Source organism: Dongia sp. agr-C8 (genome assembly GCF_054658695.1).
Genome location: NZ_BAAGHZ010000003.1, coordinates 1,050,431 through 1,106,323 on the forward strand (window position 1 = coordinate 1,050,431; position 55,893 = coordinate 1,106,323).

The following is a 55,893-nucleotide window of genomic DNA, read 5'->3' on the forward strand; positions in this document are numbered from 1 at the left end:
TTGTGGATGGCCTGCAACAGCTCGATCGCGGCCTGAAGTCTCGCGCCCGGAGTCATTCGGTGGGAGTCACTTACATATTCTGCCGGTAGTTCGGCGCTTCGCGGGTGATCTGCACGTCATGGACATGGCTCTCCGCGAGGCCGGCATTGGTGATGCGCAGGAAGCGGCACTTGGTCTGCATGTCCGGGATCGTGGCGTTGCCGGTATAGCCCATCGCCGCCTTCAAGCCGCCGACCAGCTGATGGATCACGGTGCCGGCGGGGCCTTTATAAGGGACCCGGCCCTCGATGCCTTCGGGCACCAGCTTCAATTTGTCGGCCACCTCGGCTTGGAAATAGCGGTCGGCCGAGCCCCGCGCCATGGCGCCGAGCGAGCCCATACCGCGATAGGATTTGTAGGAGCGGCCGTTATAGAGGAAGACCTCGCCCGGGCTCTCATCGGTGCCGGCCAAGAGCGAGCCGACCATGGCGCAATCCGCGCCCGCCGCGATGGCCTTGGCGAGATCGCCGGAATACTTGATGCCGCCGTCGGCGATCACCGGGATGTTGGACTTGTGCGCGCGCGCCGCCGCATCGGTGATCGCGGTCAGCTGCGGCACGCCGACGCCGGCGACGATCCGCGTGGTGCAGATCGAGCCCGGGCCGATGCCGACCTTGATCGCATCGGCGCCCTGGTCGATCAGCGCCTGGGCGCCGTCGGCGGTGGCGACATTGCCGGCCACCACCTGGCAGTCGTTGGAGAGGCGCTTCACCGCGGCGACCGCGGAGAGCACGCCCTCGGAATGGCCATGCGCGGTGTCGATCACCAGCACATCCACCCCGGCTTCGAGCAAAGCTTCGGCGCGGCGCAAGCCGTCCTCGCCCACGCCCACGGCCGCCGCGACCCGGAGGCGCCCGCGCTCGTCCTTGCTGGCCGAGGGATAGGCCTGGGCCTTCTCCATGTCCTTGACGGTGATGAGGCCGATGCAGCGATAGGCGTCATCGACCACCAGCAGCTTCTCCAATCGATGCTGGTGCAGCAGTTTGCGCGCCTCGTCATGGGCGGTGCCGGGCTTCACCGTGACCAGCCTGTCCTTGGTCATCAGGTTGCCGACGGTCTCGTTCATGTCGGTGGCGAAGCGGACGTCGCGGTTGGTCAGGATGCCGACCAGCTTGCCGGAGGACTTCTCCACCACCGGGAAGCCGGAGATCTCATGCGCTTCCATCAAGGCGCGGGCTTCGGCGAGCGTCGCTTCCGGATGAATGGTCAGCGGGTTCACCACCATGCCGCTCTCGAACCGCTTCACCTTCCTGACCTCTTCGGCCTGGCGCGCGATGTCGAGATTCTTGTGGATGACGCCCATGCCGCCGTTCTGCGCCATGGTGATCGCCATCCGGGCCTCGGTCACCGTGTCCATGGCGGAGGAGAGCAGCGGGATCGAAAGCTGGATGCGCTTGGTGAGCTTCGTCGCCGTGACCGCGGTCGCAGGCAGCACGGCGCTCCGCGCCGGCTCCAGCAGCACGTCGTCGAAAGTCAAAGCGTCACGGATTTCCATCGCCAAACCCCGCTGGAGGGACCGTCGGTGGAAACCGGTCCGTCCTTAAAAGATTTCCTGCCCGGAATCGGGTTGGCGCGGCATCATACACAGGGACTTGCCTCCGTCCAGGAAAAGGGCGGGAATCCGCGGCTGCCGGGCCGCAGGGCAGGCATGCCCCCATGGCTATGGCGTCTCCAGTTTGACTTCGCTATATCTGGGAGTCGGGGCCTGAAGTCGTCCCGCTCTCCCCCATATCCACTACTTGAGGTCGGCGTATTTGTCGTGGCAGGCGCTGCAGGCCGCGCTCAGCGACTTATAGGTGGCTTGGAAGGACGCCAGGTCGGCCGCTTTGGCCACGGCCAGGGCCGCCTCGACCGCCTTGGCGCGCGCGGTCTCGAATCCGGCGCGGTCGGTCCAGATATTGGGTTTCGCCTGGTCGTCCTCATGCTCCGACCCGGCCGGGAACAGGTCTTTGAACTGCCCCAGATAGTCGGCGATCTCCTGGCCGCGCCGGGCGGTCTCGGCGGGATCGAAACTGGCCGCCTTGTTCATTTCCGCCAGTGGCCGCAAGGCGCGCTTGATGTGCTTCATCGCCGCTTCGCGCGCGTTGTGCGCGGCGGCGAATCCCGAGCCGGCGATCGCCGCGCCGAGGGTCAAACCGAGCGCGATCGCAGCGGCGTGCTTCCAGTTCATTACGGGGTCTTCCTCAATGTGATCTTCTGCAAGGGCGACGCAGGGCGGGCGGGCTCAACGGGCAGGCGACCTGCCCCGGAAACTGAGTGCCACCACGTAGATCTCCGCCGAATCCTTGCGGCTGGCGGCCGGCTTCACGTGGCGGACTTCCTCGAAGTCGCGCTTCAGCTCCTTGAGGAGGTCGCCGGTGGCGCCGCCTTGCAGCACCTTGGCGATGAAGGTGCCGCCGGGGGCGAGCACCTCCTGGGCAAAGGCATAGGCGGTCTCGGCCAGCGCCATGATCTTCAGATGGTCGGTCTGCTGGTGCCCGGTGGCGGAGGCGGCCATGTCGGAAAGCACCACGTCGGCCTCGCCGTCCAGAAGGGCCTTGAGCTTCTCCGGCGCCTCGTCGCTCATGAAGTCGAGATGCAGGATTTCCGCGCCCGGCACCGGGTCCATCTCCAGGATGTCGATGCCGATGACTTTACCGCGTCCGCTTTTGAGCACCTTCTCGCCGGCGACCTGGGTCCAGCCGCCGGGCGCGGCGCCGAGATCGACCACGCGGGCGCCGGGTTTCAGGAAATGGAAGCGCTCGTCCAGCTGCAGCAGCTTGAACGCCGCGCGCGAGCGGAGGCCCTGCTTCTTCGCCTCGGCGACATAGGGATCGTTGAGCTGGCGGTGCAGCCAGCGCGTGGAGGAGGCGGTGCGCTTGTTGGCGGTCTTCACCCGCTCCGTCAAGCCGCGGCCGGATGGGTTGGAGCTTCGGCCGCCCTTCGTCATGTCCGGCTGTCTGGCCCCGCCCTTGGGGCCACCCTTGGAACTGCGTGCCATCGATCAGGCCGGGAGGACTTGGCCGTTGCTGACGGGGCCAGCCTGGATGGGAATGGCCGCTTCCAGCGCGGCGTTGCGCGCCGGGCCGCTCATCAGGCTCATGAGGATGCCTTCGCGCACGCCGCGATCGGCGACGCGCAGCTTTCCCACCGGCCAGAGCTTGCAGATCGCCGAGAGGATGGCGCAGCCGGAAAGCACGAGATCCGCGCGCTCCAGGCCGATGCAGGGGATCTCAGCGCGGCCGGCCACGTCGCGCAGCGCGATGTCGCGGCTGATCCGCTCGACATCGCCGAAGTCGAGGTAGGAACCATCGACCTGGCCGCGGTCATAGCGCGGCAGGCCGAGGCGAATCCCGGCCAGCGTCGTGACCGTGCCGGAAGTGCCGAGCATCTGCACCTCGCCGGCGCCGATCGCGCGGCCGGCGCTGACCGCGCGGTGCAGCGGCTCGAGATGCGCGGCCACGAGATCGACCATGCGCTGATAGAAGGCCTCCGCACTTTCCCCGGCCTGAGCCTCGGCGCCGAACTTCTCGGTCATCGAAACGACGCCGAGCGGCACCGAATGCCAGGCCACCATCTCCGGCGGCTGGTTGGGGCGGAAGCGCAGCCAGCCCAGCTCGGTGGAGCCGCCGCCGATGTCGAAGACGATCGCGTAGGGCCGGTGCTTGTCGAGCAAAGGCAGGCAGCCCTTGAAGGCGAGCTGGGCCTCTTCGCCGGTGGTGATGATGTCGAGCCGGACCCCGGTCTCGGCGAGCGTGCGGCCGACGAAGTCGGTGCAGTTCTCGGCCCGGCGGCAGGCCTCGGTCGCCACCGCACGGCTGAGGGTCACGCCGCGCCGCGCCATCTTGCCGGCACAGATCTTCAAGGCTTCGAGGGTGCGGTTGATGGCGGCTTCGGAGAGCCGGCCGGTCTGCGACACGCCTTCGCCCAGGCGGACGATGCGCGAGAAGGCGTCGATCACATGGAATCCGGATCCGGCATGCCGGGCCACGAGCAGCCGGCAATTGTTGGTGCCGAGATCGAGCGCGGCCATGATTTCACCGGGCCGGGCGGCGCGCGCAAACACCGGCTGCGCAGCCTCCGCCGGACCGGAAAGGCCCGTAATCACCGTCTGCAACTCCTCAGCCCGGGTCGCCGCCGCCGCGCTGATCCGGGACCTCTCCCGGACCGCCGGCCGCTCTCGCGCCTGGACCGTTCCACCGCCGATCCTACACGGATCCATGAGCAAAATGAAGGATTTGGGACAGGCATTCAGCCGGCGGGCCGCCGAATCGGGGGGAGACCCGCGGGATTCCGCGCTTTTCAGGCCTCGGAACGCCGGGGCGCGACCGGCGCGAAAGGCGGGTTGAAACTCAGGAGTCGAGGCGATAAATTCCGCCCGCTTCCGCCGACCCGGTCCCTCCTATATAGAGTGCGCCGGGTCGAGGCCCCTGCTGGGGGATCGTCTAGCGGTAGGACTACGGACTCTGACTCCGTCAACCCTGGTTCGAATCCAGGTCCCCCAGCCAAATCTCACTTTTCGTCAGATTCGCCATATTTCGGGCCGCTTGGCCGGCGGCGATAGCCGTCGTTTCAGCAAGCAGGTCAAACGGTTGGCGGAAGGTGGCCTCCAACTTCCCGTCCTCCCAGGCACAGTTCGATAGCACAAAGTTCAATAGGCGGCGCTTTTCGCGCGGTTCCTGCTTGGCGAACAGGTTTTGGGCGTTCCGCGCCAGTTCGAGAATCTGGACGCCTTCAACCATGTAGGACCTGTCGGCTTCCTGATGGCGCCCGATCTCGCGCAGGCACCGGTCCTGCTCGGCACGCCATTCGGCCGACATCTTGTCGAAGAACGCGGCATCGACCCGCCCGTCGAGCTTGTCCACGTACATTGCATCAAGGCGCCGCTGGAGCCGGTCATACTCGCCTTGCAGGCGTGCGATGGCTTCTTCCTGCTCCTGGCGCTTATCGACATGGCTGGCGAGCAGTGCCTCACGCACCCAGTCCAGGACCTCGTCATCGAAGCGAAGGCGGCCGAGCAACTCGGTGAACTTGACTTCGAGCGCCTCCTCCCGAACGTAGTGGCGGCGGCAGGTGGCTGGATTGCCCTGGCACTTATCGGCGTATCCGGTGCAGTGGTAATAGACGTAGCGCTGCTTCTTAATCTCGCCAACGACCGAGCAGCCGCATTTGCCGCAGGAAATCAGCCCCGAGAATGCGAAGTCATGGGTCATCCGGCGGTGCTTCTTCGCGAAGCGCCCGTCGAGCATGCCCTGGACGCGCTCCCACAGTTCGACCGAGATGAGTGGCTCGTGCCTGCCTTGGATCAGCTTGCCGTTCCACTCGAACCAGCCGGTATAGAGCCGATTGCGCAGAATCGTATGAACGGTGCTGGCGGGCACCTTTGCGCCGCTGCGGCCGTAGGTCAGCCCTGCAGCATGCGCCTTCTTGGCGAGTTCCTTGAGCGACAGTCCGCCTTCGGCATACCAGCCGAACAACTTGGAGACAAGCGATGCCGTCGCCGGGTCCGCAGCGATGATCTTCTTACCGTCGGGGCCGATAATGTTCCGATAGCCAAGTGGTGTCTTGGTCGGCCAGATGCCCTGTTCCGCTTTCTCCTGCATGCCTTTGCGGGCTTCTTCCGACAGATTGTCGATATAGTTCTTCGCCATCAGCACCTTGATGCCGTGCATGAACTTCTCGGAAGATCGCGATTCCCGCGATAGGACAACGCCTTCTTTGGGAAAGTGGATCTCGACGCCCAGTTCGTCGATCGTCACCCAGTCCTTGAGATTGCGGTAGAGCCGATCCGTCTTCTCAACAAGCATCACACGAACCGCTGGATGAGCCCTGAGATAGGCGACCATTTCTCCGAAGGCCGTACGCCCCGTCTGTTTGGCCGTTTCCACATCGACATACTCTTGTGCGACCAAGAACCCCTGACCGGTCGCGTACTCCTTAAGCAGCTTCAACTGCGCTGGGATTGAGAAGCCTTCCTTCTCCTGTTCCTTTGAGGAAACGCGCGCGTATATGACCGCAGGCGGCTGAACGGCACGCGAAGATGTGGACTGGCGAGGTGCTTTGTTCATAGTGTTTAGTATATACTACACAGATTTGAAAATTCAAGAGCCGGATTGGAACATCCAGGAGACAAATATACCGAGGAGAAAGCCGATAACCGCTCCAACCACCATCAGCGAAATAGAAAAGGCAGCCTCTCGTCGCACCAATGGAGAAGAGTGACGCAACAGGAACTCCGGTAGTCGAAACCACTGGCTAACCTGCTCAATCCGTAGGATGTGCAATTCCCCAGCTTTCTTGATGCCGAGTTCGCGTCGATCGTCGTATTGGAGCGCGATCTCGTTCTTGAGCAACTTCCTTTCGCCGGTTGCCGCTCGAACGATCCTTATGAGCGACTTCCTTGCGCGCCCATTGTCAATCAACGAGACCCTCACGAGAGAGTTTCGCCCTCCGAGCTTGCGAAGAATCACCCCAGACACACGGATCGCTCCCACATCTCGATCCTGTTCTATCGTACCAATCGCTTCGAGGGAGAGCACCTTGAAGGCGTTCTCGACCATAACGGCTCCTTCGCTTAGGTAGAATCGGCACAGCCAAGCCGAAATCGCTCTGTCTATGCCTTTGGTGAGCCGACATTGCCTGTTGGCAACAGAGGCAATCCCAACGCTTTCAGGAACTCATTGTGCTTGCCCGTCGCCGTTTGAATCGTGCCCTCAATATCCGTCAGTTCGGCATGAATCGCCGACAGATCGATCTCCGCTTCGGCGGTCGCGGTGCTGATGTAGCGTGAAATATTCAGATTGAAGTCGTTCTTCTCGATCTCGGCCATCTCCACGCGGCGGGCGTAGCGGGGCTCCTCCTTCCGAAACTGGTAGGTGTCGATGATCTTTGCGATGTGCTCGGGCTTGAGCTGGTTCTGCCGTTTGCCTTTGGCAAAACTCTCGGGCCCAGCGGCATTGATGAACAACACATCATCAGGCTTCTTGCATTTCTTCAGCACCAGAATGCAGACCGGGATGCCGGTGGAATAGAAGAGATTGGCGGGCAGACCGATGACAGTGTCGATATGCCCGTCCTTGAGCAGTTTGGTGCGGATGTCCGCCTCCGCGCCGCCTCGGAACAAAACGCCGTGGGGCAGGATGATGGCCATCACGCCTTCGTCTTTCAGGAAGTGGAAGCCGTGCAGCAGGAAGGCGAAGTCGGCGGCCGACTTGGGCGCGAGACCGTAGTTCTTGAAGCGCACGTCGTCGCCCATGCTTTCGGTCGGGCTCCAACGGTAGCTGAAGGGTGGATTGGCGACGATGGCGTCGAACAGGGGCTTCTTGGCCGGGTTCAGCTCGCGCAGGATGTCCCAGTCGTTGAGCAAAGTGTCACCGTGGAAGATCAGGAACTCCGTGTCCTTCACCCCGTGCAGCAGCATGTTCATGCGGGCCAGGTTATAGGTGGTGATGTTCTTTTCCTGGCCGAAGATCTTGCCGATGGTGCCGCCCGCCTCCTTCATGCGTTTGCGCACATTGAGCAAAAGCGAGCCGGAGCCACAGGCGAAGTCCATGACGCTCTCGAGCCGTTTCTTCGTCCCGGTCTTCGGTTCCTGGCTGTCCAACGTGACGATGGCGGACAAGATGCCGGATATCTGCTGCGGCGTATAAAACTCGCCCGCCTTCTTGCCCGAACCGGCGGCGAACTGACCAATCAGGTACTCATAGGCATCGCCCAGCGCGTCGACGTCCGTTGAGAACTCCGCCAGCCCCTCGGCGATCTTCTGGATGATGGTGCAGAGCTTGGCGTTCCGCTCGGTGTAGCTCCTGCCCAGCTTGGGGGAAGTCAGGTCAATCTCGGAGAACAGGCCCTGAAAGGCGCTCTCAAAGGATTCCGTCTCGATATACTCGAAGCCCTTTTGCAGCGTCTTCAGCAGTTCGCCGTTCTGGGTGCGGGCCATGTTGGCGATGCTGCGCCACAGGTGATCCGGCCTGATGACGTAATGCACCTTGCGGCGCATCTGCTTTTCGAACTCCGCGACGTCGTCCGGATTGGCCGCATACCACAGCGCCAGCGGCACCTTGTGGGCGTCTTCGCCCACATCCGGGTAGTCCCGTCCGAGCTCCTTCTTCGCCGCCGTCTCGTAGTTGTGGGAGAGATAGCGCAGAAAGAGGAAGGACAGCATGTAGTCGCGGAAGTCGTCCGCATCCATCGCCCCGCGCAATTGGTCGGCGATGCTCCAGAGGGTGTTACCCAGTTGCTTTTGGTTGGTGTCGTTCATGGCGTCATGCCTCCTGCCGGCGCGGATGCGGGTGCTGCCGCGACAGGTGCTGGCGCGGCAGAAGGTGGGGTCTCCGCCATCTCAGGCAGGGTGAATTGGAACTTAGAGGTGAAATCCCGGAGAATGCGGCGGAACAGCTCCTTGTTGTCCTCGCCCATCTCGGCCGGCTCGTGAATAGCGTATCTGCCATGGCTGAGGAGGTTCACGGCACGGTTATAGAGCGCCCTATCTTCCTCGTTGTTGAGCGATTTGAGGCAGAAGCCGATGTCAGCGTGCCCGAAGAATGACGCGGTCTTTTCCATGATGCTGCGCAAGGCGTTGAAATGAAACGTGTAGAGCTTGCCGGAAGCTGGGTCAGCCGCAAGCTGCAGCTCGGCAAGTGTCGAAACGTGATGGAAAAACGGCGTGTCCTCGGTGGCGCGCAGAGCGTAGGCTCCATCTCCATTCGGGCGGTGGAGGAAGTAACGTTTGTGCATTACCCTCGGCTCCCCTTCTTTGGATCGGCCGATCTCGTTGCACATCACGTTGAAGAATAGTGCGTGGTGTGAGGAGAAAATTACCTTGATCGGCGCCGGTTCGCCCGTGGGGTCGGTCCGGCTGGCGGCGCGGCGGAGGAGTTTGGCGAGATCGCAGGCGACTGAGATGGCGTTGTTGTCATCCAGCGACGAAATCGGGTCGTCGATGTAGAGGTATTTTAAGGACTGATAGGAGACATGCCCGTCGAGCATCCGCTCGCAAATGGCCATGAAAAGGCACCAGATAAAGATATTCTGCTCGCCACGGGAAATCTTGATGTTCGTTTCTCGGACGCGCTCAGGTTCCAGGCCCCGCCTTTGCCGCAGAACTTCCTTGGAGAAGCTGATCTTCCACTCGGTGTAATCGATGTCGAAGTCAAAATCGGCATAGCGGTCGAGGTACCCGGCAATCGTTTCCTCCAGCGCGAGGTCCCTAAGGCCGTTAAAGAAAGTAGAGTCAGAGTTGATCTGGAGATGGCGGGCGGTGTCGCCATTCAAATCGTTATCCCAGGTGAACAAGTCTTCTGTGTAGGCATTGAAGTAGAGAGTGTCTGGCTTGCCCTTGTTCTTGCGCTTACCGGCATCCTTAAATTCCATCGAGAGGCGCGTCTTGCCGGTGCGGTTGTAGGCGTAAATGAGGATGAGTTCGACACCACTATGATCAGATCTCAACTTCTGTGCCAGCGCACGCAGGTTCGTGTACGTGTTGATTTTTGGCTTGTTGTTCATGTCTCCAACTCCTCCGGCAACGGGAAGAGCTGCTGCATGAGTCCGTGCTTGTGGCGCTGGAGAGCTTCGAGCTTTTGCGTCTCGGCGGCGATTAGGGCGTCGAGGCTGCTCAGGCAATCGGCGATGCGTTGCTGTTCACGTTTGTCGTGGGGAATTGTAACCGGGACTTTCTCTAACACATCAACTGACAAGCCCGGTTGTGCTTGTCCGGTCGCGAAACGATTCAGGTTCAGGAGTTCGAGCAAGTAATATAGCCAGGCCACCTCGACGCCACGGTTCGGTGTCGCAACAACTGCGTGCTCGGTTGCGTGAAACCTGCCGGTAGCAAGCTTAATATTTCCGCAAAGTGCCCCTTGGCGACCAATGAGAGGATAGACGCCCTCATGCGTGTGACTCGCGGTGAATCCCCTCAAGCCATTGCCGCCGTAGCAGGGGAACAATTCGCCCGCGTCTTCGTCTTTGATATCGGCTGCCGCCACAAATTTCCCTGCCTGCATCCTGCATGCGTCAACCAACGTCTTGGGCTCCCACTCTCCAGTACCCTCAAATTCGGGAAAGCGGACGCGGGGTTGGGTTTCGCTAGGAACCTTTGTTCCATTTTCAATCCGCTCCGGACGGGGGAAAAGCTGCTGCATCAGCCCTTTTTTGTGGGCCTTCAGCGCGTCCACCTTCCGCGCTTGCGCTGCGATCAGTTGGTCCACCGAACTCAGGCACGCGGCAATTTCTTTTTGTTCGGCGTCGGATGGCAGCGCAACTGAGCACGCTAGGAGTGTCTCGGCGTGGATGCGTTTGGCCTTTCTGCTGCCATCGGCAATTTCGCCAACCCTCTCATAAAACTCCTTTCGCTTAACGTATTCCAACAAGAAGCCGGGGTTCATTCCGTCGGCGATGTCGAAGCAAGGCAAATCGACGGTTGATTCAAATCCATCCAGTTCCTGTGGGACAATTCCAAAGGCCTGATTGAGAAAGTCCAGTTTGCTATAGATGAACTGTCCAGCCTTACGGCGGTAGTACTGCGTATTTATGCTGCCTTGCACAGCCTCGTTCTTCTCAAAAACTCCATTTCCCCAGAGCTTCACCGTAATCTTCTTTGCCACGTTGCCCTTACTGCCGGGCAGTCGGCTTTCACTCAGAAAATCTCCAAGCTGCTTCTGTTCCCACCCCTCCGCCGCCCGAAACTCCGGAAACCGCAGCTTCGGTACCAGGGCTGGTTTGCCGTCTTTCTTCGGGCCAGTCGATTTCGCTTTACTGCTCATATGCGCTGAGTCCTGAGATGTCGCGGCCGTGAGCGCGCTTGGAGAGGAGGGGCAGCAGGTCCGCCATGAGGGCGAGTTCGACGTCCTTGCGGGCCTTCCAGCCGAGATCGAGCGGGGCGAAGAGATCGCCGAGCCGCTCGGCATCGAAGATCATGCGATCGAGGATTGCGTCCACGAAGGATTCTAAGGCAGCGGTGCCAAGGCCGTGCTTCGCGGCGATGGCGGCGAGTTCGGCAGCGCCTTTCTCGGCCTTGAAGCGGGTGTAACCGTCGCGAATGGCCTTTTCGCTTAAACCCTCGCCGGCTTTAAGGGTGGAAATATACGCGACGATGTCCTCGCGTTCGTCCATGAACTTGGCGTCAGAGAGGATGAGGCCGATGAGCTGCTCGCGGGTCATCTTCGACTTGCCCGGCCCATTGGCCGAGAACTTGGCGATCAGGCTCATGATGTAATCGTAATCGATGATGGTGGAGGCGAAGAGGATGAACTCGAAATCCAGCTGGTCGGCGTTGTCCATGCCGGGCTCATTGTCGCCCTTCTTCTTGCCCTGTTGTTCCTTCAGACGCTGGGCCGTCTCCAGATAGGCGCCTTTGAAACCGCGGTGCTGTTCGCTCGGCAGCACCTGCTCGATGGCGGCTTTGTTTTCCTCGGTCAGGTCGGTGTATTGGTCGAGTTGGGTCTTGAGCCGCTGAACCTCCTTGAAGCGCTCGATGAAGACGGTACGGGCCGCGTCACCCTTCAGGTTCGGCACGGCCTCGGGAACGGCATCCAGGCCTTGCGATTTCATGAAATTGTCGAGCTGCTGTACGGCGGCATGAAGCTTCTGGATGACCACGAGGGCCTTGTCCACGAGCCAGATTTCGCGCGCCTGCTCGCCGGTCTTCTCGCCAGAGAAAAGGGCGATGGCGGCGTCCACCTCGGCCTGCTGCTGGCGGAAGTCGAGGATGTTGCCGTAGGGCTTGGAGCCGTTCAGCACGCGGTTGGTGCGCGAGAAGGCCTGGATGAGGCCGTGGTGACGCAGATTCTTGTCCACGTAGAGCGTGTTCAAATATTTGGAATCGAACCCCGTGAGCAGCATGTCCACCACGATGGTGATGTCGATCTTCTGCGCGTGGGGGAAGTCGGCATTGGGCCATTGCTGGTCCTTGATGCGCTTCTGCACATCCTGATAATAGAGGTCGAAGTCGCCGATCGTGTGGTTGGTGCCATAGCGCGCGTTGTAGTCGGCGAGGATGCCCCTGAGCGCTTCCTTTTTCTTCTCTGGCTCGACTTTGTTGTCCTCCTTCTCCTGCTGGAGGTCTTCCGAGAGCTGCTCGATATCCTTTTTGCTTTCAGGATTTTCCGCAAGCTGCGCCGGCGGGGAGAAGACGCAGGCTATATTGAGCGGCCGGAACTCGGGATCGGCCGCCTGCCTTTCCGCCTGCATGGCCTTGAACAGACCGTGGTATTCGATAGCGTCATTGATGGACGCGGTGGCAAGGATGGCATTGAAGCGGCGCCCGGCGGTGGCGGCGTCGTGCTTGGCAAGGATTGCCTCGATGACCGCACGCTTGGCGATGGCTTCCCCGGCTTTAGGCGGCTTCTTGCCCGCTTCCTCCTTGGGCTTGAAGTAATCCACGTGGAAGCGCAGGACGTTCCCGTCCTCAATGGCGTGCGTGATGGTGTAGGCGTGGAGCTGCTTCTGGAAGAGGTCTTCGGTGGTGCGCATTGAAGCCTGCGCATCCTCGATCTTCTGCGCGCTGGCGTTCTTCTCGAAGATCGGCGTGCCGGTAAAACCGAACAGCTGGGCCTTAGGGAAGAACGCCTTGATGGCCTGGTGATTGTCGCCGAATTGCGATCGATGGCATTCGTCGAAGATGAAGACGATGCGTTTGTCCCGCAGCGGCTCCAGCAGCTCTTTGTAGGTGGGCTGGTCGTTCCGCCTGCGCTGCTTTTTACGCTTGCTGCCTTCGTCCAGCGCCAGGCCGAGCTTCTGGATCGTGGTGACGATGACCTTGTCCGCGTGGCTTTCGGAGCGAAGACGCCGGACGAGGGCGGCGGTGTTGGTATTTTCCTCGACGCAACCTTCCTGGAAGCGATTGAACTCTTCGCGGGTCTGGCGGTCGAGGTCCTTGCGGTCGACGACGAAGAGGCATTTGTGGATCTTGTCGTCGAGCTTGAGCAGTGTGGAGGCCTTGAACGAGGTCAGCGTCTTGCCGCTGCCGGTGGTGTGCCAGATATAGCCGTTACCCGCGTTGTCCTCGATGCACTTCACGATCTGCCGAACGGCATAGACCTGGTAGGGCCGCATGATCATGAGCTTCTGCTCGCTCTGGATGAGCACCATGTAGCGGCTGATGGTCTTGCCCAGCGCGCACTTCTGGAGGAAGCGGGCGGCGAAATCGTCGAGGTGGGCGATCTTCTTGTTGGCCTCGTCGGCGAACTCATAGACCGGCAGGAAACGCTCGTCGGCATTGAAGGCGAAGTGACGGGCGTTGTTGTTGGCAAAGTAGTATGTGCGGTCGCGATTGCTGACGATGAAGAGCTGAAGGAAGCAGAGCAGCGTCTTGGTGTAGCCGTTGCCCGGATCGTTTTTGTATTCGACGATCTGCTCCATCGCCCGGCGCGGGTTGATGCCAAGGGTCTTCAGCTCGATCTGCACGCAGGGCACGCCGTTGATGAGCAGAAGCACATCATAGCGGTGGTGGCTGTAGTCGGTGTTGATGCGAAGCTGGTTGACGACCTCGAAGGTGTTTTTGCACCAGTCCCGAATGTTCACCAGTGTGTAGTTCAACGGCGTGCCGTCGTCGCGGGTGAAGGCGCTGGTTTCCCTCAAGACCTTGGCGGCGTTGAAAACGTCAGGGGTGACGATTTCGTCAAGCAGGCGGGTGAACTCGGAATCGGTGAGCTTGATGCCGTTCAGGGAGTCGAACTTCTCGCGGAAGTTCTTCTCCAGCGCGGCGCGGTCGCGGATATCCTTGCGATACTCGTAATTCAGGCCCTGGAGCGTTCCGATGAAACCATATTCAAGGGCGTCCTCGCGGAGCCCGGAAGGAGATGCTACGGCGAGCGGGGAGTCGTTATCGGAGGGAGCGCCCATGGTCGTTACCTCGACCGCCTATGCTCGGCCGCACGTATGCGCAGGCGGCGCTTGAGGTCGTCTTCGAGGTTTTGGATCGTGATGCTGGCCATGCCGTACCCCCTGATTCCCGCAAAACTAAGCGTTGATGGCATCGCCATCAATCCCCAGGCGAGCATGTCACAGCGTCGGCGGCATGGTTTTCCAGCCGGCAACTCAGAAAAAGCGCCCTGACGCTAGCGAAACGCCGCGCCTTGCCCTCCCGGATGCATATTCGCCCGGAAGGACCCAGGCCACTGTTTTGCCAAACGGATCAGCCGGGAACGGCGCCCGCCCGCAGGTCCTTGAGGCGCAGCAGCATGGCCAACATCCGTTCGAGCTTCCGATCAAGGTGGACCTCGTAGCGGCCGAGCCGATCCAGCTTGTCGGGGTCGAGCGCCTCGCCGAAGGCCTGCTCGCGGATAATTGGTCGGTTGGTGAGTTCCTTCGCCCGTGTCTCGAACCAGGGCAGTACCTTGGTCTCCAGGAAATGCCTGAGACCCGTGTTGTCGGCGGTAGCCGGTGCCTCACCTTCTTCGAGTTCGTCGAGGGATCGACGGAGGATATTCGCCCACCATTCTTGCGTATCCTCCCGCAGTGCCGCCAGCGCGGCCTCGTAGGAGTCGTTTCGCCTCGATTCGAGCAGCTTGAGGGCGCGGCGTGTCATGGCCTCGTCCTCCTGCATTTCCCGGATGTCTGCTTCGGTGTCGCTTGCCGTTGCGCGAATCGCATCGACCACCCGTTCGGTTTGGTCTGTCGCGTCGAGATGCACCAGCGCGACCTTCACCGTCTCGCGATAGGAAGCCAGGGTGCCGTCGAGGCCGCGCCGGTGGAGGGCAGACTCGGCCAAGCGCAGCCGGCGCTTGCGCCACAGGACGCCGGCCAGTTCCTCGACCAAGTGCTCCTCGGTCGGCCCCACCGGGGCGTGCTCGGCGACCAGCGCCGCGAGGAGCGCGGTGTATTCCGCCGCGTCTTCCCAGGGCAGGATCGTGTAGCGGGAAAGGATGCCGTGGCGCAGGGCGTTGAAGCGGGTCACCTCAGTGCTTTCGCTCGGGGCCGGAGGGGTTGTTTTGGTCGCGGTCACTGCCAGAATCCCTTCCTTCGCCTCGGCGCGTCGATCCGCGACAGCAGGCGCGCCGCCCGGATCGCGAAGGCTTCGTCGGCCAGCGTCTCCGCCTCAAGGGCGCGCTTGCGCAGTCGGCCATAGGTGCGCCGCCACATGCCCTTTGGCCGATTTGGAAGCAGCTCGGTCATGCCGGGATCACCGCCAAGCCGCTGCCTGATCCTGTTCGCGCGCCGCAGCGCCCGATCCCATTCGCCTTCGCTCTGGCTTGCATAGGCCAGGCGGTAGCAATGCCGGCACAGGAAATAGCGCCCCGATCCGTGCAGCTTGGCGGCCCGTCTCCCGCAGGCGACCCCGTTCACCACGCCAGGACAAATGAAATAGGGGCGCGTTCCCCCGAACGGACAGGGCACCTGGACGATGCGGACAGTCTCCGACACATCCTCCCATTCGCCACCCGAGATGCGGATGCGATAGGAGAGGTTCAGCCGGTCGGCCTCGGTGCGCAGATTGATCGAGGCGACCTTCCGGCCGTCGGCGGTCCACTGCCACCCACCTCGCCAGCCCGGCTGAAGGCAACCCGTCTTGTGCAGACGGTTCACGTCGATCGAACGGCAGGATTCCACTGTATCCCGTCCCGATCCACTCGGCCGCCCCGACCCAATGCCGCCCATTATGCGTCCCCTTTTTTATCGAAATCGTCTGGAGATTTGACGGTCTTAGCAACCTCCATAGCAGCCAGCGCCTCGGCGTCTGCACGCGGCAACCCGCCGTCGAACTCGGCTATACCGGCGCGTTCATCGAAGGAGGCCCGCTGGTCGTCGGCTGAACACTCGGTGGCAGCGCGCACCAGTCCGGATTGGAAGGGGCAATTTGTGGCCGCACCGTCCGCAGCGGTCCCGCTGTTGGTTTTCGGCGGGTTGATGCGGACGGTCGGGACGAGACCCTCGCCCGCACTGTCCGCAGACCCGGCAACCGTCCGCCGGTCGGATGTCGCAGACTCGTTTGACGGGCTGGATTTAGCCGCTAGGGCGGACGATGCGGACTGAGCGGACGGTCGCGCCCCGGCACCTTCTGACTTGGTCGAGATGCGGATGATCCGCGTCCGTGCCCGGCCTTCGCGCTCGAAGCCGATCTCGATGCCGATCTTGCGCAGGAAGGTCGCTGCCCGGCGCAACCGCCCCCCCAGTGCCCTCGGACTGTCCGGCCAGGTCTTGGATTTGGCGACTCGCTCGCCCGCAGCCTCGGCCAGGGCACCCAGAAGATCCGAGGCGGTTCCCGTCCAATCCGTCCGCGAAGCCATTAGGGCACGCACGGCAGAGGCGATCGGATCGGCGTCGATCACGCCCTCCACCGCCTCGTCGCGATTGCCGCAATAGGCCGACCAGAAGGTGCCCGCCGGCCAGAGCCCGGTCTCGCAGGCCGTAGCCCAGAGCGCAAAATCGGCCATACGGGGCAGCTTAGCCAGACGGGTATCGGGCAGCCGCTTGAGGCCCTGCACCATCGTGTCGAGCAGGACGCCGAGGATACGAGGGCGTTCCGCCTCGAAGGCGGCCCAGAGCTCAGCCTCCGGCCGGCGCCGCTCCTCAGGGATAGGCTCCAGCGTGAGAAACACGGCGCGATCGGCTAGGTCGGGTCGGGTGACTATGTCCTCGATGCCGTTGAGGATTACCGGGCGGGCAGCGTCGAACAGCACTTCATCCTGGTCGCTGTAAAGCTGGCGCACCGCGAAGCCGCCACCGGTGGCGAGCCTGCAGAGGGTGTCGGAGATCCACGCGGGAAGTCCCGAGACGTTGTCGAAAGCCAATACATGGCCGTTGCTGGCGGCGATGAACAGGTCGCGGTCCTCGCGCGGCAGGGCACGCAAGGGTGCCGTGTTCGGGTCAAGCAGCGCCCGCAGGATCGCCGAGAAGGTGGATTTCGCCGATCCTTGCTCGCCCGACAAGACGATGACCGGGTAGGGGCCGCGATTGCGCAAGGCGGCGAGCGCCCAGGCGACGACCAGCACGAAGTCATTGTCGGACTGGACGTTGAGGAATCCACGCAGTGCCTCGACCGAACCGCCTGGCAAAGGCATCGGCAAAGGCTTCATGCCGGCGGCGCGGCGGAAGCGGACCGGCGGATTTTCGATCACGCGCCAGCCGGTCGCGTCGATCTCAACCGCCCGCCAGGTCTCGTCACCAAGATCGAGATAGAGCCGGCCGTCCAGCCCGCCGACGCGGATGTGGACCAAGCGCTCGGGCGAATCGAAATGCGCCTTGGCCTCGATCACGTTCAGCGCCGACTGCAGCGCCTCTGAACTTGGGGCGCCCTGCGTTGCCTCGAAGAAGCGGCGGGCCAGCCAGCGGCGGAAGCCCTTGGCGCGGATCGGCCAAGTCTCCCGATGACCGTTAATATCGAGATCGGCGAAGCCGCTACCGTCCGGGGCATGGAACAGTTCCGCCGATTGCGCCAATTCGATCAGGATGTCGGCTTGCGTCGGACCTCGCCGGCCGGCTTCGCCACTTTCCTCGGCGATGGCCTCGTCGAGCGCCGTCACCCGGCAGCCGGCCTTTTTCAACTGCGCGCGCAGCGCTTCGAATGCGGCACGGTCCTCTTTCGTCAACTCGGCGAGGCGCTCCAGTACGTCGGGCGCAAAGGGAGCGCCGGGATCGATCGCGGTCCTCTCGACCAGTCTATCCAGTGGATCGCCGATCTCCTCGGCCGCGTCGATTGCGGCGGCGACGGGATTTTCGGGCTCAACCAGGTTGTCGGCGTCATTCATGGCGCGCCCTCTTCCATACTGGAAGTTCGACCCATCAGCAGATCGTTGAAGTCCATCAGCAGATCGTTGAAGTCCATCCCCCGCGGGTGGGCGCGCGATACGAACGCGGCGACCTTCCCGCTGCCACCGTCTGGCGCATTCGCGCGCCGCTGCGTCGCCGGGTTCGTCGCCATCGGCAAGCACGACCACTTTGCGCAAGGTCGGTGGAAGGTCGAGCGCGCGCAGTCCAGACGTGGAGAGCGCCGCCCAGGCCGGGTTTCCTGTGGAGAGCATGGCGGCGAGACAGGTCTCGATGCCTTCGCCAACCATCAGCATGTCGCCCGGAGTCCCGAGCCCTACTGCACCGCCACGGCAGGGGCCGAGCATCATCTTCTGCGGATTGACGGGCGCCTTGCCGCCGCCGTCGCGGGCGAGGAAGGTACGGTGGACCGCGAGCGGCTTGTCGTCGGAGCCCCGTGTCACCAGCGCGACCATCGCCGGCCAGAAGCCGCCAGAGGGGTGTTTCAGCCGTGCATGGAAGCGGAGCTTGGGCGGCGGCTGGATATGCAGGCCGCGCGAGCGGAGATAGGGCTCGACCAGCGTGCCGTCCGCCGGTGCCGCAGACCGCCAGATGGCGAGCGCGTCCTCGGTCCGTTTGGTGTTGTCGCGATCAGGCTGGGGACGGGATGGGACGCGCGGTGCCGAACGCGAGACCAGGCGCTGACCGATTTGATTCCATAGGCCGCGTGATCGCAAAATGCCGATGACGCGCTTCTGCTCGCAGCCGGCATGGCAGCGCACCAGCACCTTGCCGTCGTCGGTGTCGCAGATGGATAGGCTTGGGGTGTGATCGTCGTGTGCCGGACAGCGTGCCGCCCAACCGTCGCCGGCTTTACGCCCATCGAGGGCTTTGGCGATCCACTCAGCGTTCATGGTGCCCTCCATTGTCAGAGGCGGCAGCCGTCTCGTCGTCGTTCGCTGGCGGCGGCACCTCGGCTCGCGACCACTCGGCGAGGAGTGCGAAGAAGCCGGCAACATTCTCGGCGATCTGCCGGGCGTCCTCGTGGCTCAGATTGCGCCCAAGGCGGGATTGCCAGACCTGGCGGGTCCGGTCGGTCAGATTGTCGTTGGCAGCGTGTAATGGCTTCACCGAAGACCTCACGGTCGGCTTCTCGCCGCTCCGTGCCTCTGGCCTCCGGCCTCGGAATCCCACCGATGACGCTGGACCCTAAAATTTGCATCTTCGGCGTCCCCGTCTCAGGGATCGCCAATCTTAAGTCGCGTTACCGCGCGGCAACTCTTCCTCGGGAATAGTGAACCTGTGCGACTTGCCGGCCTCGATGACGAGCTCGCGCCGATTTCCTTTACCGATGCCGCTCGAAATGGTGCACCGAAAGTGACCGTGACGAAGCCCGTCGAGGAAGGTCTGAGCGAGACGCTCTAGCGCCTCTTGGTATTGGGGCCCTCCGGAACGTCCGGCATCAGCCCCTTTCGGTTCGTTATGCATTGTGCAACAGGGCCTTCATGTCCTTGATGGTGCAGGAGAACGCGAGCGGCGGAACCGTGGTGCCGTCCCCGAAGTAGGCCATTACGTCTTTCCGTCTGGTCGGCCGATCGCGGAACACGAAGATCTTGTGACGTCCTTCGTTGCGCAGATCGATCAAGTCATACCCTCTGCAACGTAGGAAGCAGGCGAGATAGAAGTCGCGCGTCTCATACGCGATCTCGTCTACAGGCGCCTCCATATTGACCTGTCCAGTTGACACTTAACAATCTCCTCAAAAAAAGGGCGATCACGCCTCTATATCGCTGTCGAACTCCTGCTCTTCAACGTCGAGTTCATCATGCCGTCCGGAAAACGAAAACCCCAGGCCCTCCAGCCGGATTCGCATAGCCTTCGCCGAGACCTGAAACTCAGCAGCTGCAGGTCGCACGACGAAATCCATTAACTGGTCGCCCGTCAGAGTTCCGAACCGATTGGGATCACATCTGTCTAGCACCAACGCCTTCGGCATAAGGAGGCATGCGGAGTAATAGTCAGCCTGCCATTCAATTGGCTCTCTTGCTTGGCTTGACCGACAGACAACCGACGAGGGTTTCTTCATTTCGAAGAATGTCGCCTGCCTTGGGTCTTTCAAGAATAGGTGGCGGTGAAGTCGCCAATGACCGCCACCCTCATGGCCCAGCGTGAACCGGTAGCGGCCTTCCTGCTTGGGGTTTACTTCCGGGTCCAAGCTTTCGTCGACAACAATTCGACCATCGTCGAAGAAGATCGCACCCAGAATGTCCGTTTGACCGAGTGGGCGAGGAACACCCAAGAGCTCATGGAGATCATCAAATTCAATGCGCAGTTTCTGGTGCTTCTCGATGATGTCTTCGATTGGGATGGGAGGCACGAGCTTGACGCAGCGCGTTTGAGCAAACTCAGCTAGCAGCAACTCCGCGTCGCGCTCGATTTCCTCAGTAGACAGGAATGGGACAGATTTGGCCATCTGGGGTCATCCTCATTTGCATCTGGGGATTGGTATCTAGCATTTCATTTGTCCTTCACCTTCTGCGCCTCGCGGGCCAACCGAGTGATATCCTCTGGCTTCAGCCCACGAGTAGTTCTCAACAGCGCCGCCAACTCCACCGGCTGGCGCTTGATGATCTCGGAAACGTCAGAAGACACGCGCCCCGCCAGCGCCAGAAGTTCGTCGGCATCGCACTCGATGATCTTGGCAATCGCCTTCACCTTTTCCTCGACAGGTGGCGCGAACTCGTCGCGCTCGATCTTCGACAAGTAAGTCGGACTCACGTCGATCTTCTTCGCCATCTCCCGCAATCCGATCTCCTTTGCCTCTCTCTGCCTCCGAATAAACGCACCAAACTTCTCCCTCCCGCCAATCATCGATTCTCCCTCCGTCCGGCTGTTTAGGATTTACTTTACAGCCGACTCTTACGTCCGTCAACTGTCCACTAAACAAGTGATTTCAGCGCGCCGGCGGTGGGGCCCGATGCATAACTCAAACACGGGATTTCTTAGTGTTCCGCGCGGCGTTTCAGGCTGAGAGCAAGTAGACGAAATCCGAGAGTCAACGTGATCGAGGCAGAAGGGGAGCTTGAATTGACGCCTAATGCCAATCCACAATCGATCGGGCCTTCCAAGTTTCTTGATGCATTAATGTGGGATGGCGGGCCTCGCTAGCGGCCTATCGAGACCGAGGAGATCCCGATGGAGTTTAAGCTGCCCTACCTCCTGGCGATGAGGGCCCAGGCACCGAAGATGTTCAACCAACTCCGCCAATCGGGGGAGATGGAGCAGCACTTGGCGGCAAAGGCCCAGGAGGCAACGGCGCTTTACGAAACCCTGGCGGCCGGGTTCACAAGGGACAGCCACGGCCTGCTTCCGATGAATGAGGCGACGATGATCGAGGAGCAGGTGCGGGCGATGCTTATCGATTTCCCGCAAGGGGATTGAGGGGTGAGTTACCTCCTATTCGCTTCTCTGACGTCGACGATGAATGACTCCAAGGCCAATCTTCGACCGGGAAAGGCCTAGGGCTTAGTGACACCGTCACGAAACGCAGGGGCGAGCGAGTCATTAATATTAATTAAGAGCTGTCTGAATCCGGCGTCGGGCTCGGCACACATCGTTCTATAGGCGCTCAAGAAGGGCAGCCAAACTCTCCAGATGCTTTCGGCCCGGTTGCCTAGGCGGCCACGCGCTCCAGCAGAGCCAGCAGTCGTTCCAGAATCTCGATCGGGCGTGGCGGGCAGCCCGGGATGTGGAGGTCGACCGACAGCACGCTGGCGACCCCGCCCTCGACCGCATAACTGCCGGAGAAGCAGCCGCCGTCCAGCGCGCAATCGCCGACGGAAACCACCCATTTGGGGTTGGGCATGGCGTCGTAGGTGCGTTTCAGTGCCTCTCGCATGTTCTTGGTGACCGGGCCGGTCACCAGCAGGACGTCCGCATGGCGCGGCGAGGCGACGAAGCGCATGCCGAACCGCTCCACGTCATAGAAGACGTTGTTGAGCGCGTGGATCTCCAGCTCGCAGCCATTGCAGGATCCGGCATCGACTTCGCGGATCGAAAGGCTCCGGCCGAGCCGCTTGCGCGCGGCGCGCCCGACCGCCGCGGCAAGTTCCTGCACCGCCGCGTCTTCGGGCCGCGGCGCGCGCTCGGTGAAGGGCGATCGAAACAGGCTCTCCAGCAGCAATGTTCTCATGGCGTCACCGGGGTCAAAGGTCCTGGCCCGAATAGGAGCAGTTGAACGACTTGTTGCAGAGCGGGAAGTCCGCGACGATGTTGCCTTCGATCACCGCTTCCAGCAGCGGCCACTGGAACCAGGATGGATCGCGCAGATGGCAGCGCGCCACGGCGCCCTGATCGTCCAGTCGCAGCCAGGCCAGGACATCGCCCCGAAATCCCTCGACGATCGCCATCCCTTCCCGCGGCTCCGCTGCCCGCGGCGGCTCGCCGCGAAGGGCGCCGGACGGCAGCCGGTCGAGGATCTGTTCGACCAGGCCGAGGCTCTGCTCGACCTCGCGGATGCGGATCCAGACGCGGGCGTTGACGTCGCCCTCCTGCAGCGCCGGAACCTCGAAGCTGAGCGCTTCGTAGGGCGGGTAACGGAGCGCACGCCGCGCGTCGAACCGCCGGCCCGAAGCGCGGCCGACGAAGCCGGCGGCGCCGTATTGCCGCGCGAGCTCGGGCGAAAGGGTGCCGGTGCCCACGGTCCGATCCTGCAGCGACGCGGTGTTGTCGTAGATCGCGATCAGCTTGGGCAGCCGCTGCCGGATCTCGGCGAGCACCGCCTGGATGCCGGCGGCGCCCTCGCGATCGATGTCTGCGGTGACGCCGCCCGGCACGACCCGGTCGCGCATCAGCCGATGACCGAAAGCGGCGTCGGCGGCCCGCAGCACCCGCTCGCGCAAGGCGCCGCAATGGGCATGCATGATCGCGAACGAGGCGTCGTTGCAGATCGCGCCGATATCGCCAAGGTGATTGGCCATGCGCTCGAGCTCCGCCATGAGCGCGCGCAGCCAGGCCGCGCGTGGCGGCGCCTCGGTCCCCAGCGCCGCTTCGACGGCGCGCGCGAAGGCCAGCTGATAGGCGACGGTGCTGTCGCCGGAGATCCGCCCGGCAAGCCGCGCCGCCTGGTCGAGGCCGGCGCCACGGAGCAGGCTCTCGACCCCCTTATGCGTGTATCCCAGCCGCTGCTCCAGGCGGACGACCGTCTCGCCGCTGGTGGTGAAGCGGAAATGCCCGGGCTCGATGATGCCGGCATGGACCGGCCCGACGGCGATCTGGTTCAGGCTCGGCCCCTCGGCGGGCAGGAAGGCGTAGGGCGTCTGCGCTGAGTCGAACTGCGCCGATCCGAGGGGGTGACGTTGGCCCCATTCTCCGTGATCGAGCCAGGGCCTCAAGTCGGTCAGGCCCTCCGGCTCCAATCCGTAAAGATCACGGATCGCGCGTTCGAGCCTGAGCGCCGGGGGATGCAGCCGGCCGACCGAAGGATAGCGGCCGTCCGGGCAGGGCAGGCTGACGACCGCGACGACCGCCTCCTCGAGCAGCGCCATATGGACCATGTCCGTCTCGGCCCAGAGCCCGAGCAGCGTGCAGGCCCCATCGGCGAGCCCGGCCGAGGCCCCGCTCCAGGCCGTGGCGTCGACCATGACGCGCGGGTACGGCATGTGTCGCGTGACGGGGCGGCCCTGGGCGAGAAGATCGTTCAGCATCGACATGCGCGCGGCCTATCCGAGGAGATGGGCGACATGCTGGAACCAGGCCACCAGCGGCCCCGGCAGGAAGATTCCCGCCCCCAGCACCACGGCGAAATGCGCGTACATCGGCAGGTAGGATGCATGCGTCGGCGCGGCGCTACCCTCCGCCTCGCCGAAGGCCAGTCCGCCCAGCCGCAGCATCAGCGCCCCGAAGCCGACCAGCAGCCCGAAGACCAGGGGAATTGCCAGCAAAGGCTCGCGAGCGAAGGTCGAGCTGACGATCAGGAACTCGCTCATGAACACGCCGAACGGCGGCAGGCCGGCGATGGCGAGCACGCCGATCACCAGGCCCCAGCCGAGGCTTGGGTGACTTTCGGTCAGGCCGCGGATATCGGCGATCTTCTGCGTGCCTTTCACCTGGGCGATATGGCCCACGGAGTAGAAGATCGCCGACTTGGTCAGGCTGTGCATCACCATGTGCAGCAGGCCGGCGAAGTTGGCGAGCGGGCCGCCCATGCCGAAGGCGAAGACGATGATGCCCATATGCTCGATCGAGGAATAGGCGAACATGCGCTTGATGTCGCGACGCCGGTACAGCATGAACGCGGCGAAGACCAGCGAGACCAAGCCCATGGTCACCATCAGCGGGCCGGGGGCCAGGGCCTCCGGGCTGGCGGCGAGCATGATCTTGAAACGCAGCACGGCGTAGAGCGCGACGTTCAGCAGCAGCCCGGAAAGCACCGCGGAGATCGGCGTCGGACCTTCGGCATGGGCGTCGGGCAGCCAGGCGTGCAGCGGTGCTAGGCCGACCTTGGTGCCGTAGCCGAGCAGCAGGAAGATGAAGGCGAGGTTCAGGAGCGCCGGCTCGAACGCGGCGGCATGCTGGATCAGCAGCGTCCAGACCATGGCATCCTGGCCCTCGCCGACCACCGGGCGGGCGGCCATGTAGACCAGGATGGTGCCGAACAGCGCGAAGGCGATGCCGACGCTGCCGAGGATGAAGTACTTCCAGGCGGCTTCGAGCGCCTCGTGGGTGCGGTAGATTCCGACCATCAGCACGGTCGTCAGGGTGGCGAGCTCGACCGCGACCCACATCAGGCCGATGTTGTTCGACACGAAGGCGAGGTTCATGCCGAACATCATGATCTGGAACATCGCATGGTAGAATCTGAGATAGGTCGGCGTCAGCCGTCCGGTCTCGAGTTCATGGGCGATGTAGCTGGCGCTGAAGATGCTGGTGGTGAACGCGACCACCGCGTTCAGCAGGATGAACACGATGTTGAGGTCATCCACCAGAAGGTACGGGCCGGGCTCCGGCCGCTCGCCGCTCAACAGCGAGAGCGCCGCCAGCAGGGTCAGGCCGCTCGCCAGCACGTTCAGCCGGGCCGTGATCCGATAGCCCGGCAGGGCCGCCAGGATCGCCGCGGCGGCAATCGGGATCAGCAGGACGGCGAAAACGGCTTGCTCGAAGAACATGGTCATCGCCGTTCGCCCCGGAAATCGTCCAGGGCCTGGTCGTCCACGGTGTCGAACCGCTCGCGGATCCGGAACAGAAACACGCCGATGACGATGAAGGCGATCAGGATCGAGAAGGCCACGCTGATCTCGACGACCAGCGGCATGCCCTTGGCGCCGGTCGCCGCCAGGACCAGGCCGTTCTCGAGCGACATGAATCCGACAACCTGACTCACGGCGTTGCGGCGCATGATCATCATCAGCAGGCCGAGCAGCACGACGGACAGCGCCATGGCCAGGTCCTCGCGCGCCAGCGGGTCCGCGCTGGATGTCACCCGGAGCATCAGCACCATGGAGAGGGTGACGAGGCCGATGCCGAGCAGCATGGTGGTGCCGATGCCGGCGACGTTCTCGATGTCGCGATGGATGCCCAGCTTCTGGATCATGTTGTGGAGCGCGACCGGGATGACGATGCCCTTGAACACCAGCGCGATTGCCGCCGTCACGTAGAGATGCGGCGCGTCCTGGACCAATGCCTGCCAGGCGACCGAAAAGGCGAGGACGATCGCCTGCAGCGCGAAGACGTTCAGCAGCGCATAGAGCCGGTTCTGATACAGCATCAGGAAGCTCACCAGCAGCACGCCGCCGGCCAGGAGATGCGCGACATCGAAGGCGAGCCCGTGCATCAGAGACTCCTCGAGACGAACAGCAGGAGCAGACCGAGCAGCCCCAGCATCAGGGCGGCGCCGAGAAACTGCGGGACCCGGAACACCCGCATCTTCGCGGTCGCGGTCTCCAGCAATGCCAGCGCGGCCCCGCAGGCGGTCAGCTTCACGGCATAGACGGCCAGGCCGAGCGCATAGGCGGAGAGCCCGGAGGCCGTCGCGGTGAGCTGCCAGGGTGCGAAGACCGCGGCGATCAGCGAGACATAGAGCAGCAGCTTCAGCGCCGCGGCCAGCTCGATCATCGCCAGGTGCCGGCCCGAATATTCCAGCACCATCGCCTCATGGACCATGGTCAGCTCCAGATGGGTCGCCGGATTGTCGACCGGGATCCGGGCGTTCTCGGCCAGCGACACGATGATGAGCGCGACCAGGACCATGCCGAGCGACACCCTGAGGCCCACCGCGGTCGAGGCCATGTAGGCGGCGATGGTGGAGAGCTGCGTCGAGTTCGCCAGCAGGGCCAAGGTGAAGATCACCATCAGCATCGCCGGCTCCGCCAGCGTGGCGATCATCACCTCGCGGCTGGCGCCGATGCCGCCGAAGCTGCTGCCCACGTCGAGGCCGGCCAGGGCCAGGAAGAAGCGCGCGCTGCCCAGGAGCGCCACGATCGCGATCAGGTCGGCGGTCCAGCTGAACATGAGGCCGGTCGCGAAGGTAGGGACCAGCGCCGCCGCGACCCAAGTGGTGGCAAACACGATGTAGGGCGTCGCGCGGAACAGCCAGGATGCATTCTCCGGCAGCACCACCTCCTTGCGCAGCAGCCGGATGAGGTCGCGATAGGGCTGAATGACCGATGGCCCGCGGCGGCGCGTGAGGCGCGCCTTGGCCTTGCGGACGAAGCCGGTGAGCAACGGCGCCGCCGCCAGCACCAGGGCCATTTGCGCGCCCTGAACCAGGATGTCCGGGATCATGGCCATAGGGTCAGCGCGAGCAGGAGAATGATGAGCGAAGCGAAGACCAGCGTGAGGTATCGCCGGATGGTCAGGAACTGCAGCCGATTGAGCTGGCCGGCTGCGAACGACACGGCAGCGGCGATCGGCGCATAGAGATTCTCCCAAAGGAGGTCGTGTGCCGCGAGCGTGTATCGTGCCGGGCGGGTCTCCCCCGGCCGGGGCATGTCGACCTGCTCCCGGGCGCGGAACACCACGGCGCCGAACACCCGCACGATCGGCTGCGCGAAGCTGCCGGCGGTGTATTGCATCGCCGTGGTCAGCTCCGGAAAGCCGCAGCCCCAGAGCGGTGCGCGGCGGACTTCCCGCGAAGCCAGCCGATGAATGGAGAAGGCGGCGAGCGACCCGGCGGCCGCCACGAACAGGAAGACCAGCAGGCCGTTGTAGGAACTGTGGCTCTCGGCGATCGGAATGACCGAGAGCCATGGGATGTGAGTCTGCACCGGCATCCGCGCTCCGAGCAGCATCTGGACCGCCGCCGAGAAACCGTCGATCGCGAAGCCCGGCAGGATGCCCGCCAGAACGCATAAGCCGGCGGGGACGAGCATCCCCGCTCGCGAGAAGCGGTCGACTTCGGCTGCCCCGGCCGCCGCCGCAGTCCTTGGCCGGCCGAGGAAGGTCATGCCGAAGGCCCGCACGAAGGTTGCCGCAACCAGGCCGGCGGAGAGCGCGAGCAGGCCGCCCACGGCCGGCACCAGGATCTTCAGCCCCCATTGCGGCAGATCGGGGCTCTGCAGGATCGCCTGGAAGACCAGCCATTCCGAAGCGAATCCGTTCGACGGCGGCAGTGCCGAAGCGGCGATGCAGCCGACCAGGAAGACGAAGCTGGTGAGCGGCATGCGGTGGATCAGGCCGCCGAGCTTATCCATGTCGCGTTCGCCGGTCGCCGTCAGCACGGCGCCCGCGCCGAAGAACAGTAGGCTCTTGAAAGCGGCGTGATTGAAGACGTGGAACAGCGCGGCGGTCAGGGCCAGGGCGGCGGCGGCGTTCATGCCGTTGGCCCGGAACGCAAGCGCCAGCCCGAGGCTGACGAAGATCAGGCCGATATTCTCGATCGTGCTGAAGGCGAGCAGCCGCTTGAGGTCGTTCTCCAGCTGGGCGTGCAGGATGCCCATGACCATGGTCGCGCTGCCCGCCAGCAGCACGACGACGGCGCCCCACCATTCCGGCGTGCCCAAGAGGTCGAAGACGACCCGGATGAAGGCGTAGATGGCGATCTTGGTCATGACGCCGCTCATCAGCGCCGAGACGTGGCTCGGCGCCGCCGGATGGGCGAGCGGAAGCCAGACATGCAAGGGGACCAGGCCGGCCTTCGATCCGGTGCCGATGAGGATCAGGATCAGCGCGAGACCGGCGACGAACGGCGTCGGCTGCGCGGCGCGGATGGCGTCGAAGCCATAGCCGCCCTCGGCACCGGCCAGCAGGCCGAAGGCGAGCAGCAGGACGAGAGTGCCGAAGCTCGCCATGACAAGATAGATATAGCCGGCGCGCCGGTTCTCCGGATCGCGGTGATGCGCCATCACCAGGGCCCAGGACATGACGGACATGAGCTCCCAGGCGAACAGGAAGGTGAAGGCGTCGTCGGCCAGCACCACCAGGTTCATCCCGGCGAGAAAGGCCGGAAGGAACGGCAGGACCCGATGCGGCGCCGGATCATGGCGTCCGTAGCCGAGGCCGTAGAGACTCGCCAAGGCACCGCCGAAGTTGACCACGACCAGGAAGAATGCCGCGAGCGCATCCAGCCTGAAATGCACGCCGATCCAGGGAAGACCGAGCGGCAGCGCCATGACCGAGGGGGGAAGGGAAGCCTGCAACAACGTGGTTGCGGCGGAAGCCAGCGCCAGAAGCGAGACGGCCAGCACGGCGGCATAGATCACCCGGGTCGCGGCGGCCGAGCGCCCGAGCGCGACCGCCAGCGCTCCGATCGCCAGAAATCCGAGGGCCGACCAGCATGCAAGCGCGACCGGCGACATTCAGGCCTCGGCCTTCCGGCGCTCCGCCAGCCTCTGGCCGCCGCCGCCACGCCTTGCAATGTCCGGCACGGCTCTCAGGCGGACGCCGCGTCCGCCCGACACGCTGGCGGCGCCCTCGCCGATCAGCTCGATCCCGGCGCCATCGAGCGCGGCCACCAGCTTCATCAAAGAGTCAACGTTGCCGCGGATCGTGCCTTCGCTGGTCTCCATGCGCTGGATCGTCGGCACCGACAGCCCGGACAGCTCGGCAAGCCGCCGCTGGTCGATGGCGAGCAGGGCCCTGGCAGCCCGAAGCTGCGCCGCGGTGATCACGATGGACGATCCCCTATCGAATATGAATTATAAGCTTTAGGATATGCATAATGTTATGCTAACGTCAATAATTGATATTTTAAACATCACTGGCGCCGGCCGTGCCGCGGCAGGGGGTGCGATGCTGCCATGATCACGCTCGCAAACATCGAGACCGACCTTGGGCCGGTGTCCATTCTGAGGAACCGCCGGACCGGCGCCATCGCCTATTGGCAGGATTCCGCCTTCCAGAGCGAGGCTGACACCCGGGGCATTAGCCTCGCAGCCTACGTGCATGCGCTGCACGGCTTCTTACGGCAAAAAGACTGCAGAGATATCCTGCTAATCGGATGCGGCGGCGGCACGCTGGCCACGATGCTGGCGGCGCAAGGCAGCCGCGTCCTCGTGATCGACGTCAACGCCTGGTCGTTCGCCCTCGCGAAGAAGTATTTTTCATTGCCGGCCACGGTCGAGTGCCAGGTCGGCGACGGAAGGGCGTATCTCGAAACCACGTCGCGCCGCTTCGACGCCATCGTGCTCGACGCCTATCACGAAGGCAGGATACCGGACCATTTTCGCGATGCCGCGTTTGCCGCTGTTGCGCTCCGGGGGCTTCAGCCGGGCGGAATGCTGCTGGCGAATGTCTTTCTGCCGCACGACCTGGACGACACCGCCGACCGGTTTGCCTGGATGCTGCAAGCGCAGTATTCGAGCGTCCGCCTGCTCGATCAGACCGGCGCATCTTGTCGCAATGCCATCGTCCTGGCCGGCGCCGTCGATGGGCTTCAGGCGCCCGTCCTCATTTCGCCGCCGCAGGTGAGCGCGGACGAGATTGCCGAAGACCTGAAGAAGATGCGATTTCGCCCGCTCCGGCGACCGAGATGCTTGCGCATCGGGTGATCACCCGCCCGCCGCGCCCCAGATCTCCGCGGCGTATTCGCGGATCGCTCGGTCGGCGCTGAACCAGCCCATCTTGGCGGTGTTGGTGATGGCCTTCCCGGCCCAGACCGGCGTCTGGCGGAACAGGTCGTCGACCTCGCGTTGCTTCGCGGCGTAGGCAGCGAAGTCCGCGGTCACCAGGAAGTGGTCGTTGTTGACGAGGTCGTCCACCAGGCCGACATAGCGCTCAGGCTCATCCGGCGAGAAGACGCCGCCGCGGATCGCGGCCAGCGTCTCGGCCAGCGCCGGCGTGGCCGCCACGGTCTGGCCCGGCGCGTAGCCGGTCCGGCGCTTCTGCGCCACTTCTTCGGCGCGCAGTCCGAAGATCATGATGTTGTCGGCGCCGACCTGGTCGTGGATCTCGATATTGGCGCCGTCGAAGGTCCCGATCGTGATCGCGCCGTTCAGCGCGAACTTCATATTGCCGGTGCCCGACGCCTCGAGGCCCGCGGTCGAGATCTGCTCGGAGAGATCGGCCGCCGGCATCACCAGCTCGGCCAGGCTGACATTGTAGTTCGGCAGGAACAGGATGCGCAGCTTGTCGCGGGCGATCGGGTCGTTGTTGACGATGCGCCCGACGTCGTTGATCAGCTTGATGATCAGCTTGGCGCGATGATAGCTGGCGGCGGCCTTGCCGGCGAAGATCTTCACCCGCGGCACCCAGTCGCGATGGGGCGCCGCGCGGATCTCGTTGTAATGCGCGATCGCTTCCAGGACGTTCAGCAGTTGTCTTTTGTATTCGTGCATGCGCTTCACCTGCACGTCGAACAGGCTGTCCGGGCTCAGCGACACGCCGAGATGCCGCAGCACCGAGCCCAGCAGACGCTCCTTGTTGCGGCGCTTCACCTCGAGGAACCGGGCCTGGAAACCGGCGTCGTCGCGCAGCGGCATCAGGCGCTCGAGCTCGGTCGAATCGCCGATCCACCCCGTTCCGAGCGCCTCGGTGATCAGATCGGCGAGGCCGCGGTTGCTTTCCAGCAGCCAGCGCCGGAAGGTAATGCCGTTGGTGATATGGGTGATCCGGTCGGGATGCAGCTGGTGCAGCTCGCGGAACACGCTCTCGCGCATCAGCTTGCCATGCAGGCCGGAGACGCCGTTGACCCGGTGCGAGCCGATGAAGGCGAGATGCCCCATCTTCACCCGCCTTCCGCCATGCTCGTCGATCAGCGAGAGCGCCGGGATGCGGTCCTTGTCGATCTCCTTGCGTTCGGCGACCTCGGCCAGGTGCAGCGCGTTGATCTGGTAGATGATCTGCATGTGGCGCGGCAGCAGCCGCTCCATCAGGCCGACCGGCCAGGTCTCCAGCGCCTCGGGCAGCAGCGTGTGGTTGGTGTAGGATAGGGTGGAGCGGGTGAGCTCCAGCGCGGTCCGGAGCACGAATTTGTGCTCGTCCACCAGGATCCGCACCAGCTCGGCGACGGCGAGCGCGGGGTGGGTGTCGTTGAGCTGGATCGCCGCCGATTTCGGCAGGTTCGCCACCGTGCCGTGCTGCATCACGTGGCGCCGGATCAGGTCCTGCAGCGAAGCGGAGACGAAGAAGTATTCCTGCTTCAGCCTGAGTTCCTGGCCCGCCGGCGTCGAGTCATCGGGATAGAGCACGCGCGAGATGCTGGTGGCGCGCACCTGCTCGGCGAAGGCGTCCTGATACTGGCCGCGGTTGAAGTCGGTGAACTGCATCGGGGCCGCGGGCCGCGCCGACCAGAGGCGGAGCGTGTTGACGCGATTGCCCTCCCAGCCCACGACCGGCGTGTCATAGGCGACCGCGACCACGTATTCCGAGGGCCGCCATTCGAAGCGCTGGCCGCCCGGTCCCTTGGGCTCGACCCGGCCGCCGAAGCCGACATTGAAGGTGACCTCCGGCCGCTCGAACTCCCAGGGATTGCCGAAGGCGAGCCAGTCTTCGGGCACCTCGACCTGGTGGCCGTCGCGGATGATCTGGCGGAACAGGCCGTGGTCGTAGCGAATGCCGTAGCCGAAGCCGGCGATGTCGGTCGAGGCCATGCTCTCCATGTAGCAGGCGGCGAGCCGGCCGAGGCCGCCGTTGCCGAGCGCGGCATCGGGTTCGGAATTGCGGACTGCGTCGAAATCGACGCCGAGTTCGGCCAAGGCGGTGCGGCAGGCGGCGATCAGGCCGAGATTGGTGAGGCTGTCGATCAGCAACCGGCCGATCAGGAACTCGAGCGAGAGGTAGTAGACCCGCTTCTCGCCCTGGGCATAGGTGCGGCGGGTGGTCTCGACCCAGCGGTCCACCATGCGATCGCGCACCGCGAGCGCCGTCGCCATGTACCAGTCATGGACGCTGGCGTGCTCGGGATCCTTGCCCACGGTGTAGAGCAGCTTCTTGGTGATCGCCTTCTTGAGCGCGGCGACGCCCGGCGCTTCCGCGCGCTCGCCTTCGCTCGTCTGCGGCGTTTGCTGAAGCTCGACAGGTCGGTTCATCAACCCTCCATGTCAAACGTCTTTCCGGGCCGGCTCGGTACTAGGCGGCGGGTCAGGTCCTGCGAGAGGTCCTGGAGATCGCCGGCCTCGAGCGCGATCACGCTGCCCGCAGGCGAGCGCTGGTATTTGACCGTCGCAGCCAGTTCCATGAGCGCGCGGTTCGCTTGAAAACGCGCAATCAGCGCCTCGGGCCCATCCTGCGCGCTGCAGCCGATCACCTCGAGCGCCGAGCGCGTCACAAAGCAATCGAGCGCATCGCCGCCGGAGAGCGCCGTGAATCGGACGGCGTCGCGATCGGGAAAATAGATGCCTGCCTCGCCGAGAAAGCGCAAGAGCACGACGCTCACCTCTTCATGCGGCACCTTCAAATGCCGGGTCCGCTTCCAGCAATGCCCTGAACATGGTGCCCGCGAAGAGCGCGGGCAAGACAAGCCGCGCTGCGCTGCGCCGGCGCATGGGGCGGTCAGAGAGATTCGGAGATTTCCGGAAGCCATTCGGAACTTCTCCAACCAGCACCGGTTGACCGGACAGATCCGCAACAAGGGAGTTGAACGATGGGCAGCGCGGCCAAGCAGGAACGGCTCTATGACGTCATCAAGGATTTCGACAATGCGATGTTGGTGAGCAGCGGAGCCGGCGGCCAGGCGCATGCCCGCCCGATGCATATCGCCGAGATCCGCAAGGACGGCGACATCTTCTTCGCCACCAGCACGGACTCGCCGAAGATCGCCGAGATCGCGGTCAACCCGGAAGTCGTCGTCACCTTCCAGAGCAACCGGCAGTTCGCCGCCGTCTACGGCCGCGCCGAGATCGTGAACGATCGCAACCTGATCGACCATCTCTGGTCCGAGGCCTGGAAGGTGTGGTTTCCCGAGGGCAAGGCCGATCCGACCCTTTGCCTGATCCGCGTCGATGGCCGCGAAGGCGAGTATTGGGATAATGCCGGCGTTCAAGGCATCAAATATGCCTTCGAGGCCGCCAAGGCCTATATGCAGCACCGCAAGCCGGAGCAGGACGAGAAGCAGAACGCCAAGGTTCGGCTGAGCTGACCCCGTAGCGGCGCTGCAGCGGCCCTTGCCGTGGTCCCCGTCGCCTGCGCTACACTTCGGCGCAGAATCGGCGGGGAGGATTCATGGCTACAGGCTGGATGCGCGCTGCAGCGCTGCTGCTGATCGGGATCACCTCCGCCGCGCGCGCCGATGACGCACCGTTCGGCAATCGCGACACGATGTGGCGCAGCGAGAATTATGTCGGCGCGCTGCGGCATATGGGCGAGATCTATTTCACCCGGCCGGTCAAGCGCGGCGAAACGATTTCAGAGCTGCCGCAGGGCGAGGCGATCGACCGCCTCACCTATCGCCACGACGGCAAGGAGATCCCGATCGAGGATTATTTCGCGCGGGCCCGCAGCACCGGGCTGATCGTGCTGAAAGACGGCAAGGTGGTCTTCGAGCGCTATCTGCTGGGCGCCGATGGGAATTCTCTCTTCACCTCCTGGTCGATGGCGAAGTCCTTCACCTCCACCCTGGTTGGCTTCGCCATTGATGATGGCTTGATCAAGAGCGTCGATGACCCGATCGACCAATATGTGCCCGGCCTGAAGGGCTCCGGCTTCGAAGGCGTGCCGATCAAGGCGGTGCTGCAGATGTCCTCGGGCGTCGATTTCGTCGAGGACTATGACCGGCCGGAATCCGACATCAACACGCTCTGGGCCGCGACCATCCAATACAACACCAAGCCGGTGACCGAGTTTCTCGCCCACGCGCGGCACGGCAAGGCGCCTTTCTCCACCTTCAACTACAGCGGCCTCGACACCTCGGCCCTGGGCTGGCTGGTCAGCACGGTGACCAAAAAGCCGCTCGCCGATTACCTCTCGGAGAAGCTCTGGATCCCGCTCGGCATGCAAGCCGACGCCAACTGGAATCTCGACGGCAACGGCGCGGCCGCCCATGAGATCGCCTATTGCTGTCTCAACGCGACGCTGCGCGACTATGCGCGGTTCGGGCAGTTCCTGGTGAACGGCGGCAACTGGAACGGCCGGCAGCTCCTTCCGGCCGGCTGGGTCGCCGAGGCGACGCAGCCGGACCGGCCGCAGGTCATGCCCGGAAAGCTGCACGAAGGCTGGACCCTCGGCTATCAATATCAGTGGTGGGTGTTTCCCGACGGGCCGGATTCGATCGGCGGCTTCACCGCCCAGGGCATAAACGGCCAGTTCCTCTACGTGAATCCCGAGGAGCGGTTGGTGATCGTTGCCACCAATGCCTGGCGCGAGTTCTGGGACGACGATCTCGAAGCCGAGATCTATGACATCTTCGCGGCCTTCAAGGCGAAGCTGCATTGAGCGTCGTGCGGCGTTGCTGAAGCGCCCATGAAATGATGCATTTATGGGAAAATGTTCAAACTATCGATATACGGTTTCTTTACCCGCCCTGGTGCAAGACTGAGGTCCAATTTTGGGGGATCTCATGTTCAATCGCTTGTCGGCGAACACGCTGCTGAAATCCGTTGTCGCCGTCCTGGCCGCAATCGTCGTCGTGATGCTGGCCTTCGGGGCCTGGCAGTCGTGGCAGAAAGTCGCGAGCGCCGGCCGCATCGTCACCGTGGCCGAGGCGGCCAGCTCCGCCTTCCGCGCGATGCACAACCTGCGCACCGACCGTTCGACCACCACCCGCGCCGTCAACGCCGAGCACACCGTCACCGACGGCGACCTGGAGATCATGAATCGGACCCGCGGCGCGGAGATGCCGGCCCTGGCGGATGCCCTGTCGCGGCTGCCGGAGATCGACTTCGCCGAGAAGCAGGCGCTGCTCCCGGCGCTGACCGCGCTCAATGACACGATCATCAAGCTGCAGGCGGAAACGCTGGAGGCGGTGAAGAAACCGAAAACCGAACGCCGCGCCGGCCTGTCCGACGATTACATGAAGACGGCGACCGACCTGATCGCGGCGCTCGACCAGCTGTCGCAGAAGCTCACCGCCTCGGTGAAGCACGAGGACGCGGTGATCGACCAAATGCTGACCGTGCGCCAGCTCGCCTGGATGGTGCGCAATTCGGGCGGCAACGCCTCGCTCGGCGTCACCAACGCGATGGCCGCCAAGGCGATGACGCCGGAGGCGATGGACAAGTACCGCAACGCCGTCATCGAGTCGCAGACTGCCTGGGCCGCCTTGCTGGCGGAAACCGGCAGCGCCGTACCGCCGGCGGCGCTCAGCGACGCGATCGCCAATGCCAAGGCGCAGTATTTCGCGGACGACTACGTTGCCAAGCGCGAAAGCCTGGTGCAGGCAATCGTGGCCGGACAGGTGCCGGAGATGACTCCGGCGGATTGGTCCAACTACACCGTGGCGCGTCTCGCCTCGCTGGTGGATGTGGCCGAGGCGGCGCTCAACAGCGCGAAGGCCCATGCCGAGGCGGTGCGCGGCGCGGCGCGGATCAACCTGGTGATGCAGCTCGTGCTGCTGGCCGGCGCGATCGTGCTCGCCATCGGCAGCATGCTGCTGATCGGCCGCCGGGTCATTCGCCCGCTGCACCAGATCCGCGACGCCATGCTGCGGGTCGCCGCCGGCGATCTCAGCGCCGAGGCTTCCTTCCCCGGCCGCACCGACGAGATCGGCGCGCTGGCCGGCGCGCTCGGCACCTTCAAGCAGAATGCCGAGGACAAGGCGCGGATCGAGGCCGAGGAGCATGAACGCAATGCTCAGGCGGAAGCGCGCCGCCAGGCCGTCGATGCCAGCATCAGGGCCTTCGAGGGCGAGGTGAAGCAGGCGCTGGATGCACTGGCGCAGTCTTCGCGGCAGATGCTCGACACTTCGTCCGACATGAGCCGGGCAGCCGAGCGCAGCAAGGGCCAGGTCAAGGCTGTGGCCGGCGCCTCGGAGGAAGCCTCGAGCAATGTCCAAACCGTGGCTGCGGCCTCGGAGGAGCTCTCGGCCTCGATCGGCGAGATCAGCCGCCAGGTCGCCAGCGCCGCCGACATCGCCGGCCGCGCCGTTGAAGAGACCCGCGAGACCGACCGCACCGTGCAGAGCCTGGTGGAAATCGCCAGCAAGATCGGGGAGGTGATCGGCCTCATCAACGACATTGCCGGCCAGACCAATCTGCTCGCGCTCAATGCCACCATCGAAGCGGCCCGCGCCGGCGAGGCGGGCAAGGGCTTCGCGGTGGTGGCGTCCGAGGTGAAGAGCCTCGCCAACCAGACCGCCAAGGCGACCGAGGATATTTCTGCGCAGATCGCCGCGGTGCAGAACGTGACCAAGGAAGCGGTCGATGCGATCAAGCGCATCGGCGGCACCATAGCCGAGGTGAGCGCGATCGCGACCTCGATCGCCGGCGCGGTCGAGGAGCAGGGCGCGGCGACCCAGGAGATCACCCGCAACACCCAGGAGGCAGCGACCCGCACCCGCGATGTCTCGGAGAATATCTCCGGCGTGACCGACGAGGCGGATGCGACGGGTGCGGCGGCGGCAGGTGTACGCACCGCTGCCGAGAGTCTCGGCCAGCAAGCCGACCGCCTGCGCGGCCAGGTGAACGACTTCCTGTCCAAGATCCGCGCCGCCTAGGCGCGCGTCTATTCCACCCGACCGTCGATTTCGCGACGGTCTCTCCAGCAAGCCGGGCCGCCCCGTCGCGGTCCGGCTTCGCTCTTTCGGGTTCAGCTCGAGAGCAGCAGCACCGAGGCTTCCGAGTCCTCGATCACCGCGCCGGCGACATTGCCGAAGAACAGCGCCTCGCCGGGCCGGCGGTTGACGCCCATGACCACCAGGTCGAAGCCGCGCCGCTTGATCTCGCGCAGGATGGCTTCATGCGGCGCCAGCTCGGTATGAACCGAGATGTCCGCCTCGGTGTCATAGCGTTCGGCCCAGGTGACCAGCTCCTTCAACGCCGCCTGCTCGTGCTGATGCAGGGCGCTGCCGCGGCGCCGCCCGTTGCGTTTGCCGCCGGCGACGTAGAGAAAGGTTATCGGCACGTCCTGGGCGCGGGCCAGCATCACCGCCACTTCGGCGGCGCGGCGCGAGACGTTGTTGCCGCTGACCGGGACCAGGATCTTCAGGCGGCGAGTCGGATCCTCGCGATGCCCGCCGCGGGCGATGGTGACCCCGAGCGGGCCCTCGAAGCCGGCGACGATACGGGCGATGTCGTCATGCAGCGCGCCGTCGGGACCGAGCGTCTCATCGACGCCCACCATCATCAGGTCGTAGCCCTTGCGCGATTCCCGCGCGACCATTGCCTCCGCCTGCGCGGCGGTGGCTTCCGCCTTGATCAGCGGGACCGGGGGCGTCGCGGTCTTGGGCGCCTTCTTCTCCTCCGGCGCCGCCTCTTCCTGGGAAGGCTCCGCCTTGCCCGTCATTTCCTCCTGCGCCGCCGCCTCCGAAGCCGCCTGCTCGGCGTCATGGGCGCCACGTGCGGTCTCCGCGCCGGCCTTGAGGTCGGCCTCCGGTCCGTGATCCTCTTCCTTCGGCCTCGACTTCGGCGTCTCGTCCGGCGTCCGGACCCGCAGCAGCGTGGTCGGCGTGCCGCGGCGGCCGGCGAGCAGTCCGGTCAGATGCGCCATGAACTTTCCGTTGGGGCTGTCGTCGACCGCGAGCAGCAGGCGCTCGACATTGGGCATGAAGCCCTTGGCCTCGAACTCCTCGCGCTCGATCCGCTGGCGTTCTTCCTCGCGCATCGGCAGGCGGCCGAGCGCCCAGCGCAGGGATGGGGGCATGGCCAGCGTGGTCAGCACCGCCATGGTCACGATCATGGTGAAGAGGTCCTGGCTGAGCACGCCCATCGAAAGGCCGATGGTGGCGACGATCACCTCGGTCGAGCCGCGCGCATTCATGCCGCAGGCGATGGCCAGCGATTCCGGCAGCCGCAGCCCGCCGAGCCTGCCGCCGGCAAAGGCGCCGGAGAACTTGCCGACCGTGGCGATGGCGACGATCCCGGCGGTCAGCATCAGGATCTCGGGATTGGCGAGGATGGTGAGATCGGCGGTGATGCCGGCCAGGCCGAAGAAGATCGGCATGAACAGCGCGATGATGACGCCGCGCAGCTGCTGGTCGATCTGCCGGGTCAGGATCGGCGATTGTCCCACAAGAATGCCGGCGACGAAGGCGCCGAGCACGTCATGAACGCCGATCGCATCGGTGATCAGCGCCATGCCGAAGGTCAGCGCCAGCACCAGCGAGATCACCGGCAGCTCGCTCTCGAAGTGGTCGTTGGCCCAGCGGATCAGCCAGAACACCACGCGGCGCCCGATAGTGAAGCTGACGACCAGGAAGACCGCGGTGCCCAGCACCGACTTCGCCAGGGTCGGCCAGTCGAGATGGTTGTGCTCGACCAGGCTCAGGGTGACCGCGATGACGATCCAGCCGATCGTGTCGTCGATCACCGCCGAGGCCAGGATCACCTGGCCGATATTCCGCCGCATGAAGTTCATCTCGCGCACGACCACCGCGACGATCTTCACCGAGGAGATCGAGAGCGCGGTGCCGAGCAGCAGGGCGGCGGGGAAGCGCTCCTCCGGATTTGGCAGCAGGAAGTCGGGCAGATAGATCCCGAGCGCGAACCCGCAGGCGAACGGCAGCAGGATGCCGCAGATCGATACCGCGAGACTGGCCCGGCCGGTGCGGCGCGCCAGGCCGATATCGGTTTCCATCCCGGCCAGCAGCAGCAGCATCAGCACGCCGACCTGGCCGACCGCGTCGATCATGCCCTTCTGTGCCGCTTCCGAGGGGAACAGCGCCTGTTGCGCCTCCGGCCAGAGGGCGCCGAAGACGGAGGGGCCGAGCACCACGCCGGCCAGCAGATGGCCCATGACCGAAGGCTGTCCCAGCCGCTGCATCGCCTCGCCGAGCAGGCGCCCGGCGACCACCAGGATCAGGACCTCGGTGACGAAGAGCGGCGTCGAGGGCTTGCCGGCCTGCTCTGCGGCATAGGCGGAAGCGGCGGAGCAGAGAATGAGCGCGCCGACGAGCGGCAGAAGCCAGCCTGAGAATGCGCGGCGCATGAGATCCGGTTGTCCCTGAGAAGGCGGGGGAGAAGGCGGACCCACCCGATCCGCAACAGGACCAACAGAATGGCCGGGGCGTTGGTTCCCTACGGCGTGCAGGCTTCGGCGGCGTCGCGCGGGAAGGCGCGGATGCGGTTGAAGAGCTGCTTCAGGGGATCGCGGGTCCAAGCCCGGGTGACGAAGTCGTTGTGGACGAGGTTGGACCCGGTATCGAGAAACACGATGTCGCCGGCTTCCAGGCAAGGCGGGAGGTCGAGAATCAGGCTCAACCCGTCGCGCATCAACTGGTCCTGGAGCGTGCCGTTGCCGGGCGCGCTCGATGCGGAGAAGGCGCTGAACAGGAAGGCGCGCTCGCGGTGATCCTCGATCCAGCCGGCGAATTTCTCGCTGTCGCCGTAGAGTGCGTCGAGCAGGATCACGCCGGCGATGCGCCGGTTCGCCGCGCCGACCGCCAGCGACCAGGCGGCCGGCAGATAGCCGCCGCTATAGGCGACCAGGATCACCGGCATATGGCTGAAGTCCTGCGCGCTCATCCCGTCGCCGGCGAGCGCCGCGAGCTTGTGATCGGCTTCGCGCAGATAGCGGGCGAAGGCGCCGGATTGCCAGAAGCCGCCGGCGCTGGAATCCAGCGCATCGATCGCGAGCTGCGGCGCCACCAGCACGGCGTTGAGATTGGATTCGGCGAGCTGGCGGGGCACCTGCTGGCGCGCCACGACGTCGCGCGCGAGGGTCGCCTGGTTGCCGTGCAGGAAGACGACGATCGCGCCCTTCCTGCGGCGGTCGAAGCCCTTCGGGATGTAGAGCAGGCTGCGGGCATCGCTGTAAGTCTCGTCCTCCCAATAGACGCCGCCGCGCGGCGCGGTATGGCCGCGGCGCGAACCCTGCCTGGCATCGAGGAAGGGCGCATCGTCATGCGTCTCGTCGCCGGGCACCATGCCGCGATAGGGGAAGGGCGCGCTCTCGAACGGCACCAGCGCCGCCTTGCCGCCGAGGCTCTGCAGCGCGGGATCCACGCTATCTGCCATGGCCATGGCGCTGGGCAAGATCAGAAGCAGGAGACAGATCGATGCGAGACGCGCCATGCACGACTTCTTCCTCACTCAGGCGCTAGTCGATCATGCGCTCTTTGGACTCATCCTCGCGCCGAGCGCGACGAGATTCCAACCACAAGAAGAATGCAAAGACCGACAAGACTCCGGCGATCGCGCCGACCCATCCGAACAGCCCGAACCCCACAGCGCAGGCAAAAACCGTGAGCGCGCCGTTAGCGGGCATGTTGCTGAAGATGGGAAACATCGCGGCCCTCATCTCTCCGGGGAACGGTCTGAAAGACCGTAGCACGCAATCCGAATCCTGTCCGCAACCGCCCGTCAGGCCTCGGGTTCGTGGCAGACCACTTCGATATTGTGGCCGTCCGGCCCGATGACGAAAGCGGCATAGTAGCTGGCGTGATACTGCGGGCGTAGCCCCGGCGCGCCATGGTCCTTGGCGCCCGCCGCCAGGGCCGCCCGATGGAAGGCTTCGACCTGCCGGCGATTCTCCGCGCGGAAGGCGAGGTGGAGAAAGGCCGGCTTCTCCGCGGTCTGGAACAGGCAGAGCGAAGTCTTGCCGTCGGCGCTCATTTCGATGCCGAGCGATCCTTCCTGGACGACCGCGATGCCGAGCGGAGCGAGCGCCTTCAGGAAGAAAGCCGTGCTCGCTTCGTAGTCGCTGACGCCGAAGACGACATGGTCGAACATGCGCTCTCCTGAAGGATATAGGCCCGCGCGAGGCCTAACGCGTTTTCCGAGCCGGGGCAAGCGACCGCCGGCGAGGCAACCCGACCCCATGGACCAAGGGTCACGATGCGGAAGCCGGGGAATTTGCCCTAGGCTGACCGTTTCGAAATTCCTTGGGACAGTCGAGGGGCGCATGACACGCAAGAGGTTCGGGATATTTCAGGCTTTCCTGGCGGCGTTCCTGCTGGCCGCCTGTTCGTCGCCGGCCGAGCGGACGCTCTCCCTGCAGGCCCCGCTCTTCGCCACGCTGCCGAACGGCTCCGATCCGCTCAATGCGAGCCAGCCCTCAAGCATCTATGCGGAGGTGGCCGAGGTTCCCGGCGACAATCTCATCCGCTATCTCGAGCGCAAGCGCGGCCATGCCCTGAACCTGCTGTCGCTGTCCGGCGGCGGCCAGAACGGCGCCTTCGGCGCCGGCTTCCTGATCGGCTGGCGCGAGAGCGGGAAGCGGCCGGAGTTCGATGCCGTCGGCGGCGTCAGCACCGGCGCGTTGCTGGCCACGCATGCCTTCCTCGGCACCCCGGTCGACGATGCGATCCTGGAGGAGATGTACACCAAGATCACCGCGGCCGACATCTACACCGACCGCAGCATCCTCGGGCTGCTCTCCGCCGACTCGCTGAAGGACACGACGCCATTGCGCGCGATGATCGCCAAATACATCACCGCCGAGACCTTGCAGCGCGTGGCCGCCGCTTATGACGACAATCGCATGCTGGTCGTGGGCACGACCAACATCGACTACGCCCAGACCTGGGTCTGGAACATGACCATGATCGCCAAGGCGGGAAAGCTGGAGCTCTATCGCGATGTCTTGCTCGCCTCTGCATCTTTTCCGATCGTCTTTCCGCCGGTGGAGATTGACGGCCATCTGTTCGTCGATGGCGCCGCCCGCTCCAACCTGGTTATTCCCGGCGTGGGCGGGACGAAGAAGCCCAACCCGCCGCTGCACGGCGCGGGCAACCTCTACCTGATCGACAACGGCAAGGTGACGACGCCGCCGCAGGCCTTGATCCGGGCGCTCGGGCCGGTGGCCGCCACCACCATCAGCGTGATGATGGAACAGTCGATGCAGACCGCCCTGACGCGGTCCTATTTCGGGGCGCGGCTGCTGGGGTACAACTTCAACATGGTCGGCATTCCGGATGCGGTGAACGTCGGCAACGACCCCTTGGCCTTCGACCCCGGGCAGATGCGCGCTGCCTTCGACGCCGGGCGTGCCCTCGGGGCTGAGGCCAACCCCTGGCAGGACCGGCCGGGCGATTCAGGGGACATTCCCGCCTGGGTCTTCAAGCCGGAGATGGCGCCCTGAGCGCGCTTTTGCGCGCGGCAGGGCCGAACCACCATCATTTCGGCATAGGCCGCACGCGCGCCCGGCGGTGGTCACATTCCGGTCGCGCGGATAAAAAGCCGGGATGACATCCAAAGCCCACGGCTATCTCTTCGCCCTCGCCGCGACCACGATCTTCTCCTTCCAGGATGCGATCTCGAAGCATCTCGGCGACCACTATCATCCGATCTTCATCACCATGATCCGGTATTGGGCGTTCGGCGCCTTCTGCATCCTGCTGGCCTCGCGCAAGCCGGGCGGCCTCCGGGCGGCGGCCAGCACCAGGCGACCGGTGCTGCAGATCATGCGCGGCGTTCTGCTGGCCACGGAAATCATGATCGTCATCACCGCCTTCTGGAAAGCGGGGCTGGTGCATTCGACCGCGGTCCTGGCGGCCACGCCGCTGGTGGTCACGGTGCTGTCGATCCCCTTCCTCGGCGAGCATGTGGGCTGGCGCCGCTGGTCGGCGGTCATCGCCGGCCTCGTCGGCGTGCTGCTGATCCTGAAGCCCGATGCCGGCGGCTTCCTCGATCCCTGGTTGCTGCTGCCGGTGCTCTGCTGCTTCATGTATGCGGCCTATCTGATCGCGACCCGGCTGGTCAGCCGTACCGACACCCCGGCGACCAGCTTCTTCTATATCGGCGTCGCCGGCGCGGTCACGGCGACCCTGGTCGGGCCGTTCTTCTGGACCAGCCTCGAAGGCTGGGACAAGCTCTGGATGGGCGTGTTGTGCATCACCGGCATGACCGGCCATTACCTGGTGATTCGCGCCTATGAGCTGCTCGACGCTTCGGCCGCGCAGCCGATCACCTATCTCGGCCTGGTCTATGCGGCGTTCTTCGGCGTGCTGCTCTACGGCGAGTCGTTGACCTGGAATATCGTCGCCGGTTCGGTGATCGTGGTCGGCGCCGGCCTCTTCACCGTCTGGCGCGAATACGTGCGGCGCCATCATCCGCCGACGCCCTAATTCTGCCGCGCTCGGTAGCTTGCATCCTCGGCACGCATCCAGTCCGCGGCCGGGACCGTCTTGCCTTCGCAGCGGACCTGGTAGGGTTTGCCGCTCATCAGGCTCTTGCTGGCGGCGCGCGCGATGAAGTCCTCGACCGAGGCGATCTCGTTCTTGAAGTAATCGTATTTCGCCTGGATATGATCGGCGGCCTCGGCGCCGCCATATTCCGTTCCGTTCCGGATGAAGGTACAGGACGAGTGGCGGACGAAATCGATCAGATGGCCGATCTCATCCGCCAGCGGGTCGGCGCGCGCCGTCGGCATGGCGACGACCAGCAGCATCAGGACGCCGGCGATCACCCTCATCCCGGCAGCTCCGTCTCGGAGACGGCGCCGGACCAGGCCGAGGCGAGATCGGTCGCGCCGCGAAAGCGGCGATCCGGCGCCGCCTGCACCGCGCTCGGGTTGGCGAATTGCGCCGGATAGGGCGCGAGATCGGTGAAGCTGGCGGTCATGGCTTGCGCGATTTCGTCCAAAGTATCCTGGCCCAGGCGGCGATCCACCAGGGCAACCCCCGGACCGGAGACATCGATCCGCGGCGTGTGGAAGGCGCCGTCGAGGTCCATGCCGAAATCCACCAGGAAGGACAGGATCTGCGCCACCGCCGGCATGATCTTGCGCCCGCCGGAGGCGCCGACGCCGACCGCGCCGAGACGCTCCGAAAGCGCCACCGTCGGGCACATGTTGGAGAGCGGCTTGGCGCCGCCGCGGATCGAGTTGGGCTTGCCCGGCACCGGGTCGAACCACATGACGCCGTTGTTCATGAGGATGCCGGTCGACGGCGACATCACGAAGGAACCGAAGCGCGACAGCAGGGTCTGCGTCCAGGCGACGACGTTGCCTTGCCTGTCGACCACGTTGAAATGGCTGGTGCAGGTCTCGCGCGGCTCCTGGCTTTGCTCGCCCATGTTGGCCAGGCGGTCGCGATAGGCCTGGTCCAGGCCGGCGGCATAGCCGCGGTAATGCGCCGGCTTCGGCGCGCCTGCCGCGGGCGGCAGGCTCTTCGACCAGCCGTCGAGCACGCGGGCGAGCGTCGGTCCCGCGGTCAGTCCCGACGGCGCGAAAATCCGCGCGTCGCGATAGGCGATCTCCACGGGGTCGATGAACCGCGCCTGATACTGCGTCAGGTCGGTGAGCGAGAGTCGGCAGCCCATCGCACCCAGATCCCGGATCAGCGCGCGGCCGATTTCGCCGGCATAGAACGCGTCCGGCCCGTCGCTCGCCAGCTGGCGCAGGGTCTCCCGCAACCGACCGAGTTTCAGGAAGCTCACCGCGCCCGCCTCGAACGGCACGGGGACGCGATTCTCGGAAAGGTAGGTCTTGCGGGTCTCGTCGAACATCGCGAGCCGTTTCGATTCCACCAGGATCGAGAGCGCCCCGTACCAGTCGAGGGCCAGGCCGCGATCGGCCAAGGCGATTGCCGGCTGTGCGAGGTCGCTCCAGGGCAACCGACCGAAGGTCTTGTGCGCGAGACTCAAGCCGGCGAGCAGGCCGGGGATCGCGATGGAGTGTGGACCCATGATGTTCCGGTCATCGACCACGCCCGGCCAGCCGAAAAAGCCTTCGGTGGTGGCCTTGCCGGTCAGCGGGTAATCGGCGGGGTCCAGCGCCGCCGGCGCCACCATGCCGAAGTCGATGCAGCGGATCTCCTTGCGTTGCGCGTCCCAGATCGTGGCGAAGCCGCCGCCGCCCAGCCCGCTCATCCAGGGCTCGACCGCGCCCAAGGCCAGGCTGGTCGCCACCGCGGCATCGACCGCGTGGCCGCCGGCGGCGAGAATCCGCGCGCCGGCTGCGGCGGCGTCTCGGGACTGCGACGCCACCACGCCACCCCCACTCTCGATCGCAGGCTTGCGGTAGATGACGCTGGTCGGAACGAAGTCTGCCTGCATTGACATTGATTCACCCGTGTTGCCCTTCAGCCGGAATCTGGCCTTTTCCAGGCGATCGGCCAAGCCCAAAGCCGCGGGTTTCTCCGACAAACGCGCCGCCAAGAAACCTATGCGGGATGTCGGAGTTTATCGCGGTTAATCGAGCCTCGATGCGGATGGTTCGAAGCCCATTGCGTTGCCCGGCCACAGCTCGAGGGGGTGACAGTTTTCAAGGGGACCGCAGCTGTCGAGGCTGTTTTCAACTGCGTTGGAGACATACCCCATGAAACGCGCTCTGCTTTTCTCGGCGGCACTCTGCCTGGTTTGGAGTGGCCATGCGATGGCTCAGCAAGGCAACTTTGTCGTCCTGTTCCCCTTCGACCAGTCGACGTTGGATGCGGCGGCCCGGGCCACGATCTCGTCCGCTGCGGAGGAATTCAAGCGCACGGGCTCCGCGAACATCTCGGTCCAAGGTCACACCGACACGGCCGGCAATGCCGACTACAACCAGGCGCTTTCGGAGCGGCGCGAGGCGGCCGTGACGAATGAACTGGTCCGGCTGGGGGTGCCGGCGAGCGCCATCAACGGAATCGCCGTCGGTGAGAGCCAGCCGGCGGTGCCGACCGGGGACAATGTCCGCGAGGCGCAGAACCGGCGGGTCGACATCCAGGTCGCCGCCCCGCCGCCGCCGCCCGCGCCCGAACCGGCACCCGCGCCAGCGCCCGTCGCCCAGACTCCACCCCCACCGCCGCCGGAACCTGAAGAGAAGCTCTGGAACTTCTCGCCGGGGCTATTCTACGGCTACAACTTCCATGACCAGCAGGCCACGCACAGTCAGCTCGGCGGCATCAACCTCAGCCTCGATTACCACGCGACCGATTGGATGAGCGTCGGCGTCGAGCAGGCGGGTTTCTATCACTTCGAGACCGATGACGACGGCCCCGGCGGCCGCACCGTGGTCGGCCCGGATTTCTATCTCGGCGACATGTTCTATGTCGGCGGCAACGTCGGCTATCTCTATGGTGATGGCTTCCACGATGACTTCATCGCTGGGCCGGAAGCCGGCCTGCAATTCGGCATGATCGACTGGAAAGTCGCCTACGACATTCCCTTCAACCGCGATCTGGGCGACGGCGTCATCAACACCACCGTCGGCACCACCTTCCGCTTCTAAAGGTTAGGGACGCTCCGCCATGCCGGCGGAGCGTCCTTCCGGGATTGCGGGGCGATCGCCGAATCGCCCGCCCCAAGCGGCTTAGGGAGCCGGCCCGCCGCGCTTTCTAGGGCGCGAGACGCACGCGCCAGATTGACTTCGCAGACAGCCTTTCGCATCAGCTGGCAATGAAGAGTCTGGGTGGATCGGAAGGTTCCGTTCTCGAAGAATTTGTTCACCGGCGATCCTCCGCCGCAGAACCTGAAGTACTCGCACTGTCGGCGGCAAAGCTCGACACCGTCTCGGATATCATCTCGAAGCCTTAAGAAGGGCTCCCGCGACGCCATCTCGCCGATGGTCTCCCGGCCGAGGTTGCCCAGCACGAAATCGCCGTATTCGGACGAGCGCTGCCCAAGCAGCTCGGGAGAAAAGGTTGTGGTATCGCCGTCAAGGCCGACGGTGATAAGTCGCCAAGGCTCGACTTGATGGTTCGCCATCTCCGCATGGTCGGATAGAACATTGATAGACAGATTGGGAAGGTGAAGCGCACCTGCATCCCGATCATTGAGCGACAGGAACCGATCCAGGAAGCCCTTGAACTCTTCGGCGACGGCCTCCCCCGTCATGGAGCTGCTGGTGTGGCCGCCCTCTATTTCATCGATGTTGAAAGTGACGGAGGTGAAGCCATTCGCCACAAAGAAACGGTAGATCGCCTCCGGTGCCGCCAGATGGGCCCGGGTCAGGACACAGATCGCGGAAAACCTGATGGAATGGGCCTGGAGCATTCGCACGCCGGACATGACGGCGGCAAAAGTTCCGGCTCCTGATCGGGTCCTCCGGTTGGCGTCATGGAGCTCCTGCGGGCCGTCGATGCTGACCCCGACATAGATTCCTGCCCGCGCGAACAACCGGCACCAGGCGTCGTCAATGCGTGTTGCATTTGTTTGCAGCGACTGGAGGATCTCTATTCCATGCTTCCGCGCCGCTTGACCGATCAGCTCAGCGGCTTCCTCATAGAAAGTGAGCGGCACCGTCAGCGGCTCTCCGGCATGCCAGTTGATCGTGAACCCGTCGGGGAAGACGCCCGACGCGCATACGTTATCGAGGACGCGAGCGAACAGCGCTACGCTCATTCGGCGCTTATCGGTGCGGTCGGGGAGATAGCAGTAGCTGCAGTCGATGTTGCAGAACGCGGTCGGCTGGACGACCAGCATGCAAAGATGCCGAGAGCCAGGTCGCATCTTAAAGCGCCGCTGCTATTGTGCGGAGCCCCATCCCTTCGACCCGTTGGTCCAGTCCGTCCAAGATGCCTTGTCCCAATCGGTACCGCTGATATCGCTGTCTTGGACGACAACCGTCCGCCCATTGAGGCCTGCGGCACGGGCGCGGTCGCTGAGGAGCTGATACCGATCCTTCAACAGCAGGATCCGCTCCTCGAATGACAGCGGGCCGCGACCGCCCTGATCATCGGCCGTCATGCCGGCGGAGGCCGGAGCGACGGCGCTTAAGGCGCCAACGCTCGCGCAAAGGGCAACCGCAATGCCTGCCTTCCTGGTTTCCTGGGCCAAGATGACTCCTCCTCTCTAGGTTTCGGCTTTTTCAGCAGCCGCAGGTCATGGTGTTGGTCTGCGCCGAGTAGACGCAGCAATTTGTATTCGAGTCGGCCTTCTTGTCTTTCGAGGTATTGACCTCAGGCTGCGAGTCTGTGGTGGCGGCATCTCCGCCGGGAGTCGGGCCCACGCCATCCGCCTGCACCGCGACTGCGGTCATTGCGAAAGAAGCGATGAAGATGGCAACGCTCATAGTCTTACGCATGTAGAAATCCTCCCGCGTCTGCTTTGGCTGCGTCAATCATCGCCCTGCCCGCCGGATCTCGCATCATGCAGATGGATGAGACGCGAAATGCCGAGAGGGATTGGTCCAGTTCCGCGCAACAGCCGGGCTCGGTCATGTCGCATCAATGCACCAGAGGTTGCCCTCCGTTCGGCAACGCCACCATACATGGTTGTGCGTGCTACGGGATCGGGGCCGCGAGGGTCAGGCGTCGGCTCGCGCCGGGAATACTACAAACGCAGTATGCCGGCCGTTCTCCACCATGGTAATCTGGCTATCGGGGAGCGGGAATTGCGCCCATGGCAGACATGGAAAGTGCAGTCCGGGCAATCTACGAGACCGTCTTCGATCCAGATCTCTGGAAGGACGCAGCGCTGGAGGTTGCGCGGCTTTCAGGCAGCTCGACTTTCTTTCTGCAGACCCTGGATAAAGACAGCGGCGCGGTCAGTGTCCTCTCGGCGCACGGGCTGGAGTCGCTGGGGATCGAGGCCTACGAGCGGCATTTCTACAAGCTGGATATCTGGCGCGACGGGCTGTTGGCTGCGGCCTCCGGCAAGATTCATCTTTATCAGGAAATCGTCGAGCAGAAGAACTACGAGAACAGCGAGGTCTTCCACGACTGGGTCAAGCCGGCGGTCGGATACGATATCTACTGGGGCATGGGCGGCCGCTTCGAGCTTCTTGACGGAAAGCGCCTGGCCTTCTGCGCCACGCACCGTGGGCGAAATTCGGATCCTCTCAGTCGGCAAGAGCAGAAAGGGTATGATCTGCTCCTGCCGCATATCCAGCGCGCCTTGCATCTTCGCCAGCTGTTCGATCGTGAGACATCAAGAGCGCGCGCCCTCGAAGCCGTGATCGATGCCTGCACCGAGGCATTGTTCCTGGTCGATCGGGATGCCCGGCTTGTCTATGCCAACCGCCGTGCCCTCGCCCTTCTGGCGGCGGCGGAGCCCGCACTTCGGGTTCGGCGGGACGGCAGGCTCGAGGCGGTCGCTGCTGCGGATAATCTGCAGCTGGCGAAGGGAGTCGCCGCCGCCTGCTCGAAAGAGCTGGCCGCAATGCCGGCGAAGGGTTGGCTGCTCCTGAGCAGGGCGAGCGGCAGGCACCTGGCGGCAGTCGTCTCACCGGTTGTGCCGGCCCGTGTTGCATCCGGCGACCGCTGCGCCGTGATTGCGGTTCGCGACGTCTGGAGCAAGCGCCGCGCCGATCCGGCGAAGATCGCGCTTGTCTTCGGCCTGACACCGGCGGAGTCCCGCCTGGTTGCGAAGCTCTCCGAGGGCCAGTCGCTCCGACTGGCGGCGGAGGAGCTGGGCCTGACCTACAACACGGTGCGAACGCAGTTGGCCAGCGCTCTCGGCAAGACAGGGTTCGGTCGGCAAAGCGACCTCATGCTTTCCGTCTGCCAACTCGCGGAAGAAGCTCCGGAACCGGCCGCGAGAGTGAAGCGATGAGGCGCCGCCAGGCTGGCTTCGGCGCATGTCGGCGCGATCCGATCTACAATGGCCTTACTTTCGGCCGCAGCACCGCGAAGAAGGCGGGCAGCGCCAGCAGGTAGGCGGCGCCGCTGATTGCCAGCACCCAGCTCAGGCCGAAGGTGGTGGCGACGATCGGCACGAGGGCCGCGCCGATCACCGAGAAGCAGCCGTTGATGCCCCAGGCCCAGAGGAACATGTGGTCCTTGCCCAGCCTTCCCAGCGTGGTCATCGCGGTCGGCATCGGGAAGCCCATCAGGAAGGTGGGCGGCGCCAGCAGCAGGATCGAGAGCAGCAGCCGCGCCGCATAGGGCAGGGTGCCGATCCAGTCCAGGACCGGATCGATCGTCGTGCCATAGCCGATCAGCAGGATGCCGATCGCGACGAAGACCACAGGCATCGTGTGCCGGCTGCGCTCGAGGAAGCGCTCGGAGGCGAAGCTGCCGAGGCCGGAGAAGATCAGCATGCCGGTGATCAGCACCGCGGCCGAGACGGTGGCGTTGCCCAGCGCCTCGATGAATTTCGCAATGAGGCCGACCTCGACCATGATATAGCCGAGGCCGAGGCAGGCGAAGTAGATGATGGTGCCGAGCTTGCCGGGATTGTGGCTGAAGATCGAGCGCCAGCCGAGCAGGACCGGGAGCGCGATCAGCAGCAGCGAGACCGCCGCCGCGACGCCGAGCGTCGCCCAGAGCAGCAGGTAGCCCCAGTCGTCCTGGAACAACTCAAGCCGGTCGGTGATCTTCGGCAGGTCGCCGGCCTTCTCATAGGCGGCGAAATAGGGCCGGTCGTTGGTCAGCGGGTGGATGTCGAAGACATAGCGCTGCGCGACCTCGTCCCAGCCGCCGAAGATCAGGCTGTGCCAGGCCAGCCGACCCATGGCGATCGCCGGCAGGACCTGCGGCGCGCTGTCGTCGCCGAGATTGTCGAGCGTGGGATCGGTCGCATCGTCGCCGTCCGCCGGCGCGGTCGGATCGGCTTTCGCCGTCCCTTGCCCGAAGATCGTCTCGTGATACTCGCCGAGCAGCGCATCGCTGCCGCTGCCGTCGAACTCCATGCCGGGATAGTAGAGCTCGTCGAAGGAGAGGCCGTGGGTGGTCGCGCGCAGCTTGGCGATTTCGTCGGGCGTGAAGCCGCCGCGCTTGTAGAGCACGGTGGTGGTCGAAAGATAGGTTGAGACCGCGTAGAAGGCGTTCTCGAGATTGGTGGTCTCCGCCTTGCGCGCCGCCTCGACCATGGTGGCGTAGAGCCGCAGCACCGATTTCGGCGGGTCCTCCTTGTTCCAGAGCGTGACCGAGAGGATGCCGCCATCCTTCAGCGCGCGCATATAGGTGCGCATCGCCTCCTCGGTATAGCCGTATTTCTCGACGATGGCGAAGCCGCCGGGATTGGAGAGGCCGGCGGAATCGGCGAGGCTCAGGTCGATGACGTCGTAGCGTTGCCTGGTTCCAGCGAGGTAGAGCCGGCCGTCATAGCCGACCACCTTCACCTTGGGATCGCGCAGGAGATCGCCGGTGAAGTCGCGCAGTTGCGGCTGATCGAAGGCGTCGCGGATCGCCGGATTGGCTTCGGCGACGGTGACCGACCTGGCGCCGCTCCGGAGCGCGACGACGGTCGAGATGCCGCCGGCGAATTGCGCGACGAAAGTATCGGCGTCCGCCTTGAGCACATAGGGGTAATGCATCGGCAGGAAGCGGAAATAGGCGGTCTGCGCTTCCGGCAGCTTGCGCATGACGCCGATCGGCCCGTCGCCGTCGATATACAGGCCCCAATAGGCGTTGGCCGGCATCTCCGGCAGGTTGAAGGCGGCGTTGTCGGAGAGGCCGGGTGCGAAATGCAGATAGGAGCTGGAATAAAGCTCCAGGTCGCCGAACGGCGAGATCGAGTGATAGACCCGCGCCATGTCCGGGAACTTCCGGGCATAGGCGACGCCCTTGTAATCCGAGGTCGCGAGCTTCTGGACGCCGAGCCAGTCCGGCAGCAGGAAATGCATGCCGAAAGCGAGCAGTGCGGCGACACCCAAGAGGATCGCCGAGCGACGGTCACGCTGCCCGACGAACCAGAGCAGGGCGCCGATCGCCCAGAGCGCCAGCGGCGCCGCGATCAGGTTTTCCGGCGGCAGCCAATACATGGCGCCGAGCACCGCGAGCCCGCAGAGCCCCGAGCCGGCAAGGTCGGCGAAGTACACCCGGGCGAAGGCCTTGCGGCTCCTGAGCAGGACCGTGCCGATGAACAAGGCGCCCGCCAGGAAGGGCGTGAAGTAGAGCAGGAAGTTCGCCAGCAGCAGCCACTTCTGGTCGGGATCGGAGATCAGGAAGATGGCGTTGAACGGGATCTGCTGGGCGATGAGATTGGCCGCCACCATCAGCGGCCCGAAGGCGAGCAGCGAGAGTGCCGCGACTTGGCGCCAGTGGCGCTGGAACCAGTCCTTGCCGGCGCACATCACGGCGCTGGTGAGGCCGAAGCCGAGCAGGGCGAGGCTCACCACCAGCGAGCCGAAATGCACCCAGTTGCCGACCGCGAAGATCCGCATGATGCAGATCTGCAGCGCAATGACCGACCCCGCCACCAGGCCGATCGCGAGATAGGCCGGCAGCGGGACCTTGTCTTCGGGGTTCACTCTTCCGGGCTCACTGCGGCGCGTCGCCGTTATGGGTGCCCTTGATCTTGTCGCCGGCAAGGGCGGTGAAGGGCACGAAGGGCACGATCCGGCCGTTGTAGATGTCGCTGCGCGCCACCGTGATGGTGCCGTCGGCGGCCTTCTGCTTGATCACCTTCAGCACATGCTGCGCGCCCGGCGGGCCGACCGGGATCACCATGATGCCGCCGTCCTTCAATTGCTGGAGGAGCGGCGGCGGCACGTGGTCGATGCCGCAGGTGACGATGATCTTGTCGAACGGCGCCGCCTCTTCCCAGCCGTAATAGCCGTCGGCGTTCTTGGTGGTGATCGACTTGTATTCGCTGTAACCCGCGGCGATCAGTTCGTCATAGGTGGCCCGCGTGCGCTCGGCCAGCGGCTTGATGATCTCGATGGTCCAGACCTTGTCGGTCAGGTTCGCGAGATAGGCGGACTGGTAGCCGGAGCCGGTGCCGACCTCCAGCACCTTCTCGCCCTTCTGCACGTCGATCGAGGTGGTCATGCGGCCGACCAGATGCGGGCCGGAGATGGTGACGCCGTAGCCGATGTCGAGGAAGGCGTTGGCATAGGCGCGCTTCAGGTTGTTCGGGCGCACGAATTTCTCGCGCGGCGTCATCAGGAAGGCGCGCTTGTTGCGGTCGTCCTTCAGATCCTTGTTGTCGATCAGCACGCGATAGCGCTTCCAATGCTCGGCCAGATAGGCGGGATCCTCGCCGCGGTTGGCCGTCATCCAGTCGATGTAGCTCTTGGCGTTGTCCGCCGGCGGCATGGCGTCCCAGCTGTAGGGGACCGGCACATTGGCCAGGGCGCGCTGAGCGACCGCTGCGGCGATCAGGCCCGCCGAGCTGGCGAGAAAATGACGACGATTCAACTGGCTCCCCCCGAGCAACGAAGACTTCCCGACACGGAAAATGCGGCCTCGGCAGCCGCATTGTCCACCGTCCTTCTGTAACACAAGTCGCCCAACCGGTTCACCGCATATTCCCGGTATGGCCGAGGGAATAGCGGCCGGGCTGGGGCCACACCGCGAGGCCATGCGGCTCCCGGCCGACCGCGATCGACTTCACGCTGCCGTCGGTCGTGTCGAAGCGATAGACCACGTTGTCGAACCGGCCGGACAGCCACAGATAGCGGCCATCCGGAGAGACATTGCCCATGTCCGGGCTGCCGCCGCCGGGGATATGCCAGGTTGCGATCACGGAGCGGGTCGCGAAGTCGATCACCGAGACGCTGCCCGGCCCATGCTTCTTGCCCTCGACCCGGTGCGAGCCGCGGTTGGCGACATAGAGCCGGGTGCCGTCCCGCGAGGGATAGAGGCCATGCGCGCCGCGCCCGGTCGGGATGAAGCCGACCTGGACGAAGCTGTCGCCGTCGACCAGATAGACACCGTCGGCCAGCATGTCGGCGACATAGAAGAGGCGGCCATCCGGCGCGATGCGGATGTCTTGCGGCATCGCGCTTGCGGTGCAGAGCGGGAAGCCGGTCGCCGCAGCTGCAGACGCGGCTTCGGTGAAGGCCGCGGGGATGATGCCGCCGCCGGCCTGGCTCTCCTTCACGCCATCATCCTTCGACAGCGTCAGGTAGCCGGCCACCACCCGCTTCTGGAGGTCGATCTTGGCGATGCCGCCGCCATACTCGCAGGTGAAGAGCGCGTAGCGGCCGTCGATCGAGAAATCGGCATGGTTGATCCCGGCACAGCCCGGGGTGGGGAGCGACCATTGCAGCGCCATCGTGTGCGGGTCGCGGAAGTCGAGCCTTTGGCTCTCCTCGGCCACCACGATCGCCGACTGGCCGTCCGGCGTGAAATACATGTTGTAGGGATCATCCACCGCGATGCTGCGCCCGGGCCTGGCGGTCTTCGGGTCGATCGGGGTGACGCTGCCATTCATCCGCTTCTCGGCATTGTTCACCACCCAGAGTGTCTTCAGGTCCCAGGACGGGACGACATGCTGCGGGTTGACCCCGGTCCGGAACCGGCCGATCACCTTCATCAGGATGGGATCGATCACCGTCACGTCGCCGGCGATCCGGTCTGGCACATAGATGCGGTAGAGCGCGCCGGCGACCGCGGGACTGAATCGCTTGGCGCCGATCTCGCTGTAGAGATTCTCCGGGTCGATCACCGGCGGCATGCCGGCGACCGTGCTGACTGCGCGGGACGGATGGTTGGGTGCGACGGCATCGCTGCTGTCCGCGGCATGACCGAAGCTGGACAGCCATTGGCAGGAAGCCAGGACCGAGGCGAGGCCGAGGCCGGCCAGCCAGCGGGGGTTAAAACGCCGTTTCAAAATGCGCCCACGACACGAACTACCTGTGCCGCAGGTAACACGCACGGGAGTCGCGGGACAACGAGATTAGGGTAACAGATTGAAACGGAGAGCGTGTCGGCCTGAGATGCGCGGGTCGAGCCCACGCATGACGCGCATTTTACGTCATGGACGGGCTTGCCCCGCCATCTCAGGCCGCACTTGGCTCTAGTCGATTTCGGCTTGCAGCCGGATCGCCTGGTCGCGGCGGTTGCGCAGATCGACCGCGTCGCCGCCCGCCGTCGAGCGCAGCGTCACGTCGGTCGCCAGGTTGCCCTGGCTGGCATAGAGCGCGGCGGCGGCGTCATGATCGGCGATCATCTGTGCGAGATAGTAGCGGTCCACATCATAGCCGCTCATCCGCGAGAGATCGTCGACCGCTCGGCTGCCGGCCGGGCTCGGCGTCCAGGCCAGCGACAAATTGCGGCGCAGCGCGACGCTGTCGAGGTCGTCGGCCATGCGGCGGTGGTCGTTGATGGTCTGCATTGCGAATTCCCGCACCGCCGCCGACTGCGCCCGCTGATAGGCGACGCGCGACAGCGCGATCTCGGTTGCGTTGAACTGGGAAGCCCGTGCCATGAAGTCCACGTCGTTGGCGACGACAGTCGTGCTCGCCGGCACCGGCGTCGGCACCAGCACGGTGGAGCCCACCGTGGTCACCGTCGGGCTGACCGTGGTCGCGGGCACCAGTACCGTGCTCGTCGCCGGTCGCGCCGGGACCAGGACCGTGGTGGTCGGCTGGGCCGGCGCCACCACGGTGGTGGTGCCGGACGGCGCCAAGGTCGAAGCGACCGTCGGCGCGGTGTCGGTTTTGGCGCGGTAATAGGACGACTTCGGCTGCCCGTTGTTGTCCTTGCTGTTCGGGTACTGGCTCGGGCTGCCGCAACCGGCAACCGTCACGGCGGCAAAGGCAAGCGCCGCCGTGGCCAGGAGCGCAGGGCGCTTTGTCCTGGTCATGTCAAACCTCTTGCTAAAGGGCCGAGCGAGCTCGGCGCGCGTTGGGCGTCAGATATGTCCCGTGGCCAGGAGGATCACGATCACGATGAGGACGAGCCCCAGGCCGCCGCTCGGGTAATAGCCCCAGCCGCGGCTGTAGGGCCAGGCGGGGATCGCGCCGACGAGCAACAGGATCAAGACGATGAGCAGAATTGTACCGAGCATAATGCCTCCACCGGCTCAAATTTCCGGTCTGCGAACCGGACTGTTGGACCAACCTAGGATCAAGGGCGGGGTTCCCTCGCTGAACGCTGGGGAATGAGTCGGGTCCCGCCATTGTCTCAGCCCGGCGCTGTGCTTTAGACTGCGGGCCGGTTCCAAGGATTCACACATGAACGACCATGATCATCACGACCAC

Annotated in this window: 52 protein-coding genes and 1 tRNA gene (2 of these 53 only partly in view); 11 read left to right on the top strand and 42 right to left on the bottom strand. The window is 64.5% G+C overall.

Annotated elements, in window-relative coordinates; genetic code table 11:
* The 5 genes from ACYQ4T_RS19280 to ACYQ4T_RS19300 all read right to left on the bottom strand — a co-directional run.
* Window positions 1–56: the start of an RsmB/NOP family class I SAM-dependent RNA methyltransferase gene (locus tag ACYQ4T_RS19280; RefSeq protein WP_459857601.1), read on the bottom strand. It extends 1,285 nt beyond the left edge of the window; only the first 56 of its 1,341 coding nucleotides appear in the window; the start codon lies at window positions 54–56; its stop codon lies off the left edge, out of view.
* A 14-nt stretch (window positions 57–70) separates the two neighbouring features.
* A complete protein-coding gene (guaB, locus tag ACYQ4T_RS19285) occupies window positions 71–1,534 on the bottom strand; it encodes an IMP dehydrogenase (RefSeq protein WP_459857603.1) in 1,464 nt (487 codons plus the stop codon).
* A gap of 240 nt (window positions 1,535–1,774) precedes the next feature.
* On the bottom strand, window positions 1,775–2,209 hold the full coding sequence (locus ACYQ4T_RS19290; RefSeq protein WP_459857605.1) for a cytochrome c: 435 nt from the start codon (window positions 2,207–2,209) through the stop codon (window positions 1,775–1,777).
* A 54-nt stretch (window positions 2,210–2,263) separates the two neighbouring features.
* Complete coding sequence (locus ACYQ4T_RS19295; protein ID WP_459857607.1) at window positions 2,264–3,019, bottom strand: RlmE family RNA methyltransferase; 756 nt, start codon at window positions 3,017–3,019, stop codon at window positions 2,264–2,266.
* Window positions 3,020–3,022: 3 nt separating this feature from the next.
* On the bottom strand, window positions 3,023–4,126 hold the full coding sequence (locus ACYQ4T_RS19300) for a Ppx/GppA phosphatase family protein (RefSeq protein WP_459857609.1): 1,104 nt from the start codon (window positions 4,124–4,126) through the stop codon (window positions 3,023–3,025).
* A 326-nt stretch (window positions 4,127–4,452) separates the two neighbouring features.
* On the opposite strand from ACYQ4T_RS19300, the gene ACYQ4T_RS19305 reads away from it, so the two are divergent.
* Window positions 4,453–4,526, top strand: a tRNA-Gln gene (locus ACYQ4T_RS19305).
* On the opposite strand, the gene ACYQ4T_RS19310 is transcribed toward ACYQ4T_RS19305, so the two are convergent.
* The 14 genes from ACYQ4T_RS19310 to ACYQ4T_RS19375 all read right to left on the bottom strand — a co-directional run bounded on the left by ACYQ4T_RS19310 (window position 4,494) and on the right by ACYQ4T_RS19375 (window position 20,571).
* Window positions 4,494–6,086, bottom strand: a complete 1,593-nt coding sequence (locus ACYQ4T_RS19310) for a recombinase family protein (RefSeq protein ID WP_459857611.1) — start codon at window positions 6,084–6,086, stop codon at window positions 4,494–4,496. The genes ACYQ4T_RS19305 and ACYQ4T_RS19310 overlap by 33 nt on opposite strands.
* A gap of 33 nt (window positions 6,087–6,119) precedes the next feature.
* Window positions 6,120–6,578, bottom strand: a complete 459-nt coding sequence (locus ACYQ4T_RS19315) for a hypothetical protein (RefSeq protein WP_459857613.1) — start codon at window positions 6,576–6,578, stop codon at window positions 6,120–6,122.
* Window positions 6,579–6,631: 53 nt separating this feature from the next.
* Window positions 6,632–8,278, bottom strand: a complete 1,647-nt coding sequence (locus ACYQ4T_RS19320) for a type I restriction-modification system subunit M (RefSeq protein ID WP_459857615.1) — start codon at window positions 8,276–8,278, stop codon at window positions 6,632–6,634.
* Complete coding sequence (locus ACYQ4T_RS19325; RefSeq protein WP_459857618.1) at window positions 8,275–9,522, bottom strand: hypothetical protein; 1,248 nt, start codon at window positions 9,520–9,522, stop codon at window positions 8,275–8,277. The genes ACYQ4T_RS19320 and ACYQ4T_RS19325 overlap by 4 nt, the downstream gene beginning before the upstream one ends.
* Window positions 9,519–10,778 (bottom strand): restriction endonuclease subunit S, encoded by a 1,260-nt coding sequence (locus ACYQ4T_RS19330; protein WP_459857620.1) that lies wholly within the window; start codon window positions 10,776–10,778, stop codon window positions 9,519–9,521. The genes ACYQ4T_RS19325 and ACYQ4T_RS19330 overlap by 4 nt, the downstream gene beginning before the upstream one ends.
* The gene (locus ACYQ4T_RS19335; RefSeq protein WP_459857622.1) at window positions 10,768–13,857 is read right to left on the bottom strand and encodes a type I restriction endonuclease subunit R; all 3,090 of its coding nucleotides are present in this window, start codon (window positions 13,855–13,857) and stop codon (window positions 10,768–10,770) included. The genes ACYQ4T_RS19330 and ACYQ4T_RS19335 overlap by 11 nt, the downstream gene beginning before the upstream one ends.
* 5 nt (window positions 13,858–13,862) lie before the next feature.
* A complete protein-coding gene (locus tag ACYQ4T_RS19340) occupies window positions 13,863–14,015 on the bottom strand; it encodes a FitA-like ribbon-helix-helix domain-containing protein (protein WP_459857624.1) in 153 nt (50 codons plus the stop codon).
* Window positions 14,016–14,149: 134 nt separating this feature from the next.
* A complete protein-coding gene (locus tag ACYQ4T_RS19345; protein ID WP_459857626.1) occupies window positions 14,150–14,959 on the bottom strand; it encodes a hypothetical protein in 810 nt (269 codons plus the stop codon).
* Window positions 14,956–15,564, bottom strand: a complete 609-nt coding sequence (locus ACYQ4T_RS19350) for a hypothetical protein (protein ID WP_459857628.1) — start codon at window positions 15,562–15,564, stop codon at window positions 14,956–14,958. The genes ACYQ4T_RS19345 and ACYQ4T_RS19350 overlap by 4 nt, the downstream gene beginning before the upstream one ends.
* A gap of 47 nt (window positions 15,565–15,611) precedes the next feature.
* Window positions 15,612–18,614, bottom strand: coding sequence for a DUF7146 domain-containing protein (locus tag ACYQ4T_RS19355; protein WP_459857630.1), 3,003 nt, complete (start codon window positions 18,612–18,614; stop codon window positions 15,612–15,614).
* A complete protein-coding gene (locus ACYQ4T_RS19360) occupies window positions 18,604–18,831 on the bottom strand; it encodes a hypothetical protein (protein ID WP_459857632.1) in 228 nt (75 codons plus the stop codon). The genes ACYQ4T_RS19355 and ACYQ4T_RS19360 overlap by 11 nt, the downstream gene beginning before the upstream one ends.
* A gap of 349 nt (window positions 18,832–19,180) precedes the next feature.
* Complete coding sequence (locus ACYQ4T_RS19365) at window positions 19,181–19,426, bottom strand: DUF5659 domain-containing protein (protein WP_459857634.1); 246 nt, start codon at window positions 19,424–19,426, stop codon at window positions 19,181–19,183.
* A gap of 48 nt (window positions 19,427–19,474) precedes the next feature.
* Window positions 19,475–20,173: an ImmA/IrrE family metallo-endopeptidase gene (locus ACYQ4T_RS19370; protein ID WP_459857637.1), complete on the bottom strand. Its 699-nt coding sequence runs from the start codon at window positions 20,171–20,173 to the stop codon at window positions 19,475–19,477.
* 44 nt (window positions 20,174–20,217) lie between these two features.
* Window positions 20,218–20,571 (bottom strand): helix-turn-helix domain-containing protein, encoded by a 354-nt coding sequence (locus ACYQ4T_RS19375; RefSeq protein ID WP_459857639.1) that lies wholly within the window; start codon window positions 20,569–20,571, stop codon window positions 20,218–20,220.
* Between the two features lie 324 nt (window positions 20,572–20,895).
* On the opposite strand from ACYQ4T_RS19375, the gene ACYQ4T_RS19380 reads away from it, so the two are divergent.
* Entirely contained in the window at window positions 20,896–21,141 is a 246-nt protein-coding gene (locus ACYQ4T_RS19380) for a hypothetical protein (RefSeq protein WP_459857641.1), read from the top strand.
* Between the two features lie 232 nt (window positions 21,142–21,373).
* Here the strand turns inward: ACYQ4T_RS19380 and ACYQ4T_RS19385 are convergent, their stop codons facing one another.
* The 7 genes from ACYQ4T_RS19385 to ACYQ4T_RS19415 are packed head-to-tail and all read right to left on the bottom strand — an operon-like array spanning window position 21,374 to window position 28,805.
* Window positions 21,374–21,892: an NADH-quinone oxidoreductase subunit B family protein gene (locus ACYQ4T_RS19385; protein ID WP_459857643.1), complete on the bottom strand. Its 519-nt coding sequence runs from the start codon at window positions 21,890–21,892 to the stop codon at window positions 21,374–21,376.
* Between the two features lie 13 nt (window positions 21,893–21,905).
* Entirely contained in the window at window positions 21,906–23,411 is a 1,506-nt protein-coding gene (locus tag ACYQ4T_RS19390; protein WP_459857646.1) for a hydrogenase large subunit, read from the bottom strand.
* Between the two features lie 9 nt (window positions 23,412–23,420).
* Window positions 23,421–24,872 carry a hydrogenase 4 subunit F gene (locus ACYQ4T_RS19395; RefSeq protein WP_459857649.1) on the bottom strand — a complete coding sequence of 484 codons (1,452 nt, stop codon included), beginning with the start codon at window positions 24,870–24,872 and terminating at the stop codon, window positions 23,421–23,423.
* Window positions 24,869–25,531 (bottom strand): hydrogenase-4 component E, encoded by a 663-nt coding sequence (locus ACYQ4T_RS19400; RefSeq protein ID WP_459857652.1) that lies wholly within the window; start codon window positions 25,529–25,531, stop codon window positions 24,869–24,871. Before ACYQ4T_RS19400 ends, ACYQ4T_RS19395 begins: the two co-directional genes overlap by 4 nt.
* On the bottom strand, window positions 25,531–26,487 hold the full coding sequence (locus ACYQ4T_RS19405) for a respiratory chain complex I subunit 1 family protein (protein WP_459857655.1): 957 nt from the start codon (window positions 26,485–26,487) through the stop codon (window positions 25,531–25,533). Before ACYQ4T_RS19405 ends, ACYQ4T_RS19400 begins: the two co-directional genes overlap by 1 nt.
* A complete protein-coding gene (hyfB, locus tag ACYQ4T_RS19410) occupies window positions 26,478–28,493 on the bottom strand; it encodes a hydrogenase 4 subunit B (protein WP_459857658.1) in 2,016 nt (671 codons plus the stop codon). The genes ACYQ4T_RS19405 and hyfB overlap by 10 nt, the downstream gene beginning before the upstream one ends.
* Window positions 28,494–28,805 carry a helix-turn-helix domain-containing protein gene (locus ACYQ4T_RS19415; RefSeq protein ID WP_459857660.1) on the bottom strand — a complete coding sequence of 104 codons (312 nt, stop codon included), beginning with the start codon at window positions 28,803–28,805 and terminating at the stop codon, window positions 28,494–28,496.
* A gap of 129 nt (window positions 28,806–28,934) precedes the next feature.
* Between ACYQ4T_RS19415 and ACYQ4T_RS19420 the strand changes: the two genes are divergently transcribed.
* Complete coding sequence (locus tag ACYQ4T_RS19420; RefSeq protein ID WP_459857662.1) at window positions 28,935–29,684, top strand: spermidine synthase; 750 nt, start codon at window positions 28,935–28,937, stop codon at window positions 29,682–29,684.
* Here the strand turns inward: ACYQ4T_RS19420 and ACYQ4T_RS19425 are convergent, their stop codons facing one another.
* Entirely contained in the window at window positions 29,685–32,162 is a 2,478-nt protein-coding gene (locus ACYQ4T_RS19425; RefSeq protein ID WP_459857665.1) for a glycogen/starch/alpha-glucan phosphorylase, read from the bottom strand. It lies immediately after the preceding gene.
* A complete protein-coding gene (locus ACYQ4T_RS19430) occupies window positions 32,162–32,524 on the bottom strand; it encodes a DUF1488 family protein (RefSeq protein WP_459858074.1) in 363 nt (120 codons plus the stop codon). The genes ACYQ4T_RS19425 and ACYQ4T_RS19430 overlap by 1 nt, the downstream gene beginning before the upstream one ends.
* A gap of 192 nt (window positions 32,525–32,716) precedes the next feature.
* On the opposite strand from ACYQ4T_RS19430, the gene ACYQ4T_RS19435 reads away from it, so the two are divergent.
* The 3 genes from ACYQ4T_RS19435 to ACYQ4T_RS19445 all read left to right on the top strand — a co-directional run bounded on the left by ACYQ4T_RS19435 (window position 32,717) and on the right by ACYQ4T_RS19445 (window position 36,721).
* Window positions 32,717–33,211: a pyridoxamine 5'-phosphate oxidase family protein gene (locus tag ACYQ4T_RS19435; RefSeq protein ID WP_459857667.1), complete on the top strand. Its 495-nt coding sequence runs from the start codon at window positions 32,717–32,719 to the stop codon at window positions 33,209–33,211.
* Window positions 33,212–33,294: 83 nt separating this feature from the next.
* Window positions 33,295–34,503, top strand: a complete 1,209-nt coding sequence (locus ACYQ4T_RS19440) for a serine hydrolase domain-containing protein (protein WP_459857670.1) — start codon at window positions 33,295–33,297, stop codon at window positions 34,501–34,503.
* A gap of 124 nt (window positions 34,504–34,627) precedes the next feature.
* Complete coding sequence (locus ACYQ4T_RS19445) at window positions 34,628–36,721, top strand: methyl-accepting chemotaxis protein (RefSeq protein WP_459857672.1); 2,094 nt, start codon at window positions 34,628–34,630, stop codon at window positions 36,719–36,721.
* 92 nt (window positions 36,722–36,813) lie between these two features.
* Here the strand turns inward: ACYQ4T_RS19445 and ACYQ4T_RS19450 are convergent, their stop codons facing one another.
* The 4 genes from ACYQ4T_RS19450 to ACYQ4T_RS19465 form a co-directional block, all read right to left on the bottom strand.
* Window positions 36,814–39,150, bottom strand: a complete 2,337-nt coding sequence (locus ACYQ4T_RS19450; protein WP_459857674.1) for a cation:proton antiporter domain-containing protein — start codon at window positions 39,148–39,150, stop codon at window positions 36,814–36,816.
* Window positions 39,151–39,239: 89 nt separating this feature from the next.
* Window positions 39,240–40,235, bottom strand: coding sequence for a hypothetical protein (locus ACYQ4T_RS19455; RefSeq protein ID WP_459857676.1), 996 nt, complete (start codon window positions 40,233–40,235; stop codon window positions 39,240–39,242).
* A 25-nt stretch (window positions 40,236–40,260) separates the two neighbouring features.
* Complete coding sequence (locus ACYQ4T_RS19460) at window positions 40,261–40,449, bottom strand: hypothetical protein (RefSeq protein WP_459857679.1); 189 nt, start codon at window positions 40,447–40,449, stop codon at window positions 40,261–40,263.
* A 74-nt stretch (window positions 40,450–40,523) separates the two neighbouring features.
* Window positions 40,524–40,892, bottom strand: a complete 369-nt coding sequence (locus tag ACYQ4T_RS19465; protein WP_459857682.1) for a VOC family protein — start codon at window positions 40,890–40,892, stop codon at window positions 40,524–40,526.
* A gap of 172 nt (window positions 40,893–41,064) precedes the next feature.
* Here ACYQ4T_RS19465 and ACYQ4T_RS19470 point away from each other — a divergent pair, with 172 nt between their 5' ends.
* Both ACYQ4T_RS19470 and ACYQ4T_RS19475 read left to right on the top strand, forming a co-directional pair.
* Complete coding sequence (locus ACYQ4T_RS19470) at window positions 41,065–42,243, top strand: patatin-like phospholipase family protein (RefSeq protein WP_459857684.1); 1,179 nt, start codon at window positions 41,065–41,067, stop codon at window positions 42,241–42,243.
* Between the two features lie 103 nt (window positions 42,244–42,346).
* On the top strand, window positions 42,347–43,228 hold the full coding sequence (locus ACYQ4T_RS19475) for a DMT family transporter (protein WP_459857686.1): 882 nt from the start codon (window positions 42,347–42,349) through the stop codon (window positions 43,226–43,228).
* Here the strand turns inward: ACYQ4T_RS19475 and ACYQ4T_RS19480 are convergent.
* Window positions 43,225–43,575: a DUF5329 family protein gene (locus tag ACYQ4T_RS19480; RefSeq protein ID WP_459857689.1), complete on the bottom strand. Its 351-nt coding sequence runs from the start codon at window positions 43,573–43,575 to the stop codon at window positions 43,225–43,227. The two genes, ACYQ4T_RS19475 and ACYQ4T_RS19480, sit on opposite strands and share 4 nt — an antisense overlap.
* A complete protein-coding gene (locus ACYQ4T_RS19485) occupies window positions 43,572–45,164 on the bottom strand; it encodes a gamma-glutamyltransferase (RefSeq protein WP_459857691.1) in 1,593 nt (530 codons plus the stop codon). Before ACYQ4T_RS19485 ends, ACYQ4T_RS19480 begins: the two co-directional genes overlap by 4 nt.
* Window positions 45,165–45,420: 256 nt before the next feature.
* On the opposite strand from ACYQ4T_RS19485, the gene ACYQ4T_RS19490 reads away from it, so the two are divergent.
* The gene (locus ACYQ4T_RS19490; RefSeq protein ID WP_459857694.1) at window positions 45,421–46,311 is read left to right on the top strand and encodes an OmpA family protein; all 891 of its coding nucleotides are present in this window, start codon (window positions 45,421–45,423) and stop codon (window positions 46,309–46,311) included.
* Here the strand turns inward: ACYQ4T_RS19490 and grrM are convergent.
* From grrM to ACYQ4T_RS19505, 3 genes are read right to left on the bottom strand one after another with little or no spacing between them, the layout of a single operon-like run.
* A complete protein-coding gene (gene grrM, locus ACYQ4T_RS19495; protein ID WP_459857697.1) occupies window positions 46,308–47,504 on the bottom strand; it encodes a cyclophane-forming radical SAM/SPASM peptide maturase GrrM/OscB in 1,197 nt (398 codons plus the stop codon). The genes ACYQ4T_RS19490 and grrM overlap by 4 nt on opposite strands.
* 42 nt (window positions 47,505–47,546) lie before the next feature.
* Entirely contained in the window at window positions 47,547–47,858 is a 312-nt protein-coding gene (locus ACYQ4T_RS19500) for a hypothetical protein (protein ID WP_459857699.1), read from the bottom strand.
* A gap of 31 nt (window positions 47,859–47,889) precedes the next feature.
* The gene (locus ACYQ4T_RS19505; protein WP_459857701.1) at window positions 47,890–48,105 is read right to left on the bottom strand and encodes a hypothetical protein; all 216 of its coding nucleotides are present in this window, start codon (window positions 48,103–48,105) and stop codon (window positions 47,890–47,892) included.
* A gap of 317 nt (window positions 48,106–48,422) precedes the next feature.
* Here ACYQ4T_RS19505 and ACYQ4T_RS19510 point away from each other — a divergent pair, with 317 nt between their 5' ends.
* On the top strand, window positions 48,423–49,574 hold the full coding sequence (locus tag ACYQ4T_RS19510; RefSeq protein ID WP_459857703.1) for a helix-turn-helix transcriptional regulator: 1,152 nt from the start codon (window positions 48,423–48,425) through the stop codon (window positions 49,572–49,574).
* Between the two features lie 43 nt (window positions 49,575–49,617).
* On the opposite strand, the gene ACYQ4T_RS19515 is transcribed toward ACYQ4T_RS19510, so the two are convergent.
* The 5 genes from ACYQ4T_RS19515 to ACYQ4T_RS19535 form a co-directional block, all read right to left on the bottom strand.
* Window positions 49,618–52,215, bottom strand: a complete 2,598-nt coding sequence (locus ACYQ4T_RS19515) for a hypothetical protein (protein ID WP_459857705.1) — start codon at window positions 52,213–52,215, stop codon at window positions 49,618–49,620.
* A gap of 10 nt (window positions 52,216–52,225) precedes the next feature.
* Window positions 52,226–53,104 (bottom strand): protein-L-isoaspartate O-methyltransferase family protein, encoded by an 879-nt coding sequence (locus ACYQ4T_RS19520; protein WP_459857708.1) that lies wholly within the window; start codon window positions 53,102–53,104, stop codon window positions 52,226–52,228.
* A 100-nt stretch (window positions 53,105–53,204) separates the two neighbouring features.
* Complete coding sequence (locus tag ACYQ4T_RS19525; RefSeq protein ID WP_459857710.1) at window positions 53,205–54,521, bottom strand: YncE family protein; 1,317 nt, start codon at window positions 54,519–54,521, stop codon at window positions 53,205–53,207.
* A 186-nt stretch (window positions 54,522–54,707) separates the two neighbouring features.
* Complete coding sequence (locus tag ACYQ4T_RS19530; protein ID WP_459857713.1) at window positions 54,708–55,496, bottom strand: DUF4142 domain-containing protein; 789 nt, start codon at window positions 55,494–55,496, stop codon at window positions 54,708–54,710.
* Between the two features lie 48 nt (window positions 55,497–55,544).
* Window positions 55,545–55,700 carry a DUF3309 family protein gene (locus tag ACYQ4T_RS19535; RefSeq protein WP_459857715.1) on the bottom strand — a complete coding sequence of 52 codons (156 nt, stop codon included), beginning with the start codon at window positions 55,698–55,700 and terminating at the stop codon, window positions 55,545–55,547.
* Between the two features lie 166 nt (window positions 55,701–55,866).
* Between ACYQ4T_RS19535 and nthA the strand changes: the two genes are divergently transcribed.
* Window positions 55,867–55,893: the 5' portion of a nitrile hydratase subunit alpha gene (nthA, locus tag ACYQ4T_RS19540; protein WP_459857717.1), read on the top strand. Its footprint extends 606 nt past the window's final position; 27 of the gene's 633 nt are visible here — the first part of the coding sequence; it begins with the start codon at window positions 55,867–55,869; its stop codon lies off the right edge, out of view.

Excerpts from the sequence above, each read along its gene's own strand:
- guaB (WP_459857603.1), bottom strand. The coding sequence starts at position 1,534 with ATGGAAATCCGTGACGCTTTGACTTTCGACGACGTGCTGCTGGAGCCG.
- ACYQ4T_RS19290 (WP_459857605.1), bottom strand. The coding sequence starts at position 2,209 with ATGAACTGGAAGCACGCCGCTGCGATCGCGCTCGGTTTGACCCTCGGC.
- ACYQ4T_RS19295 (WP_459857607.1), bottom strand. The coding sequence starts at position 3,019 with ATGGCACGCAGTTCCAAGGGTGGCCCCAAGGGCGGGGCCAGACAGCCG.
- ACYQ4T_RS19310 (WP_459857611.1), bottom strand. The coding sequence starts at position 6,086 with ATGAACAAAGCACCTCGCCAGTCCACATCTTCGCGTGCCGTTCAGCCG.
- ACYQ4T_RS19315 (WP_459857613.1), bottom strand. The coding sequence starts at position 6,578 with ATGGTCGAGAACGCCTTCAAGGTGCTCTCCCTCGAAGCGATTGGTACG.
- ACYQ4T_RS19320 (WP_459857615.1), bottom strand. The coding sequence starts at position 8,278 with ATGAACGACACCAACCAAAAGCAACTGGGTAACACCCTCTGGAGCATC.
- ACYQ4T_RS19325 (WP_459857618.1), bottom strand. The coding sequence starts at position 9,522 with ATGAACAACAAGCCAAAAATCAACACGTACACGAACCTGCGTGCGCTG.
- ACYQ4T_RS19330 (WP_459857620.1), bottom strand. The coding sequence starts at position 10,778 with ATGAGCAGTAAAGCGAAATCGACTGGCCCGAAGAAAGACGGCAAACCA.
- ACYQ4T_RS19335 (WP_459857622.1), bottom strand. The coding sequence starts at position 13,857 with ATGGGCGCTCCCTCCGATAACGACTCCCCGCTCGCCGTAGCATCTCCT.
- ACYQ4T_RS19340 (WP_459857624.1), bottom strand. The coding sequence starts at position 14,015 with ATGCTCGCCTGGGGATTGATGGCGATGCCATCAACGCTTAGTTTTGCG.
- ACYQ4T_RS19355 (WP_459857630.1), bottom strand. The coding sequence starts at position 18,614 with ATGAACGCTGAGTGGATCGCCAAAGCCCTCGATGGGCGTAAAGCCGGC.
- ACYQ4T_RS19365 (WP_459857634.1), bottom strand. The coding sequence starts at position 19,426 with ATGGAGGCGCCTGTAGACGAGATCGCGTATGAGACGCGCGACTTCTAT.
- ACYQ4T_RS19370 (WP_459857637.1), bottom strand. The coding sequence starts at position 20,173 with ATGGCCAAATCTGTCCCATTCCTGTCTACTGAGGAAATCGAGCGCGAC.
- ACYQ4T_RS19375 (WP_459857639.1), bottom strand. The coding sequence starts at position 20,571 with ATGATTGGCGGGAGGGAGAAGTTTGGTGCGTTTATTCGGAGGCAGAGA.
- ACYQ4T_RS19380 (WP_459857641.1), top strand. The coding sequence starts at position 20,896 with ATGGAGTTTAAGCTGCCCTACCTCCTGGCGATGAGGGCCCAGGCACCG.
- ACYQ4T_RS19385 (WP_459857643.1), bottom strand. The coding sequence starts at position 21,892 with ATGAGAACATTGCTGCTGGAGAGCCTGTTTCGATCGCCCTTCACCGAG.
- ACYQ4T_RS19390 (WP_459857646.1), bottom strand. The coding sequence starts at position 23,411 with ATGTCGATGCTGAACGATCTTCTCGCCCAGGGCCGCCCCGTCACGCGA.
- ACYQ4T_RS19395 (WP_459857649.1), bottom strand. The coding sequence starts at position 24,872 with ATGACCATGTTCTTCGAGCAAGCCGTTTTCGCCGTCCTGCTGATCCCG.
- ACYQ4T_RS19400 (WP_459857652.1), bottom strand. The coding sequence starts at position 25,531 with ATGCACGGGCTCGCCTTCGATGTCGCGCATCTCCTGGCCGGCGGCGTG.
- ACYQ4T_RS19405 (WP_459857655.1), bottom strand. The coding sequence starts at position 26,487 with ATGGCCATGATCCCGGACATCCTGGTTCAGGGCGCGCAAATGGCCCTG.
- hyfB (WP_459857658.1), bottom strand. The coding sequence starts at position 28,493 with ATGTCGCCGGTCGCGCTTGCATGCTGGTCGGCCCTCGGATTTCTGGCG.
- ACYQ4T_RS19420 (WP_459857662.1), top strand. The coding sequence starts at position 28,935 with ATGATCACGCTCGCAAACATCGAGACCGACCTTGGGCCGGTGTCCATT.
- ACYQ4T_RS19425 (WP_459857665.1), bottom strand. The coding sequence starts at position 32,162 with ATGAACCGACCTGTCGAGCTTCAGCAAACGCCGCAGACGAGCGAAGGC.
- ACYQ4T_RS19435 (WP_459857667.1), top strand. The coding sequence starts at position 32,717 with ATGGGCAGCGCGGCCAAGCAGGAACGGCTCTATGACGTCATCAAGGAT.
- ACYQ4T_RS19440 (WP_459857670.1), top strand. The coding sequence starts at position 33,295 with ATGGCTACAGGCTGGATGCGCGCTGCAGCGCTGCTGCTGATCGGGATC.
- ACYQ4T_RS19445 (WP_459857672.1), top strand. The coding sequence starts at position 34,628 with ATGTTCAATCGCTTGTCGGCGAACACGCTGCTGAAATCCGTTGTCGCC.
- ACYQ4T_RS19450 (WP_459857674.1), bottom strand. The coding sequence starts at position 39,150 with ATGCGCCGCGCATTCTCAGGCTGGCTTCTGCCGCTCGTCGGCGCGCTC.
- ACYQ4T_RS19455 (WP_459857676.1), bottom strand. The coding sequence starts at position 40,235 with ATGGCGCGTCTCGCATCGATCTGTCTCCTGCTTCTGATCTTGCCCAGC.
- ACYQ4T_RS19460 (WP_459857679.1), bottom strand. The coding sequence starts at position 40,449 with ATGTTTCCCATCTTCAGCAACATGCCCGCTAACGGCGCGCTCACGGTT.
- ACYQ4T_RS19465 (WP_459857682.1), bottom strand. The coding sequence starts at position 40,892 with ATGTTCGACCATGTCGTCTTCGGCGTCAGCGACTACGAAGCGAGCACG.
- ACYQ4T_RS19470 (WP_459857684.1), top strand. The coding sequence starts at position 41,065 with ATGACACGCAAGAGGTTCGGGATATTTCAGGCTTTCCTGGCGGCGTTC.
- ACYQ4T_RS19475 (WP_459857686.1), top strand. The coding sequence starts at position 42,347 with ATGACATCCAAAGCCCACGGCTATCTCTTCGCCCTCGCCGCGACCACG.
- ACYQ4T_RS19480 (WP_459857689.1), bottom strand. The coding sequence starts at position 43,575 with ATGAGGGTGATCGCCGGCGTCCTGATGCTGCTGGTCGTCGCCATGCCG.
- ACYQ4T_RS19485 (WP_459857691.1), bottom strand. The coding sequence starts at position 45,164 with ATGTCAATGCAGGCAGACTTCGTTCCGACCAGCGTCATCTACCGCAAG.
- ACYQ4T_RS19490 (WP_459857694.1), top strand. The coding sequence starts at position 45,421 with ATGAAACGCGCTCTGCTTTTCTCGGCGGCACTCTGCCTGGTTTGGAGT.
- grrM (WP_459857697.1), bottom strand. The coding sequence starts at position 47,504 with ATGCTGGTCGTCCAGCCGACCGCGTTCTGCAACATCGACTGCAGCTAC.
- ACYQ4T_RS19505 (WP_459857701.1), bottom strand. The coding sequence starts at position 48,105 with ATGCGTAAGACTATGAGCGTTGCCATCTTCATCGCTTCTTTCGCAATG.
- ACYQ4T_RS19510 (WP_459857703.1), top strand. The coding sequence starts at position 48,423 with ATGGCAGACATGGAAAGTGCAGTCCGGGCAATCTACGAGACCGTCTTC.
- ACYQ4T_RS19530 (WP_459857713.1), bottom strand. The coding sequence starts at position 55,496 with ATGACCAGGACAAAGCGCCCTGCGCTCCTGGCCACGGCGGCGCTTGCC.
- ACYQ4T_RS19535 (WP_459857715.1), bottom strand. The coding sequence starts at position 55,700 with ATGCTCGGTACAATTCTGCTCATCGTCTTGATCCTGTTGCTCGTCGGC.